Origin of the sequence: Methylobacterium nigriterrae (genome assembly GCF_037106235.1) — a bacterium.
GTDB lineage: Bacteria > Pseudomonadota > Alphaproteobacteria > Rhizobiales > Beijerinckiaceae > Methylobacterium > Methylobacterium nigriterrae.
The window spans coordinates 54661-109001 of sequence record NZ_JBAWTG010000006.1 but is presented as its reverse complement, the minus strand read 5'-3'; the positions used below and the strand labels follow the sequence as shown (position 1 = coordinate 109001).

General features: G+C 69.5%; 56 protein-coding genes and 1 tRNA gene (2 of these 57 only partly in view). 25 read left to right on the top strand and 32 right to left on the bottom strand.

The window, feature by feature from the left end; all coding sequences use genetic code 11:
• Positions 1–360, top strand: partial view of an IS630 family transposase gene (locus tag WDW90_RS06365; protein ID WP_336486482.1) — the 3' portion only. 960 nt of this gene lie to the left of the window's left edge; 360 of the gene's 1320 nt are visible here — the last part of the coding sequence; its start codon lies beyond the left edge, outside the window; its stop codon occupies positions 358–360.
• Between the two features lie 976 nt (positions 361–1336).
• A complete protein-coding gene (locus WDW90_RS06360; RefSeq protein ID WP_336486481.1) occupies positions 1337–1594 on the top strand; it encodes a hypothetical protein in 258 nt (85 codons plus the stop codon).
• 47 nt (positions 1595–1641) lie between these two features.
• On the opposite strand, the gene WDW90_RS06355 is transcribed toward WDW90_RS06360, so the two are convergent.
• The 4 genes from WDW90_RS06355 to WDW90_RS06340 form a co-directional block, all read right to left on the bottom strand.
• Positions 1642–1902 carry a DUF6894 family protein gene (locus WDW90_RS06355; protein WP_336486480.1) on the bottom strand — a complete coding sequence of 87 codons (261 nt, stop codon included), beginning with the start codon at positions 1900–1902 and terminating at the stop codon, positions 1642–1644.
• An 816-nt stretch (positions 1903–2718) separates the two neighbouring features.
• A complete protein-coding gene (locus tag WDW90_RS06345) occupies positions 2719–3069 on the bottom strand; it encodes a hypothetical protein (RefSeq protein ID WP_336486478.1) in 351 nt (116 codons plus the stop codon).
• 281 nt (positions 3070–3350) lie between these two features.
• Positions 3351–3614 carry a DUF6894 family protein gene (locus tag WDW90_RS40685; RefSeq protein WP_431310987.1) on the bottom strand — a complete coding sequence of 88 codons (264 nt, stop codon included), beginning with the start codon at positions 3612–3614 and terminating at the stop codon, positions 3351–3353.
• Positions 3615–4035: 421 nt separating this feature from the next.
• The gene (locus WDW90_RS06340) at positions 4036–4272 is read right to left on the bottom strand and encodes a DUF6894 family protein (RefSeq protein ID WP_336486477.1); all 237 of its coding nucleotides are present in this window, start codon (positions 4270–4272) and stop codon (positions 4036–4038) included.
• Between the two features lie 361 nt (positions 4273–4633).
• Between WDW90_RS06340 and WDW90_RS06335 the strand changes: the two genes are divergently transcribed.
• Positions 4634–4846 (top strand): hypothetical protein, encoded by a 213-nt coding sequence (locus WDW90_RS06335; RefSeq protein WP_336486476.1) that lies wholly within the window; start codon positions 4634–4636, stop codon positions 4844–4846.
• A 137-nt stretch (positions 4847–4983) separates the two neighbouring features.
• On the top strand, positions 4984–5355 hold the full coding sequence (locus WDW90_RS06330; RefSeq protein ID WP_336486475.1) for a hypothetical protein: 372 nt from the start codon (positions 4984–4986) through the stop codon (positions 5353–5355).
• Between the two features lie 360 nt (positions 5356–5715).
• On the opposite strand, the gene WDW90_RS06325 is transcribed toward WDW90_RS06330, so the two are convergent.
• The 4 genes from WDW90_RS06325 to leuC form a co-directional block, all read right to left on the bottom strand.
• A complete protein-coding gene (locus WDW90_RS06325) occupies positions 5716–5940 on the bottom strand; it encodes a hypothetical protein (RefSeq protein WP_336486474.1) in 225 nt (74 codons plus the stop codon).
• Positions 5941–6195: 255 nt separating this feature from the next.
• Positions 6196–7782 (bottom strand): DUF6538 domain-containing protein, encoded by a 1587-nt coding sequence (locus WDW90_RS06320; protein ID WP_336486473.1) that lies wholly within the window; start codon positions 7780–7782, stop codon positions 6196–6198.
• Between the two features lie 86 nt (positions 7783–7868).
• Positions 7869–7953: transfer RNA gene (locus WDW90_RS06315), tRNA-Leu, on the bottom strand.
• A gap of 93 nt (positions 7954–8046) precedes the next feature.
• Positions 8047–9453, bottom strand: coding sequence for a 3-isopropylmalate dehydratase large subunit (gene leuC, locus WDW90_RS06310; protein WP_336486472.1), 1407 nt, complete (start codon positions 9451–9453; stop codon positions 8047–8049).
• Between the two features lie 327 nt (positions 9454–9780).
• Between leuC and WDW90_RS06305 the strand changes: the two genes are divergently transcribed.
• Both WDW90_RS06305 and WDW90_RS06300 read left to right on the top strand, forming a co-directional pair.
• Positions 9781–10746, top strand: coding sequence for a 2-hydroxyacid dehydrogenase (locus WDW90_RS06305; protein WP_336486471.1), 966 nt, complete (start codon positions 9781–9783; stop codon positions 10744–10746).
• Positions 10743–11582 carry an AprI/Inh family metalloprotease inhibitor gene (locus WDW90_RS06300; protein WP_336486470.1) on the top strand — a complete coding sequence of 280 codons (840 nt, stop codon included), beginning with the start codon at positions 10743–10745 and terminating at the stop codon, positions 11580–11582. Before WDW90_RS06305 ends, WDW90_RS06300 begins: the two co-directional genes overlap by 4 nt.
• Before the next feature lie 5 nt (positions 11583–11587).
• On the opposite strand, the gene WDW90_RS06295 is transcribed toward WDW90_RS06300, so the two are convergent.
• From WDW90_RS06295 to WDW90_RS06275, 5 genes are all read right to left on the bottom strand, one after another.
• Entirely contained in the window at positions 11588–12169 is a 582-nt protein-coding gene (locus tag WDW90_RS06295; protein ID WP_336486469.1) for a cytochrome b, read from the bottom strand.
• 115 nt (positions 12170–12284) lie between these two features.
• Positions 12285–13049 (bottom strand): TetR/AcrR family transcriptional regulator, encoded by a 765-nt coding sequence (locus WDW90_RS06290; protein WP_336486467.1) that lies wholly within the window; start codon positions 13047–13049, stop codon positions 12285–12287.
• 88 nt (positions 13050–13137) lie between these two features.
• Positions 13138–13974 carry a pyrroline-5-carboxylate reductase gene (gene proC / locus WDW90_RS06285; RefSeq protein WP_336486466.1) on the bottom strand — a complete coding sequence of 279 codons (837 nt, stop codon included), beginning with the start codon at positions 13972–13974 and terminating at the stop codon, positions 13138–13140.
• Positions 13975–13985: 11 nt separating this feature from the next.
• Entirely contained in the window at positions 13986–14495 is a 510-nt protein-coding gene (locus WDW90_RS06280; RefSeq protein ID WP_336486465.1) for a type III secretion system chaperone family protein, read from the bottom strand.
• A gap of 327 nt (positions 14496–14822) precedes the next feature.
• Entirely contained in the window at positions 14823–15101 is a 279-nt protein-coding gene (locus WDW90_RS06275; RefSeq protein WP_336486464.1) for an accessory factor UbiK family protein, read from the bottom strand.
• A 290-nt stretch (positions 15102–15391) separates the two neighbouring features.
• On the opposite strand from WDW90_RS06275, the gene WDW90_RS06270 reads away from it, so the two are divergent.
• Together WDW90_RS06270 and WDW90_RS06265 are read left to right on the top strand one after the other, a co-directional pair.
• Entirely contained in the window at positions 15392–16114 is a 723-nt protein-coding gene (locus WDW90_RS06270) for a response regulator (RefSeq protein ID WP_336486463.1), read from the top strand.
• Positions 16111–17514 carry an ATP-binding protein gene (locus tag WDW90_RS06265; RefSeq protein WP_336486462.1) on the top strand — a complete coding sequence of 468 codons (1404 nt, stop codon included), beginning with the start codon at positions 16111–16113 and terminating at the stop codon, positions 17512–17514. Before WDW90_RS06270 ends, WDW90_RS06265 begins: the two co-directional genes overlap by 4 nt.
• A 34-nt stretch (positions 17515–17548) precedes the next feature.
• Here WDW90_RS06265 and WDW90_RS06260 read toward each other — a convergent pair whose 3' ends face one another.
• Positions 17549–18205, bottom strand: a complete 657-nt coding sequence (locus tag WDW90_RS06260) for a glutathione S-transferase family protein (RefSeq protein ID WP_336486461.1) — start codon at positions 18203–18205, stop codon at positions 17549–17551.
• 385 nt (positions 18206–18590) lie between these two features.
• Between WDW90_RS06260 and WDW90_RS06255 the strand changes: the two genes are divergently transcribed.
• Together WDW90_RS06255 and rpsU are read left to right on the top strand one after the other, a co-directional pair.
• Positions 18591–19805: a polyhydroxyalkanoate depolymerase gene (locus WDW90_RS06255; RefSeq protein ID WP_336486460.1), complete on the top strand. Its 1215-nt coding sequence runs from the start codon at positions 18591–18593 to the stop codon at positions 19803–19805.
• 295 nt (positions 19806–20100) lie between these two features.
• Positions 20101–20412 (top strand): 30S ribosomal protein S21, encoded by a 312-nt coding sequence (gene rpsU, locus WDW90_RS06250; RefSeq protein ID WP_336486459.1) that lies wholly within the window; start codon positions 20101–20103, stop codon positions 20410–20412.
• A gap of 92 nt (positions 20413–20504) precedes the next feature.
• Here rpsU and WDW90_RS06245 read toward each other — a convergent pair whose 3' ends face one another.
• Complete coding sequence (locus WDW90_RS06245; protein ID WP_336486458.1) at positions 20505–20897, bottom strand: response regulator; 393 nt, start codon at positions 20895–20897, stop codon at positions 20505–20507.
• 394 nt (positions 20898–21291) lie between these two features.
• Here WDW90_RS06245 and WDW90_RS06240 point away from each other — a divergent pair, with 394 nt between their 5' ends.
• Both WDW90_RS06240 and WDW90_RS06235 read left to right on the top strand, forming a co-directional pair.
• Positions 21292–22083, top strand: a complete 792-nt coding sequence (locus WDW90_RS06240) for a class II glutamine amidotransferase (protein ID WP_336486457.1) — start codon at positions 21292–21294, stop codon at positions 22081–22083.
• A 125-nt stretch (positions 22084–22208) separates the two neighbouring features.
• Positions 22209–23642: an NAD-dependent succinate-semialdehyde dehydrogenase gene (locus WDW90_RS06235; protein WP_336486456.1), complete on the top strand. Its 1434-nt coding sequence runs from the start codon at positions 22209–22211 to the stop codon at positions 23640–23642.
• 55 nt (positions 23643–23697) lie between these two features.
• Here the strand turns inward: WDW90_RS06235 and WDW90_RS06230 are convergent, their stop codons facing one another.
• Positions 23698–23907: a SlyX family protein gene (locus tag WDW90_RS06230; protein ID WP_336486455.1), complete on the bottom strand. Its 210-nt coding sequence runs from the start codon at positions 23905–23907 to the stop codon at positions 23698–23700.
• On the bottom strand, positions 23904–24782 hold the full coding sequence (gene trhO / locus WDW90_RS06225) for an oxygen-dependent tRNA uridine(34) hydroxylase TrhO (protein ID WP_336486454.1): 879 nt from the start codon (positions 24780–24782) through the stop codon (positions 23904–23906). Before trhO ends, WDW90_RS06230 begins: the two co-directional genes overlap by 4 nt.
• Between trhO and WDW90_RS06220 the strand changes: the two genes are divergently transcribed.
• Positions 24772–25302 carry a hypothetical protein gene (locus tag WDW90_RS06220; RefSeq protein ID WP_336486452.1) on the top strand — a complete coding sequence of 177 codons (531 nt, stop codon included), beginning with the start codon at positions 24772–24774 and terminating at the stop codon, positions 25300–25302. The two genes, trhO and WDW90_RS06220, sit on opposite strands and share 11 nt — an antisense overlap.
• 7 nt (positions 25303–25309) lie before the next feature.
• Positions 25310–25645 carry a DUF6968 family protein gene (locus WDW90_RS06215; protein ID WP_336486451.1) on the top strand — a complete coding sequence of 112 codons (336 nt, stop codon included), beginning with the start codon at positions 25310–25312 and terminating at the stop codon, positions 25643–25645.
• Between the two features lie 17 nt (positions 25646–25662).
• Here WDW90_RS06215 and polA read toward each other — a convergent pair whose 3' ends face one another.
• Together polA and WDW90_RS06205 are read right to left on the bottom strand one after the other, a co-directional pair.
• On the bottom strand, positions 25663–28785 hold the full coding sequence (polA, locus tag WDW90_RS06210; protein ID WP_336486503.1) for a DNA polymerase I: 3123 nt from the start codon (positions 28783–28785) through the stop codon (positions 25663–25665).
• Positions 28786–28862: 77 nt separating this feature from the next.
• A complete protein-coding gene (locus tag WDW90_RS06205) occupies positions 28863–30038 on the bottom strand; it encodes a YihY/virulence factor BrkB family protein (RefSeq protein ID WP_431310986.1) in 1176 nt (391 codons plus the stop codon).
• 459 nt (positions 30039–30497) lie between these two features.
• Here WDW90_RS06205 and WDW90_RS06200 point away from each other — a divergent pair, with 459 nt between their 5' ends.
• Complete coding sequence (locus tag WDW90_RS06200) at positions 30498–32321, top strand: monovalent cation:proton antiporter-2 (CPA2) family protein (RefSeq protein ID WP_336486449.1); 1824 nt, start codon at positions 30498–30500, stop codon at positions 32319–32321.
• A 302-nt stretch (positions 32322–32623) separates the two neighbouring features.
• Here WDW90_RS06200 and WDW90_RS06195 read toward each other — a convergent pair whose 3' ends face one another.
• The 4 genes from WDW90_RS06195 to WDW90_RS06180 form a co-directional block, all read right to left on the bottom strand.
• Complete coding sequence (locus WDW90_RS06195) at positions 32624–34045, bottom strand: UdgX family uracil-DNA binding protein (protein ID WP_336486502.1); 1422 nt, start codon at positions 34043–34045, stop codon at positions 32624–32626.
• Between the two features lie 106 nt (positions 34046–34151).
• Positions 34152–35363: a putative DNA modification/repair radical SAM protein gene (locus tag WDW90_RS06190; RefSeq protein WP_336486448.1), complete on the bottom strand. Its 1212-nt coding sequence runs from the start codon at positions 35361–35363 to the stop codon at positions 34152–34154.
• A 154-nt stretch (positions 35364–35517) separates the two neighbouring features.
• Positions 35518–35949: an OsmC family protein gene (locus WDW90_RS06185; RefSeq protein ID WP_336486447.1), complete on the bottom strand. Its 432-nt coding sequence runs from the start codon at positions 35947–35949 to the stop codon at positions 35518–35520.
• Positions 35950–36053: 104 nt separating this feature from the next.
• Entirely contained in the window at positions 36054–36653 is a 600-nt protein-coding gene (locus WDW90_RS06180) for a RecX family transcriptional regulator (protein WP_336486446.1), read from the bottom strand.
• 92 nt (positions 36654–36745) lie between these two features.
• Between WDW90_RS06180 and WDW90_RS06175 the strand changes: the two genes are divergently transcribed.
• Positions 36746–38167 (top strand): TAXI family TRAP transporter solute-binding subunit, encoded by a 1422-nt coding sequence (locus WDW90_RS06175; RefSeq protein ID WP_336486445.1) that lies wholly within the window; start codon positions 36746–36748, stop codon positions 38165–38167.
• Positions 38168–38172: 5 nt separating this feature from the next.
• Here the strand turns inward: WDW90_RS06175 and WDW90_RS06170 are convergent, their stop codons facing one another.
• Positions 38173–39663: a sensor histidine kinase gene (locus tag WDW90_RS06170; RefSeq protein WP_336486443.1), complete on the bottom strand. Its 1491-nt coding sequence runs from the start codon at positions 39661–39663 to the stop codon at positions 38173–38175.
• 201 nt (positions 39664–39864) lie between these two features.
• Here WDW90_RS06170 and WDW90_RS06165 point away from each other — a divergent pair, with 201 nt between their 5' ends.
• A complete protein-coding gene (locus tag WDW90_RS06165) occupies positions 39865–40278 on the top strand; it encodes a response regulator (RefSeq protein ID WP_336486501.1) in 414 nt (137 codons plus the stop codon).
• 91 nt (positions 40279–40369) lie between these two features.
• On the top strand, positions 40370–41773 hold the full coding sequence (locus tag WDW90_RS06160) for a sensor histidine kinase (protein WP_336486442.1): 1404 nt from the start codon (positions 40370–40372) through the stop codon (positions 41771–41773).
• A gap of 28 nt (positions 41774–41801) precedes the next feature.
• Here WDW90_RS06160 and WDW90_RS06155 read toward each other — a convergent pair whose 3' ends face one another.
• The 4 genes from WDW90_RS06155 to WDW90_RS06140 form a co-directional block, all read right to left on the bottom strand.
• Positions 41802–43133 (bottom strand): Gfo/Idh/MocA family oxidoreductase, encoded by a 1332-nt coding sequence (locus tag WDW90_RS06155; protein WP_336486441.1) that lies wholly within the window; start codon positions 43131–43133, stop codon positions 41802–41804.
• A 191-nt stretch (positions 43134–43324) separates the two neighbouring features.
• Positions 43325–44029: a phosphatase PAP2 family protein gene (locus WDW90_RS06150; RefSeq protein WP_336486500.1), complete on the bottom strand. Its 705-nt coding sequence runs from the start codon at positions 44027–44029 to the stop codon at positions 43325–43327.
• 97 nt (positions 44030–44126) lie between these two features.
• Entirely contained in the window at positions 44127–44657 is a 531-nt protein-coding gene (locus WDW90_RS06145) for a 2'-5' RNA ligase family protein (protein WP_336486439.1), read from the bottom strand.
• Positions 44658–44737: 80 nt separating this feature from the next.
• Complete coding sequence (locus WDW90_RS06140; RefSeq protein WP_336486438.1) at positions 44738–45862, bottom strand: SPL family radical SAM protein; 1125 nt, start codon at positions 45860–45862, stop codon at positions 44738–44740.
• 98 nt (positions 45863–45960) lie between these two features.
• Here WDW90_RS06140 and WDW90_RS06135 point away from each other — a divergent pair, with 98 nt between their 5' ends.
• Positions 45961–46869, top strand: coding sequence for an alginate O-acetyltransferase AlgX-related protein (locus WDW90_RS06135; RefSeq protein ID WP_336486437.1), 909 nt, complete (start codon positions 45961–45963; stop codon positions 46867–46869).
• Between the two features lie 3 nt (positions 46870–46872).
• Here WDW90_RS06135 and WDW90_RS06130 read toward each other — a convergent pair whose 3' ends face one another.
• Positions 46873–47097 carry a hypothetical protein gene (locus WDW90_RS06130; RefSeq protein WP_336486436.1) on the bottom strand — a complete coding sequence of 75 codons (225 nt, stop codon included), beginning with the start codon at positions 47095–47097 and terminating at the stop codon, positions 46873–46875.
• 303 nt (positions 47098–47400) lie between these two features.
• Here WDW90_RS06130 and WDW90_RS06125 point away from each other — a divergent pair, with 303 nt between their 5' ends.
• The 5 genes from WDW90_RS06125 (at position 47401) to WDW90_RS06105 (ending at position 50932) form a co-directional block, all read left to right on the top strand.
• Entirely contained in the window at positions 47401–48378 is a 978-nt protein-coding gene (locus tag WDW90_RS06125; RefSeq protein ID WP_336486435.1) for a glutathione S-transferase family protein, read from the top strand.
• 41 nt (positions 48379–48419) lie between these two features.
• Positions 48420–48941: a hypothetical protein gene (locus WDW90_RS06120; RefSeq protein WP_431310989.1), complete on the top strand. Its 522-nt coding sequence runs from the start codon at positions 48420–48422 to the stop codon at positions 48939–48941.
• Positions 48942–49091: 150 nt separating this feature from the next.
• Positions 49092–50003: a thioredoxin gene (gene trxA / locus WDW90_RS06115; RefSeq protein ID WP_336486433.1), complete on the top strand. Its 912-nt coding sequence runs from the start codon at positions 49092–49094 to the stop codon at positions 50001–50003.
• Positions 50004–50030: 27 nt separating this feature from the next.
• Positions 50031–50699: an LON peptidase substrate-binding domain-containing protein gene (locus WDW90_RS06110; RefSeq protein ID WP_336486432.1), complete on the top strand. Its 669-nt coding sequence runs from the start codon at positions 50031–50033 to the stop codon at positions 50697–50699.
• A 26-nt stretch (positions 50700–50725) separates the two neighbouring features.
• Positions 50726–50932 carry a Trm112 family protein gene (locus WDW90_RS06105; protein WP_336486431.1) on the top strand — a complete coding sequence of 69 codons (207 nt, stop codon included), beginning with the start codon at positions 50726–50728 and terminating at the stop codon, positions 50930–50932.
• A 129-nt stretch (positions 50933–51061) separates the two neighbouring features.
• Here the strand turns inward: WDW90_RS06105 and WDW90_RS06100 are convergent, their stop codons facing one another.
• The gene (locus WDW90_RS06100; RefSeq protein WP_336486430.1) at positions 51062–51301 is read right to left on the bottom strand and encodes a hypothetical protein; all 240 of its coding nucleotides are present in this window, start codon (positions 51299–51301) and stop codon (positions 51062–51064) included.
• Between the two features lie 320 nt (positions 51302–51621).
• Between WDW90_RS06100 and WDW90_RS06095 the strand changes: the two genes are divergently transcribed.
• On the top strand, positions 51622–52017 hold the full coding sequence (locus WDW90_RS06095) for a hypothetical protein (RefSeq protein WP_336486429.1): 396 nt from the start codon (positions 51622–51624) through the stop codon (positions 52015–52017).
• A 44-nt stretch (positions 52018–52061) separates the two neighbouring features.
• On the opposite strand, the gene WDW90_RS06090 is transcribed toward WDW90_RS06095, so the two are convergent.
• Both WDW90_RS06090 and WDW90_RS06085 read right to left on the bottom strand, forming a co-directional pair.
• Positions 52062–52424: a SpoIIAA family protein gene (locus tag WDW90_RS06090; protein WP_336486428.1), complete on the bottom strand. Its 363-nt coding sequence runs from the start codon at positions 52422–52424 to the stop codon at positions 52062–52064.
• Between the two features lie 52 nt (positions 52425–52476).
• Positions 52477–54341 carry the 3' portion of a primosomal protein N' gene (locus WDW90_RS06085; RefSeq protein ID WP_336486427.1) on the bottom strand. 295 nt of this gene lie beyond the right edge of the window, so only the last 1865 of its 2160 coding nucleotides appear in the window; its start codon lies beyond the right edge, outside the window; the stop codon is at positions 52477–52479.

The following is a 54341-nucleotide window of genomic DNA, read 5'->3' as shown; positions in this document are numbered from 1 at the left end:
CACTCTTCAAAAGCGTTTCTCGCCGAAGTAGAGCGGGTGAACCATTGTGATTACCGGAAAACTCATGAAACACCGGCCATTAAGCTACAGCCTTTGCCGGCACGCGCTCAGTTCTTGAACGTGATTGAATCGGTATTCAGTGGGCTATCGCAATCCGTCATTCACAACAGCAACTATCAGTCCGTTGAAGAGATGAAGGCCGCCATTGATAGATATATCGCGGAGAGGAACGAGCATTTTCGCCTTAACCCCCGTAAGGCCGGCAACAAAATCTGGGGATCAGAACAAGTACCGGCCTACTTTAGCGTGTCACATAATTGCAAGAACCCAAGACTTATGAGCGTTGCCGGCATCCGGTGACGGTGCTTAGCGGCGGAACCACGGGTCGCGGAAGGATAAGCTGAGAACCAGCGGGGTGAATGATCTGCGGCGCTTGCCCAATGTCGCACCCTCGGAGCACAGCAGGTTAGCCGCTGCTTTCACAGAGCATCGGCTCATCCTCTCTGGGATGCTCATTGCCGCCTGATAGACAGGCCAGAGCCAACGCAACGCTGATGGAGGTCCTTGGCTTTATCATCAGTCGCTTGGAGGGCTCGCATGGCATAACCCTTGGTGCGATCCAGGCTGGCCCTGGCGCTCCTAGCGATGTTCCCCGGGGTGCGCTTCTTTGATTCGGCCATCGCTCGTCCCTCCATGAGAACAAAGGAGGAACAATCTGATTCGGTTCCTACGGTCAAGGCGGCATACGCGGGGTGATCCCGGGCAAGGCTAGCTACTGAGCCGGAGGGCCGCATCACCAGCGGCTTCCATGGGCTCGCCCTGGTCAAGCCTAGGCATAGGGGGGAAAGCCGCTGGTGATGCCCAGGGCTACTGCCTAGACGAGAACTCGCTCACGAGGGCGCGGAACGTTGACCACGATCTCCTTACCAGAGACCGGGTCGAGGATGATGATTGCCATGTCTGCCTGCCCCGTCTTTTCATTAGTAAGGTCAAGCTCTTAGGCTAGCTGTGTCATTTCCGAGGCATCTAGCTTGGCGGTACGGGATCAACCAGGCGCGTACAAAAGCGCACCGGAACTTCCGCTCGCTGTGAAACAAAACGTACTCTGCCGCTGCGAATCGGGTTACTGCCCCATGCCCGCCTACATCGGCCCTCTCAATCTGCTGTTATCTTTCGCTTTGATGCAGATTTCTCTTGTTGTTCTGGTGATCTGGGTAACAAGTTAGCGACGCTCGGCTCGACAAGTTACCTGCGGCCGCATCCGTGTTGTTAACTTTATGGCTCTAAGACCAGGCCGCTGCCCAGAACACCAGGCACGAGAAGGAAAAGACAGAGCATGCTGCAGCTTAGTACCGTTGGCTCGCCGTTGGCGATCCAGAAGGCTCTCGCTGATTGCACCGAAGGCGCGGAGGTCTCCCAGGTCAAGGCAGAAGAGTACCTGAAGCTCGCAAGAGGTGAAGCCGACGATACCCTCAACGAGGCTTGCCGCTCGATGCACCGTTTCTACAGCACGATGCGTGACTTCTTCCTTGAGGAAAAGCGGATGATCACCAATGCTCTGGGGCGTGAAGGAGCTTCCTCCGCAGCAACTTAAGAGCACCGGAGTGCTTTTATCCTAGCCGACCCCGGCTCAACTGAACTTCATGCCGCTTCGGATTGCCCTTGTTCAGCATGCCATGCAGCGGACAGGTTCAGAGACGCAGTAAAGACAGCACGGTCGCTCGCATCTCGCACGACCACGTTGAGCATCTGGTCTGCATACTTTTCCGGTCGCTCCCCGGCAATCTGACACAAGGCTCGCAACGCCTCGGAGGAGACGGCCTTCGGGTTTGAACATTCCGTGCCTTCTTCGTCACGCAGCGCGAGGTAGAGGTCGGCGAAGTCAAAGAAGTACCGGGCCATCAGAATGACATTCCGAGATTAGGTTGTGGTGGAGAGGCTACTTGCCGAGCGGTTCAGCGAATCAGTGTGTGATTCACTATATCCGCGATTGGCATTCCGGTGACAATAGGTTGCGCAGGTACGGTTCCGCACGAACTAACGAATGCTAATTCTGGCTCGGCGAATCCTTGAGGCTGGACCTCCTCTTGGTGCAGATACTTAGCCTCGGGCGCCCGTCCCTCGTCGCTGTCGTGTAGAGCGGGTCTGACGTGCCGGGGCGCACCTTAGCAGTCTCGTTGTGCTCTTCCGGTCACGCTTACGATGGCAGGATTGTTCTGTGTCAGAGCGCAGCGCCGCCAAGGGCCAGGGGATCTCGATTTCTGTCGTCTCTTGCTCAGCGGAACGGCTTCTAACGGCTAGGGTTGACCTCATCCCATAGGGCGGAAACCCAAGGAGAGCCTCATGAAGGCCATCACCGTTGCAATCGCTAGCACTCTTCTTCTCATCGGCACGGCCGCAATGGCTGCGGAAGGTGGAGCCGGTACAAGCCGATCAGGCACGTCAAACAGCACTGGGGCGAATGACGCTGGCTCGGGATCTTCTCCCGGAGCGGCCGGTAGCGGCCCGTCAACGGGTGGGATGAGCCGCTCGGGCACCTCAAATAGCACAGGCGCCAACGATGCCGGTTCCGGGTCGTCGCCTGGAGCTAAGGGCAAGGGCAGCAGTTCCGGAGCACACTGAGCCAAACTGCAATGAATCATGTCACCAGCGGCAACCAGGGTCAGATCCGGGTCTACTTGGTGCTGAGCCAAAGGAAGCCGCTGGTGGTCGGCGTTGCTAGTAGTCGCGTTCGCTGCTGCGGCTCATGCGCCTCGTCACGTAATCACCGGAGTAGGAGCGCTGACCGAAGATAAGCCAAGCGATGCCAAAGCCGATCGCTCCGGCAATCAGGAAGCCTGTCATCGTGGTACTATCGACGTTCCCGACGGCTCGGCTGCCCTGACGATAGTAGTGGGCTCCACGCTCGGAAACGTCATCCCAGGTGTCGGACGCCCGATCAGTCACGTTACGGAGTGCTTCTTTGGCCTGATCGGCAACGCCTCCGCTGCTGCCTGATCCTTGATTGCGGCCTTGGCTTCCCTGGCCAGACGAGGCTCCCGGCGCACCACCTTGACGATTGTCGGCCATCCGCATCTCCCTATGCTGCTCGCTCACGAGCTCATTCGGCACCCACCTCTCGCGTCTTGGACAGGCGTCGGAAGTGCCGCCCGGCCGATCCCGAGGGGTGGTGCCCTGAGGCTGAAACGATCAGGTGCGGAGTTGCGATCCACCAATGATCGAGTTGTTCGCTGAGAATGGCATCTGCGGGAACATCGCTGCGGTCGTCTGGGCCCACTAGCGTCGGAGAGGACGCCAGAGCCTCTAAAGGCAACCCGTGGCTCTGGAGGGTGTCCGTGGCGCCCGTCTCCCTAAGCTGCCTGATGCTCCTCTTCGGCATGCCAAGCGGCTGTCAGGTTCAGGGAGGCTGTGAGGACGGTTCGATCTTGGTCGTCACGTACGGTGACGCTTAGCCCTTGGTCGTGGCCTACAAAGCCCTCGGGGCTATCGGCAGCAATCTGGCACAGCGCCTGAAGCGCCTCACAGGTGATCATCTTCTGGTCCGAGCACTCCGTTCCCTCATAGTCCCGGGCCGAAAACCTGGGCTCATGAACGTCAAAGAAGTATCGAGACATGAAGGAGACCCTTTGCGTCTAGCTGGTGTGAGGGAGGCTATTGATTGGAGCGATACAGGCAAGCGTGAGGCTAATTGGCCTTATGCAGAACCGGCTAACTTAGATCAACGTTCCGTATTGTACGTTTCATGACCATGGTCACTCTAACAAGCTCCCGTTAGGTCTTACAGCTTGCTTAAGGACGAGGGGAAAATGGTTCTATACCAAGCCATTAGAGCAAGATGCTCAACCGGCAGCACGCGTCACGCATAGCTGACCTGCCGCGTCTCAGCACGCCAATGCGCAACCCAAAGTGCCTTTTCGGTCACGCTTGAGGGTGAGAAGACGGATGATCCGCAGGAGCAGAAGGCCGGTGCCCGGATGGTTGCAGACTGAGTGCCGTGTCAATGAAAGCTGAGCAGTAAGATATGCTGGCCAAAGTCTAGTCCGGCCAGGAGCAGTCCAGCGACAGGTTCACGTGGAACAGTGTAATGCCACGCTTATCTCGAACCGACGCCACATAGGTGGACTGGCCCGGCTCCTCAGCAAAACCCTCCACCATCTGCGGCAAAGCTCTGATGACGTACAGCTTGGCAGCCTCGTCGTCGTTTGCCTCGAAGATCTCGATCCCTTTCGAGTATTGGGATCCGCTGCTCAGGTCGATAGAATAGCGTGGCATTGCGAACCAGTGCGGGCACTTTCCCTTCGGTGTGCTGGGACAATGTATCTTGAATGCAAAATGTGCCCGCGCAGGCCGATAGCAATCCTTCCGGTGCCATAACGTACTCGCCTCCCGCACCAGCCGGCCACGCCGCAATTCGGCAGTGAGGCGGCCGTGCGCCTGTCTGGCACTCCTCTACGGGTCGCTTAGTTTTTCGGTGCGAAAGGGCCATTCTGAGCCGGACGGCAGCACCGTCGGCAGCAATGGAGACCAACCAGATGCCGTCCTTGGATGAGCAAGGAACGCCGTTGGTGTAAGGGCACCTTGGCGTTAGGCACCGCACGGGTTCAGTAGCGTTCTGCTTCCCATGAGGCAGGAAGTGTCCAACCCATCCCTGATCTATGATCCCACAGCAGCCGCACGGCACCGCAACGCTATCGAGGAAACCGTCCTTGAAGAGGGTGTGCGCCTTGCCGAGCTGCGCCGTTTGGCCCTGGTTCTACAAGAGGTAGGTCTGCGGCTTGGCCCCCGCGAAACCAGTGACGAAGGCTTCGATCAGCACCTAAGTGGCATCCTTCGGCCCACCGGGTGAGACCGGGGGGTTGTCACTCGGCCAACCCCGGGATGCACTCTGGCGAAGCTTTCCATCGCATCAAATCAGGTGCTGGTGAAAAAGCAACTGGAGAGAGCTAAATTGCTGCGGCTTAGAAGCAAAATTGGGAAGATGAAATGGACAAGGCAATTGAAGACGTGACCACGACTATGGACCAGATATACGATGTGGCGGTTAAGGAAAGCATTGGGCCCAATGGCTTCGGTGAATACTCCCCAGTTCCTGATTGGTTGAGGCTAGAAGCGCGTGACTGCAAGAGCCAAGTCGAGCGCTGCCGCGCCTGGATACGCGGACAAGATCGAACGAAAACTATTCGTCCCGGCGTGAGTGCGGATGACTATATGCGCTCGGTCGAGAGGTTTTACAATCATCACATCTTGAAGGGAGCTTTTCTCGTAGCTAGTTACCTCGAGGGTGTACGCGTCAAGCGCCGAGGGAGTGATGGCAATTTCAACATTAGAATCAATCGCCATCGCAATGTGTTATAACGTTCCACTTAACAATTCGGGTTGATCTGCCGCAGCTATGATCGCGGAGCTTACCTACGAACGATTCGGACTGAGCTTGGCCTTGCGGCGACTAAAAGTTCCTCTGCGCACTATCACGGTAGCGCTTCCTAGCGGCTGCGAATCAGGGCTGGCACTCGACGGCTGAGCCGCAGAAGGCCAATCAAGCCGGCCTCGGCGGCCACACAGGCCAGCCCCAGGAGCCAGAAGGACCGAAGGAAGTGCCTTGGTCGGCCCTGAGCGAGAAGGGCGGCGAGCACGACGACGAACACCGCTGAGGCGGTCTCCGATCAAATTGCATCATGGCCGGTACAGACTCTTTGTGCAGGCCGCGTCCCCAGATCACACAGCAATCCTATGCAGGACTTCGCCGCTCTCGATCACCTGAAAGCCACCGCTATCAAGCTGAGCTACGCCCTTGCCGTTGAGCAGTGAAAACCGGTGCTGCCCTTTCACGAAGTGCGATCCGCTGAGACCGCCAGTTCGTGCGAACGTCTGCCAAGCGATGATGGTGCGAACAGTACCGTCCTCAGCCTTGGCCTCGAAGCGCTCCAACTCGTGGTCCATGGCTCACCTCGTATCTGAACGGGAATTTAGCGAGCATTGGATCATGCTCCCGGCATGCTCGGGCGTCGAGAGTGCCCCTAGATGATACGAGCGCCACTCCGGCGTGAGAACGAGCGGCAGCAACGGGCTTCACAAGCAGTGCCCAATCCAACCCGATCAGCTACGGCTCTAGGCCTGTGAGAACACTCATGGAGCCCCCCTGAGGTGACAGTCTGCAGAGTAGAGCACCTCAGTATGGCGGGAACTCGGCTTAGCTCAGCTCAGTGGTATGCGCTCCACGGCATCCTTCATGGTCGCCAGGGTCACGGTCCCGTATGCCTTCGCCACGCTGTCGGGGGCATGACCCACGATGGCATCGGCTACGCTGTCGTTGATATGAGCCTGACGGGCGAGCGTCTTGAAGCGGTGCCGCCATGCATGGGACGGGTCCTTCCGGTGAGAGCGCCCGACCTTCTCCAGCCCGAGTTCCTGCACCCACTCAGCCACGTACTTCGCGACGATCTTGTGCTGCGGCTTCTTCGCTCCGGTGCGCCGCTTGGCAGGGTCGAAGAAGAGCGGCCCCCGCTTGCCCCTGGCGAACTCAAGGAAACCCGCCGCGATCACAGCCGAGTGGATGGGCACAACCCGCTCTGAGCCGAGGGTCTTCACTGAGCCAGCCTCAGCCGTGATCCTCAGGGCTGGGATGCCGTCCTGCTCAATCACGTCCTGACCACGAAGCTGAGCAATCTCGCCAACCCGAGCGCCTGTTGCGGCACAGAGCAGCGGGATCCAGTGGAGGTGCGGGCGGGTCTCCTTGACGGCTGCCGTGAGGATGGCCTCAGCCTCAGCATCGGTGAAGCCCTGCATCTGCTCACCAGCTCGCTTCCTGTGAGCCACCGAGACACCAATGACCGGGTTGGAAGCCACTCGGACGTTCTTCACCCCCCAGGCATAAGCAGCCTTCACGGCGGCAAGCTTGGCATCGTTGATGGTCTTGGGCGAGCCGCCCGCCTCAACGAGAGCGTCCTTCCAGCGGACCACATCGGCTTTCATCACCTGACCGGCATCGTCCTTGCCGAGGAAGGCAATGAACGCCTGCACGTGCTTGCGCCATTGATCCACGGTGCTCTGAGACGGCTTCCGCTCTCGTGCCCAGCCATCGAACAGGGCCAGGAGGCTGACGGCCTTGGTCTCGCCGGTGACCTCAGGGAAGCTCGGAAAGCGCTTGGCGCCTTGATCGGGGGAGTAGTCGCCCCCTGCCCTGCGGAGGTTGACGACGGTGGCTTGGCGCAGAGCGGACAGAATTTGATCGTTCAGCCGTCTGCGGCTCTCGGCATCAATCACAAGGCCACGCTTGGCCAGCATGGCATCCGTGAAGCCCCCTACCCTCTCCTCCACGCTCTGAGCCCGACGCTCCTGGGGCGAAAGGATCTTGAGCGAAGCCTGACCGTAGCGGCCGGCATTGGCGTGGATGTTGGCAGCCTCAACCCTGACCCAGCGCTCAGGCGGCCCAGGATCATCCTCGAAGGTGTCAGCCCAGGCCCGGTAGACCTCACCGGCCAGTGCCAGGGTCTCCTTGTGGGTGAGCCGCTTCGGCCCCTTCCGGATCGCCTCCCAGACACTCTCCAGGTACGCGACGGCGACAGCTTGCCGCGCCTTAGCTTCCTGCGGGTCACGGGTCCGTAGAGACGTTCGGATGTCCTTGCGGGTCGGCGTGATCGGGATCTGGGCGACCGTCTCGCCAATCGGGATCGCCAGCGTTAAGCCCCGGGCCTTGTCGGCCACGTCAGCCGGGATGCGCTGAACAAGCTGGTGGAACGTGGAGCCGGGGCGCTTCAAAGGGCGAGGCATCAGGAGGGGCATGTTGCTCAGGGCTGTTGTACAGCGAGCCTGAGGGAAACCTCTTCTAGATCTGATGCTTGTTGCGGATCAGCGCTTTAGGCGGCTGATGGTGCCCAGGAAAGGACTCGAACCTTCACCTCTTGCGAGACTGGTACCTGAAACCAGCGCGTCTACCAATTCCGCCACCTGGGCCCGTCGACCGCGTGCGGTCGGCGTTGGCGTTCGTTTAGGGGGCGGCGGCGGAATCGTCAATCCGCGATTCCGCCCCGCTTGGCGGGCGTGGCCTCAATGCCACTCGCGGATGTCGACGAAGCGGCCGGCCACCGCGGCCGCGGCCGCCATCGCGGGCGAGACGAGGTGGGTGCGACCGCGCGGACCCTGGCGGCCCTCGAAGTTGCGGTTCGAGGTCGAGGCGCAGCGCTCCTCCGGCCGCAGCTTGTCCGGGTTCATGCCGAGGCACATGGAGCAGCCGGGCTCGCGCCAGTCGAAGCCCGCGGCCTTCAGCACCCGGTCGATGCCCTCGGCCTCGGCCTGCGCCTTCACGAGACCGGAGCCCGGCACCACCATGGCGGAGACGCTTGGGTGGACCTGACGGCCCTCCACCATACGGGCGACGACGCGCAGATCCTCGATGCGCCCGTTGGTGCAGGAGCCGATGAAGACCCGGTCGAGGGTGATGTCGGTCATCCTCGTGCCGGGCCGCAGGCCCATATAGGCCAGCGCCTGCTCCTTCGACTGCCGCTTGTTCTCGTCGGTGATCGCGGACGGATCCGGAACGCGGCCCTGGATCGAGACCACGTCCTCGGGGCTGGTGCCCCAGCTCACCAACGGGGGCAGGTCGCGCGCGTCGAGCCGCACCTCGCGGTCGAAATGGGCCCCCTCGTCGGTGACGAGGCTCTCCCAATAGGCCCGCGCCCGGTCGAAGGCCGCGCCCTTCGGCGCCTTCGGGCGATCCTTGACGTAGGCGTAGGTGGTGGCGTCGGGCGCCACCATGCCGGCGCGGGCGCCGCCCTCGATCGACATGTTGCAGATCGTCATCCGACCCTCCATCGAGAGGGCGCGGATCGCCTCGCCCGCGTACTCGATGACGTGGCCGGTGCCGCCCGCCGTGCCGATCTCGCCGATGATCGCCAGGATGATGTCCTTGGCCGTCACGCCGGGCGGCAGCGCGCCGTCGACCGTGACGCGCATGTTCTTGGCCTTCTTCTGCAGGAGGGTCTGCGTCGCCAGAACGTGCTCGACCTCGGACGTGCCGATGCCGTGCGCGAGCGCCCCGAAGGCGCCGTGCGTCGAGGTGTGCGAGTCGCCGCACACGATGGTCTGGCCCGGCAGCGTGAAGCCCTGCTCGGGGCCGATGATGTGCACGATGCCCTGGCGCCGGTCGAGCGCGTCGTAGAACTCGATGCCGAAGTCGCGCACGTTCTCGGCGAGCGCCTCGAGCTGCGTGCGGCTCTCCGGATCTTCGATGCCGAAGCGGCGGTCCGAGGTCTGGACGTTGTGGTCGACGACCGCGAGCGTCTTCTCGGGGTGGCGCACCCGGCGGCCGGCCGCCCGAAGCCCCTCGAACGCCTGCGGGCTCGTCACCTCGTGCACGAGGTGGCGGTCGATGTAGAGGAGGCTGGTGCCGTCCTGTTGGACATCGACGACGTGGTCGTCCCAGATCTTGTCGTAGAGGGTGCGCGGGGCGTTCATGGGTCTGGTCGCTTGCGTGGGTTGGCTCGCGGCGGGTGCCGTCCGTTCGTGGGCGTCGGCCTCTTTAGTAATGTTCGCGGGTCGGTTTCGGAAGTGGCTGATGGCGCGGCCGAGGCGGATGGCTGCCCGGATGCCCCCGCATGCAGGCCGGCCGCCGCTCGGACGCCTTCGCACCGCCGAGGACGCGCGCCGCGGCCGCCTCCGCGTCACGACGGCGCCCGCACCCGTCTTGCCGCGGGCAGCGCGGGCGACCATCATCGCGGCCCTGACCACGGCGGGCGCCCCCGGCCGCATGATCCGCCCGCGTCCGCGAGGAGCGTCGAGACCTTGCCCGCACCCGATATCCTGCTCCTCCGGCCCATGCAGGCGAGCGTGATGGAGGCGCTCGAGGCCGCCTTCGCGCTTCACCGGCTCGACACGGCAACCGACCCTTCCGCCCGCCTTGCCGAGATCGGGCCGCGCATCCGCGGGCTCGCGGTCAATGCCCACGCGCCGGTCGACCGCGCCCTGATGGAGCGCCTGCCCAACCTCGAGATCGTGTCGAGCTTCGGCGTCGGCTACGACACGATCGATGCGCGCGAGGCCGGGCGCCGGGGCGTCATCGTCACGAACACCCCGGATGTCCTGAGCGACGAGGTCGCCGATCTCGCGCTGGGACTTCTTCTCGCCACCGTGCGGCAGATCCCGCAGGCCGACCGGCACCTGCGCGAGGGGCGCTGGCCGCAGGGATCGTTCCCCCTCACGGCGACCCTGCGGGGGCGCACTGTCGGGATCCTCGGCCTCGGACGCATCGGGCGGGCGATCGCGCGCCGTCTCGAGGGCTTCGGCGTCGCCATCGCCTATCACGGCCGTCGCCGCCAGGAGGACGTGCCTTACGCCTATCACCCGACGCTCCTCGCGTTGGCGCGCGCCGTCCATCTCCTGATGGTCGTGGCGCCGGGCGGCCCCGAGACGAGCGGCATCGTCGATGCCGCGGTGCTGGACGCGCTCGGGCCCGACGGCATCCTGATCAACGTCGCGCGCGGCAGCCTCGTCGACGAGGCGGCGCTCATCGCCGCGCTTCAGGCCGGCACGATTCACGGCGCGGGGCTAGACGTCTTCGCCAACGAGCCGCACGTGCCGGAGGCGCTCAGTGCCCTCGGGCACACGGTGCTGCTGCCGCATGTCGGCTCCGGCTCGGTGCACACCCGGGCAGCCATGGGGCAGCTCGTTGTCGAGAACCTCGTCTCGTGGTTCTCCGGCAAGGGACCGGTGACGCCGGTCGCCGAGACGCCCTGGAGCGGCCGCACGTGAGGATCCGGTTCGCGGCCGCCCTTCTCGTGGCCTGCATCGTCATCGGCGCGGCGCGCGCGCAGGAACCGGAGCCGCGGGCGCCCGATCCGCCGCCCGACCCCTTCGTCCCGAGCCTGCCCGAGACCCTTGCCGGCGTCCCGGGCACCTGGGACCTGTCGCGGGACGGCAGCACCCGGCGCTGCGTGATGACGCTGACGAGCGAGAGCGGCGAGGCGGGCAAGCGCCTGCGCTTCCCGGCCGGCTGCCGCAAGGCGCTGCCGATCATGAACGCCATCGCGGGCTGGCTATTCGTCGACGGGGCCGTGCGTCTCGTCGACAGGAACGTGCGCCCGGTGCTGCTGTTCACCCGGCGGCCCGACCAGCGCAGCCTGCTGGCGCAGGCCGAGAGCGGCGAGGCCTACAGCCTCGTGCCGCTGCAGATCGCCGCGATGCGCCCGCCCGAGCCGACGCCCGAGCCCGCCGGCGCGCAGGCAGCCCGGGAGGCGCCGGCGGCCGAGCCGGGCGCGGCGCAGGTCCGGCCGGCTGCGCCGGAGCCGCCCTATGCGGGGCCGCGGCCCGCGCCGGGCGTCTATGCCCTCGACCGCTACCGGGAGAAGGACGTCTGCCGCCTGGAGCTGACGGGCGAGGCGGCGCCCGCGCCGGTGCACGTCCTCTCGGGCTGCCGCGACAGCGGACTCGAAGTGTTCGACCCGGTCTCCTGGCGCTTCACCTCGGGACGCCTGACCCTCAGCGCCAAGCGCGGGCACACGGTCAGCCTCGTGCCGACCGGGGACGGTGGCTGGCGGCGCGAGCCGGAAACCGGCACCACCTTCGTGCTGCGCCGCCTGGAGCCCTGAGCACGTCAGCCCGGCCCGAGATGATGCGCCTTCTGCGCCGGCAGCATCCGCTCGTGAACGCCGTCGCGCCGGATGGCGATATGCCAGACCGTGCCCGCCACGTGCAGGATCACGAGGGCGTAGGCCGCCCATTGGCCGACGCGGTGGACCTGCTCGAACAGGTGGTGCAGCCCCTCGTCCCGGGTGAAGCCCGGCACGGTGAAGAGCCAGAAATAGGGCGTACCCCGCCCGCCGTAGGCGCTCAGCAGATAGCCGCTGACCGGCATGATCAGGAACACGGCGTAGAGGAGCCAGTGGCTCGCCCGGGCGATCAGCGCGAGGCCGGCCGGGATCTTCGGATCCGGCGGCGCGGGCCGGACCATGCGCCAGAGGATGCGGGCGACCACCAGGGCCAGGATCGTCAGCCCCACCGACTTGTGCAGCACGAAGACCGGGCCCTTGCCCGGCGCGTCGCGCGCGAGACTCGTGCCGACCCAGGCGAGCGGCAGGACCGCCGCGACGAGGATCGCGGTGATCCAGTGCAGCGCCTGCGCGGTCGCGCCGTACTGGTGATGCTCAGGGGCGCGGGAGGCGACGGTCTCGGGCATCGGGCATGGCTCCGGGGCGTTCCGACGGGATGCCCGTGTAACCGGCCCGCGAGAAGCCGCGGGCGAATGAGGCTTTCGTGATCGTCACCGCCAAGCGGCGGTCAGAAAGCCGCGGTCAGATCGCCGCGGCCGGGTCTCCGTCCAGCGGTTTGCCGTCATCCTCGTCGCGCGGGCGGCGCCGGCTCGGGCGGCGCTCGAGGACCGAGCGCCCGAGCGCCCGGAACGGGGCGGTGAGGCGCCGCACGTCCTCGGCCCGCTCCATGAAGCGCTCGCCCTTGCGGATCTCCTTGTCGAGGCGCGCCATGGTGCGGGCGAGCGCGGGATCGTCGTCCTCGAGCCAGGTCTCGACGACGCGCGCGAAGGCGATCACGACGCCCTGCAGCTTCAGGCGCCCGAGGGGGCCCTCGGTGTCGATGCCGGCCGCCGCCAGCATGTAGCGGTGCGAGTTCAGGGCGACGCCGTTGAGGGCCAGCATCGAGAGCGGGTCGCCGCGCAGCGCGAAGGCGATCCGGCGCAAAGCCGGCTTGTAGGGCGTCATCGCGTCGAGGCGGCGCATCAGCACGTCGAACAGGCGCTCGCGGGTCGGCTCGTCGGCGAGGTCGGAATTGTCGCCCTCCAGCACCTTGCGGTCGATGATGCGGGAGAGGCCGCCGAGGACCGCCCCCTTCGAGGGGAACAGGTCGCGCAGCTCGGCGAGGCTCAGGTTCGCCTCGCGGGCGATGTCGCCGATCTCGATGTCGTTCCAGGGCTGCTCGGCCGCGAGCCGCATCAGGGCGTCGACGGCGGCCTCGCGCGGGGAGGGCTTCGGCGTCTGGGCAGCCTTCCTCTTCGTGCCGTCGCTCCTGCTGCCATCAGCCGACGGGCCTGCGGTCTTGTCCATGGCTTTCCGCTCCTCCTCGGTCGAAAAACCCTATCTAGGTGCCGGGTCCGCGTCGTGCAGGCCCGTGGGCGGGCATGCCGCACGGGTCTCAGCCGGAGAGCTCGCCCGCCCGGCGCCTGGCCGCCGCCACCGCCTCGCGCATCAGCGCGGGCAGGCCATCGTCCCGCATCAGCACGTCGAGGGCCGCCGCCGTGGTGCCGCCCGGGGAGGTGACGTTCCTCCGCAGCTGCGCGGCCTCGGTCGGGCTCGCGTCGAGGAGCGCGCCCGAGCCCGCGACCGTCGCGCGTGCGAGCCGGGCCGCGACCTCGGGCGGCAGCCCCGCGGCGACGCCCGCCTCGGCGAGCGCCTCGGCAAGCAGGAAGACGTAGGCCGGGCCCGAACCGGAGACGGCCGTGACGGCGTCGATCAGTCCCTCGTCGTCGAGCCACTCGACGAGGCCGGCGGCGGACAGGAGCGCGTCGGCGCCCGCCCTCTGCCCCGGCGTGACCTCGGGGCTCGCTGCGGCCCCGGTGGCGCCGCGCCCGATGCTGGCCGGCAGGTTCGGCATGGCCCGCACCACGGCGCGCGCGGCGGGCAGACGGCCCTTCAGGTCAGCGATGGTCTTGCCCGCCAGGATCGAGACGAGCAGCGTGTCGGGCCCGATCAGGGCGTCGACCGCGGCCGCGGCGGACTCGAGCCCCTGCGGCTTGATCGCCAGCACCACGGCCTCGGCAGCGGGCGGCCGCGCGGGATTGAGCAAGAGGCCGCGCGCGCGGCAGAGCTCGGCGATCTCGGGGGCCGGCGCGGGGTCGAGGATCGCGGTGCGCGCGGGGTCGAGCCCGCCCGCGAGCCAGCCGTCGAGCATGGCGCCGCCCATCTTGCCCGCGCCCACGAGGGTGAGCGAGGCCGGCAGGCCGGCGCGATGGTGGCCGTGGGATCCGCGCATCGGCTCGGGCCTCAGGCCTCGCCCTCGGTCTCGAACAGCACCGCGTCGAGGGCTTCCCGGGCGGACTTTCCGGCCCAGAGGACGAACTGGAAGGCCTGGTAGTAGCGCTCGCAGGCATCGACCGCGGATTTCAGCAGCAGCCCGCATTGCGGGTGGGTCGGGGCGATGCCGCCGGCGAGCAGCAGGGAGTGCCGGAACATCACGACGCTGTCCGACGACCACAGGTCGAAATGACCGATCCAGAGCTGCTCGTTGACGAGGGTGACGAGCTTCAGGATCTCCAGGCGGCGGCGCTCGGGCACCTTGAGGTCGAAGGCGCAGGCCACGTGCAGCGCCTCGACATCCTCGATCCACGTGAAGGCGACGTGGTAATCGGCCCAGCGACCCGCGACCGAGACCGACATCTCGTCGGTCTCGGCGCGGTCGAAGATCCAGTCGCGCAGCGAAGCGAGGCGCTCGACGACGTCGAGCGGGTGCTCGAGCCGGTCATGATCTTCGGTATCGACGTGGAGCTGGGTCATGAGAATCCAGGGCGCCGACCCGAATGAGCCGCCGCAGCATGATGAAGGACAAGCAAACCGGAACGTCGAGGCGCACCGCAGAAAGGTAAAGACCGGACCGGCAAGGTCCAGAGAATTGCGGTGAAAGCTTAGGCGTTCGCGGTCATCGGCGTACTCGGGCGAATCAGTTCGCTTCCGACTATAGACCGCCCCGGACTCGCGATTCAAAGCGGGGGTCGGGGCCGGTGAACAGGAAACCGGCTATCCACCGCTGCTTCCTGTGCACAATCCTCGACGCGCTCCGAGCCCTCTCGCGGAGCGCGGGACCCGGACCGAACGGCCTCGCCCTCAGACGGCTTCCGTGGTGCCGGCGCCCGCCTCCGGCCCGAGCTTCGCCTCGAGGGCGGTGACGCGGGCGGCGAGCGCGTCGTTCTGGGTGCGCAGGGTCGTGACGAGGTCGCGCAGCACGTCCACCTCCTCGCGCGAGGCGATGTCCATGTCGCGGATCAGGCGCTCGATCTGCCCGCGGACCATCGTCTCGGCCTCGCGCCGGACGCCCTGGGCCGCACCGGCGGCGTCGGTCATGATGCGGGCGAAGTCGTCGAACAGGCGGTTTGAGGTCTGCATCCTCGTCTCCCGGGGTCGGGCGCGCACCGTTGCGCCCTGATGAGCTCGCCGATCCGGCGATGCGCCGGGGTGATTCGGCGCGGCTCGGTCGGACATAGGAATCTGCGGACTCGGCGGCAATGCGGCCGGGCGCGGACGACGCGCTTTCCACAGGCGGCCCCGCTTGCGTTGCGGGTTGTGTCGTGAATGCGTGCGGGAAACAGCCTGTTACAATTCAGGCGCCGCCCCGGGGTTCGAATGATTGCCGACGCAGGGCATAACCGCCGATCGAGACTTGACAAATCCGGCCGATGACGACGAACCCGACGCCCCATATCCTCCTCGTCGAGGACGACCGCGAGATCAGCGCCCTCGTCGCCCGCTACCTGCGGGCGAACGAGTGCCGGGTCAGCCTCGCGGGAGACGGCCGGGAGATGGACCGCATGCTGTCCGATGCCCGCGTGGACCTGATCGTGCTCGACCTGATGCTGCCGGGCGAGGACGGGCTCAGCCTGTGCCGCCGCCTGCGCAGGTCCTCGACGATCCCGATCCTGATGCTGACCGCCAAGGCCGAGGAGATCGACCGCATCGTCGGGCTCGAACTCGGCGCCGACGATTACCTTGCCAAGCCCTTCAACCCGCGCGAGCTCCTGGCGCGGATCCGGGCGATTCTGCGCCGGGGCGCGGCAGCGGAGGCGCCGAGCGAGGACGGGACGCGCCGGCTGCACTTCGGGGGCTGGACCCTCGACGTCTCGCTCAGGCAGGTGCTGAGCCCGGAGGGCGCGCGCATCGCGATCACGGGCGCCGAGTTCGACCTGCTGCACGCCCTCTGCCTGCGGCCGGGGCGGGTGCTCTCGCGGGACCAGCTCCTCGACCTGACGCAGGGCCGGGCGGCCGGGCCGTTCGAGCGCAGCATCGACGTCCTGGTGAGCCGGATCCGCCAGAAGATCGAGCAGGATTCACGCAACCCCGAGATCATCCGCACGATCCGCTCGGGCGGCTACCTGTTCACCCCGGAGGTGACCCGCTCATGAGCGCTCACCCCGCGCTGGCGCGTCTCCTCGCCCGCCTGCGGCCCCGCAGCGTCGCGGGTCAGATCGCGCTCCTCGTCGTCGCGGCGATCGTGGTGGCGCACGCCGTCGCGACGCTGGCCTTCGTGCTGCTGCGCGAGCCCTGGCGCCCGGACGACCATCCGGGCGTCGCCGCCAACCGCCTCGCCACGGTGACGCGCCTCCTCGACGCGGCGGAGCCCGGCGAGCGCCCGGCGATCCTGCGCGGCGCCGCCGGCACGCTGCCGACCCTGCGCATCGCGCCCTGGGACGGCGCCGCGGCGAGCACCGAGACGGCGCTCGCCGCCCACCCGGTGGTGCAGCGCCTGCGCGACGGCTTCGGCCGGCCCCTCGCCATCACGAACCTGCCGGCCGCGGCCGCGCCGGGCCTGCTGCGCCTCGGCATCACGACGCCGGGGGGCGCGACCTTCCAGGCCAGCCTGCCCGACGATCCCCTGCGCCCCCCGAAGCAGGGTGCGATCATCTTCACCTTCGTGTTCCTTGGCCTGACGCTCGCGCTGCTCTCGGTTTGGGCGACGCGGGCGCTCACGGCGCCGCTCGCGCGGCTCGCGAGCGCGGCCGAGGCCTTCGGCACGCGCAACGACCGCATGGCGCTGCCCCAGCGCGGGCCCGAGGAGGTGCTCGCGGTCTCGCGCGCGCTCGACCGGATGCGCGAGCGGGTGCGGCGCCTGATCGACGACCGCACCCAGATGCTCGCGGCGATCAGCCACGACCTGCGCACCCCGATCACCCGGCTGCGCCTGCGCGCGGAATTCATCGAGGACGACCATGCCCGCACCATGATGCTGCGGGACCTCGACCAGATGAACGGCCTCGTCGAGGCCGCTCTCTCCTTCGTGCGCGACGGCCAGGGCGGCGCGGCCGGCACGACCGCCCTCGTCGACCTCGCCTCCGTGGTGCAGACGGTCTGCGACGGCTTCAGCGATGTCGGCGCGGATGTGCGCGTCGCGTGCAGCCGCCACGTGCTGGTGCGGGGCCGCCCCGACGAGCTGCAGCGGGCGGTCACCAATCTCGTGGACAATGCCGTGAAGTACGGCGGCGCGGCGGTGCTGCGCATGGAGGCGACCCCGCGCGGGATCGCCGTCGAGGTCCGCGATCCCGGACCCGGCATCGCGGAGGCCGAGCGGGACGCCATGCTCCAGCCCTTCGTGCGGGGCGACCGCGCCCGCAACCTCAACGAGGCGAGCGGCTTCGGCCTCGGCCTCTCGATCGTGCTCGCCATCGTGGAGGCCCATAACGGGCGCCTGACCCTGACGAACCGCCCGGAGGGCGGGCTCAGCGCGCGCATCGAGCTGCCGCTGGCCGCGCAGGGCGCGCCGGCCCCGTCCGTCGAGCCCCCTCCACCGGCCCAGGCGGCCGAGTGAACCCGACGTCCGCTTCGATCGGACGGATGCCGCATCAGAATTCCATGTCGAGCTCCTCGATCTCCTCGGGCTCGCGCGCGGCGTCCTCCGCCCACTCGGTCATCAGCGGCCAGGACAGGATCAGGTCGCGGTAGGCGGCGGCGAACGGCGGCAGCGACACGTCGTAGGTGCGGAAGCGCGTGCAGACCGGCGCGTACATGGCGTCGGCGAGGCTCGGGCGCGCGCCGAACAGATAGGGTCCGTCGGTGCGGCCGAGGCACGCGTCGAAGATCGCCACGATCCGGTCGATGTCGCCCCGGGCGCCGTTGAAGATCCTGAAGTGCGGGTGATGCGCCCGGAGGTTCATCGGCAGGGCCGAGCGCAGGTTGATGAACCCGCCGTGCATCTCGCCCGAGATCGACCGGCAATGCGCGCGCGCGACCGCGTCCTCGGGCAGGAAGCCCGCCCGCGGGACGGTCTCGTTGAGATATTCCGCGATGGCCAGGGTGTCCCAGACGACCACGTCTCCGTGGCGCAGGCGCGGCACCAGGAACGAGGGCGAGAGGTGCAGGAGCTCCGCGCGGGTCGAGGCGTCGGCGCCCGACAGAACCTCCGTCTCGAAATCGAGCCCGGCCATCCGGCAGATCAGCCATCCGCGCAGCGACCACGACGAGTAGTTCCGGCTCGAGATCGTGAGCGTCGCCGCGGCCATCGTGGTCCCCTCGGATCGGTGTTCCTTGTCCGGGCCCGATCCAAGACTCGTGCCGCGGGTGATGCCGCAAACCCCGGCATCCCCAGGCGGGATCCACGGCGGCGGCGATCGGCCTTGACAGGATCAGCAGGTCTGAAACGTTGCAAGCTCAACCATTCCGGGCACGGTGCCCGGAACGGACCATGGCACGGGACGTGCAGTCGGATGTCGGGTGATGCGCCAGAACCACTATCCCCCGGCCTCGTACTTTTGGCCTGTTGCGACGTTTCCGCGCCCGGCTAATCCTTAGCGCGCAATGAATATGCAGCGCACAGAGGCGTGGCTGCCCACTCCTTCAGCCGTGAGCGCCCCGTCGTCGGGCCGATCGTGCATGCGAGCCCGCCCGATGCTGTACGACGCCTTCGAGGTGCAATCCGACCTCGCCGAGCAGACCCGGGCCTGGGGGCGCGTCCTCCACGACGCGATCTCGCCGTGGACGCAGGCCGGCTACCGCGAGCCCGTGAACTGGTGGTCGGCGGGCGCCCGCATGATGATGCGGGCCGGGCTCTCCTTCAGCCGGCCGGCCTACGGGATCGATGCCGTGCCGGTCGGGAACCGCGACGTGCCGGTGACCGAGGAGCCGGTGCTCGCCACGCCGTTCGGGACGCTCCTGCGCTTCCGCAAGGACATCGCCTCCGAGCAGCCAAAGGTGCTGGTGGTGGCGCCGCTCTCGGGCCATTTCGCGACGCTCCTGCGCGGGACCGTCCGCACCCTGCTGCCCGACCACGACGTCTACATCACCGACTGGCACAATGCCCGCGACGTGCCGGTCTCGGCCGGGCCCTTCGGCTTCGACGATTACGTCGACCATCTCGTGCAGTTCCTCGAGACGATGGGCGAGGGCTCGCACCTCCTCGCGGTCTGCCAGCCGGCGGTGCAGGCCCTGGTGGCCTCGGCGGTGATGGCGCAGACCCGGAACCCGGCGGCCCCCCGCAGCATGACGCTGATGGCCGGCCCGGTCGATTGCCGCATCAGCCCGACCGCGGTGAACGAGCTCGCCACCTCGAAGCCGATCACGTGGTTCGAGCAGAACCTGATCGCGACCGTGCCGCGCCGCCACAAGGGCGCGGGTCGCCGTGTCTATCCGGGCTTCGTGCAGGTCTCGGCCTTCCTGTCGATGAACGCCAGGCGTCATATGCAGGGCCATGCGGACCTGTTCTGGCACCTCGCCCATGGCGAGACCGAGAAGGCGCGGGCGATCGAGACCTTCTATGACGAGTATTTCGCGGTGCTCGATTTGCCGGCCGAGTTCTACCTCGAGACCGTGAAGACGGTCTTCCAGGACTACACGCTCGCCAAGAACGAGCTCACCTACCGGGGCAACCCGCTCGACATGCGGGCGGTCCGGCGCACGGCCCTGATGACGGTCGAGGGCGAGCGCGACGACATCTGCGCCGTGGGGCAGACCATGGCGGCCCACGATCTCTGCACCAGCCTGCCCCCCCACATGAAAAGCCATCACCTGCAGGCCGGCGTCGGCCATTACGGCGTGTTCTCGGGCCGCAGATGGGAGGCGCAGACCTACCCGCTCGTGCGCAACTTCATCCAGTCCCACAACTGAGGCGAGACCCGGTCGATCGGAGGTCGCCGGCGGCGTCCGGCGAGTGTGGCTTGGCGAGTGTGGCTTGGCGGCCGCGTCCCGGGATCGCGCGCGTTCCGGCCGCACACCCGGTTGGAAGTCGACCCGGCATCGTGTATGAGCCTGCCCCAGGTGTCGTTTTACGCGCCGATTCGAGACTGTTCGATCGACGTCCCTCCCGGGATTTCCCGGGCCAGGGGCGTTTGTCGGTTTCCCCGTACAAGGGGGCTCGGGCCGGGCGCGAACCGAAACAGATCGTTCTAGAGGATCAAGACCGTTGCAGGTACTCGTTCGCGACAACAACGTCGATCAGGCGCTCCGCGTCCTCAAGAAGAAGATGCAGCGCGAAGGCATCTTCCGTGAGATGAAGCAGCGCAAGGCTTACGAGAAGCCGTCCGTGCGCAAGGCGCGCGAGAAGGCCGAGGCCGTCCGCCGCGCCCGCAAGCAGGCCCGCAAGACCGCGATCCGCGAGGGTCTGATCGCCGCTCCGAAGCCGAAGCCCCGCTTCGGCGCCGGCGGCCCGCGTCGTCCCGGCATGCCCTCCGCGAGCCCGGCTGCGCCGCAGCAGGCCCCCGCCGCCGCGTCCTGAGACGCCCCGCTGCCGGTCTCCGGCAGCCCCGCCGGCTCCGAACAGGCCCGGCCGCTCACCGCGGCACGGGCCTTTTCGCGTTCAGCGGCCGGTCACGCCGCGCGCGCGGCGACGGTGGCGTGCTCGGCCTGGACCAGCACGTCGAACGCGCGCCAGGGCTTCTGCATGAACACGGCGTGCTCGGGCATCCGCGCGTTGCGGCCCTCGTCGTAGCCCGAGGTGACGATCACCCGCACCTCCGGCCAGCGCTGCTCGACGGTGCGGGCGAGCGAGATCCCGTCCATGGCGCCGGGCAGGCGCACGTCGGCGAAGAGCAGGGCGACGTTGACGTCGGCGCGCTCCAGCACGGAGATCGCCGCCTCGGCGCTCTCGCAAGCGATCACGTCGAGATCCGTCTCCTCGAGGACGGCCGCAGCGAGGTTGCGGACCGCGGCGTCGTCCTCGACCACGAGTGCGACGGGACAGTCGGGCAGAGCTTGGCCCATGAAGCCTCCTTATCCGGATGATCGGTGTGATGCCTGAGGGCGCGGCCACGAATCGGGCCGCTGCTCCGGCGGAGATGCTGCGCCGGCCTGCGTCAACGGGCAAGAGTCCGGTTCGGTCCCGCACGCATGCCTGTTTTTCAGGCGACGCGCGGCTCCGGGCCTGATCCACCCGCTTCTTCGCGCCTTCCGCGAACCTGCCATCACTTGGCCATCGCTTGAGCGAACTCGGCGGATACGCTCAAAGTCGGGGCATGTTGCGGTGCATTAACGAACTGTTCACCGCGCAAGCCTGAGTGTTACAGTCCGGTGACGGCGTGCTCTCGCGAACGGAACACGGCTTGCTAGGCGAGCCGCGAGAGCCCGCCGCGCGATCGTCAGGGGGTATCAGTCAGCCATGTGCCGTTTCCTCGCCTATAGCGGTGATCCGGTCTTCCTCTCCGACCTCGTCTGCGCACCCACGCACTCGCTGGTGCACCAATCCCTCCACGCCTCCGAGGCGAAGACCGAGACGAACGGCGACGGCTTCGGCATCGGCTGGTACGGCGACAGGCCCGATCCCGGCATCTATCGGGACGTCTCACCGGCCTGGTCCGACGAGAACCTGGTCAATCTCTGTCAGCAGGTCCGCGCCCGCACCTTCTTCGCGCATGTGCGCGCCTCGACCGGCACGGCGACGACGCGGGCGAACTGCCACCCCTTCGTGCACGGCCGGCATATGTTCATGCATAACGGCCAGATCGGCGGCTATCACCGGATCAAGCGCCGGCTCGAGGCCCTGATCCCGGACGCGCTCTACGACGGGCGCCGCGGCACCACCGATTCCGAGGCGATCTTCCTCCTGGCACTCGGCAACGGCCTGATCGAGCGGCCGATCGCCGCCATGGCCGAGACGCTCGCCACCGTGCGCGACCTGATGCAGGCGGCCGGCATCACCGAGCCCCTGCGCTTCACCGCCCTCCTCACCGACGGCGACAGCCTGACCGCCTTCCGCTGGGCCTGCGACGGGCGTCCGCCGAGCCTCTACTACCGCGAGACCGAGGCCGGCCTCATCGTGGTCTCGGAGCCCATCGACGGCTGCCGCGAGGGCTGGCAGGTGGTTCCGAAGGGCGGCACCCTGCAGGCGCGGCGCGGCGAACGCGCCCGCGTGCTCGGCCCGGATGCGATGCCGGAGCGGATCGCGGCCTGAGCGGCGGCGCGCCGGTCTCACGCACGGCGATCCATGCCCGGACGGCGCTTGCTCCCGGGCCGCGAAGGGCCGACAACGCGCCCTGCCGGCGACGGGCGCCGGCCGAGCAGGGATGATCGCGCTTCATGTATCCGGATGTCGATCTGCACATCGCCGGCACGTGGTCGGCAGGCTCCGCGGGTGAGCGGCTGCCGATCCTGAACCCGGCCAGCGGCGAGACCATCGGGCAGCTCGCCGTCGCGACGCGCCAGGATCTCGATCGGGCGCTCGAGGCGGCCGAGCGGGGTTTCGCCGCCTGGCGCAAGGTCTCGCCGATCGAGCGCTCGAAGATCCTGCGGCGCGCCGCCGACCTGCTGCGGGAGCGGGTCGAGGACATCGCCCGCACCATGACGCTGGAGCAGGGCAAGCCGCTCGCCGAGGCGCGGATGGAGACGCAGATCGCCGCCGACGTCACCGACTGGTTCGCGGAAGAGGGCAAGCGGACATACGGGCGCGTCATCCCGGCCCGCCAGGACGGCGTGATGCAGTTCGTGGTGCGCGAGCCCGTCGGGCCGGTCGCCTGCTTCACCCCCTGGAACTTCCCGATCAACCAGGCCGTGCGCAAGATCGCGGCCGCCCTCTGCACGGGCTGCTCGGTGATCCTGAAGGGCGCGGAGGACACGCCGGCCTCCTGCGCCGCCCTCGTGCGGGCCTATCTCGACGCCGGCGTGCCGGGCGACGCGCTCTCCCTCGTCTTCGGCGACCCGGCCGCGATCTCGTCCTACCTGATCCCGCACCCCGTCATCCGGAAGATCTCGTTCACGGGCTCGACCGCGGTCGGCAAGGAGCTCGCCGCGCTCGCGGGCCGCCACATGAAGCGGGTGACGATGGAGCTCGGCGGGCACGCGCCCGCCATCGTGTTCGAGGATGCCGACGTCGAGAAGGCGGTCTCGGTGCTCGGCGCCAACAAGTTCCGCAATGCCGGCCAGGTCTGCGTCGCGCCGACCCGCTTCCTCGTCCACGAGAGCGTGTTCGACCGCTTCGTCGACGGGTTCGTGTCGCTCGCCGAGGGGCTGAAGGTCGGCGACGGGCTCGATCCGGACAGCAAGATGGGCCCGCTGATCCACGGGCGCCGGCTCGACGCCATGGAGGCGCTCACCGCCGACGCGACCGCGCAGGGCGCGACCCTGCGCACCGGCGGCAAGCGCATCGGTAACCGGGGCAACTTCTTCGAGCCGACCGTCTTCACCGACGTGCCGCTCTCGGCCCGCATCATGAACGAGGAGCCGTTCGGACCGGTCGCGGCGGTGCAGCGCTTCAGGGACGACGAGGCCGCGCTCGCGGAAGCCAACCGCCTGCCCTACGGGCTCGCGGCCTACGCCTATACCCGCTCGGCCGAGCGCGCCGCCAAGGTCGCGGCCCGGATCGAGAGCGGCATGCTCGGCATCAACCACCACGGCCTCGCGGTGCCCGAGACGCCCTTCGGCGGCGTCAAGGATTCGGGCTACGGCAGCGAGGGCGGCGCCGAGGCGCTCGAGGGCTACCTCGTGACGAAGTTCGTCAGCCAGGCAGGCGCCTGAGCCCCGCGGTCGCGGGCGGCCCGCTCCGCCCGGATCCGGCCGGGGCCGAGCCCCATCAGTAATGCGGCGGCGGCGGCTCCGGCGCGCGCGGATCGACCCGCGCGGCGGCTTCCTCGACCTGCGCGGTCAGGGCCGCGACCTGACGGCTGAGCCGGTCGATGATCCGCCACTGCTCGGTGATGGTCCGGTTCAGGTCCTCGATCACCGCGTCCTGCTCGGTCAGCCGCATCTCCAGGCGGTCGATGCGGGCGCTGTCGTCGGTCATCGCCGATCCCCCGGCAGGGCAAGCCGATCCCCCGGCAGGGCAAGCTGAGCCCCCGGCAGGGCAAGCTGAGCCTCCGGCAGGGCAAGCTGAGCCTCCGGCAGGGATGGGATGGCCCCCGGCGGGGATCGCAGAGCCTCCGGCGGGTGGTCGGGCCGCTCGCCGAGGCCGTGGCCCAGCGCGATGCGGCCGTCGAACACGAAGCAGTCGCCGCGCCAGCGGCTCTCGGCCTCCGGAACGGTCTCCAGATACTTGAGGATGCCGCCCTGCAGGAGGTGCACTGTCGCGAATCCCCTGCCCCTGAGATACGCGCCGGCCTTCTCGCAGCGGATGCCGCCGGTGCAGAACAGGGCGATCTCGGGCTGGTCGGCCGGATCGAGGGCATCCGCGTAGGCGCGGAAATCGCTGAAGCGGGCGAGCCCCGGGTCCTCCGCGCCCGCGAAGCTGCCGAGCGCCACCTCGAAGGCGTTGCGGGTGTCGACGAGGCGCAATCCCGGCCGGTCGAGCAGCGCGTTCCAGTCCTCGGGCGCGACCCGGTTGCCGACATCCCCGGTCGGGTCGGTGGCGCCGGCGTCGAAGGTGACGATCTCGGGCTTCAGCTTCACCTTCATGCGCCGGAAGGGCGGCGCCTCCGCCCGCGACAGCTTGCATTCGAGCGCGTCGAGCCGGCCGCCGAGGAGCGGGCCGGTGCGGAGCGCGGCGAGGAAGGCGTCGATGGCGGCGCCCTCGCCCGCCACCGTGCCGTTGATGCCCTCGCGGGCGAGGAGCAGCGTGCCGGTGAGCCTCAGCCCGTCGCAGAGCGCCTGGAGTGGCCCGACCAAGCTGTCCGCGTCGGGCAGCGGCGTGAACTGGTAGAGGGCGGCAACGGTGTGGGTCATCGGGCGGGGTTTAGCCCTTCATGTAATTGATTGCGACCCTGGTCTCCAAGCGGAACATTGGCTCAGCAACTCCCTTAAGGAATGTATTCATGACATAGGAGCGAAGTGGGATATCGCACTGGAAATCGCCTTCTGGAAAAAGCAAATGTCGCATCGCTATGATCAAGATATAATTGGAATTAGGTCGGAATTAGATGCTGTTGATTTACAAATTAGTATAAATCGACTTCTCTTACTTTTCAAGGATTATACTCCTGATCAACCTCGCGCTCCTGCAGGGCAAGCTGATGGCGGACAATGGATAAGCGTCGGCGATCCTACAGAAAGCGCCGAGATCGACTCGATGGGTTCGATCAAGCCGCAGAATATTAACAATAGCAGCCAAGAGTTTTGCGATGATCAATACAAAAGAGATATTTTTCAGTGCAGGATGGTGGGTCTTAGAAGTTGTTATGCCCAAGCGATGGTCAGCCTAATCGCTTGCGAAAGAGGCAATCCGATTCCGCCCCTAAACTATTGAGCGTCAAATGATTATTGCAGAGCGAATTATCTACTTCCTGGAATCAAACGCAAAAAAGGCTATATCGATAAAAATATCTATACCAGAATCGGATGGCAGTTCATGGGTTTGTCATTATGAAATTGATTGGCCAGACCACCCTCGCAAGAGCTTTGCAGCAGGAATTGACTCGGTTCAGGCACTCCACCTCGCATTACAAAAGATTGGTATAGATATATATATGAGCAAATACCATCAAACCGGTAATCTATACTGGGAAAGCCCAAATAATGGATATGGCTTCCCAATACCTAAAGATGGATGCGATCTTCTAGTTGGAACCGACAATGTGTTCGAAGGTTGATCTTTAGGTGTCCCGCATCAATGCGCCTCCTCCCAGTTCCCCGCCGCCCGCGCCTCCACCGCCAGCGGCACCCGGAGCGTGATGCCCGGATGCGGGGCCTCTTCCATCACCCGTGAAATCACAGGGAGCGCCCGCCCCACCTCGTCCTCCGGCGCCTCGAAGACGAGCTCGTCGTGCACCTGCAGGAGCATGCGCACGTTGAGCTTTTCCGCCGCCAGCGCCCCCTCCATCCGGGTCATGGCGCGGCGGATGATGTCGGCCGCCGTGCCCTGGATCGGGGCGTTGATCGCCTGGCGCTCCACGCTCGCCCGCTCCTGCGGGTTGTTCGAGCGGATCTGCGGGTAGTGGCAGACGCGGCCGAACAGGGTCGTCACGTAGCCCTTGTCCCGGCAGAAGCGCTTGGTGTCGTCGATATAGGCGCGGATGCCGGGGAAGCGCTCGAAATACTGCTTGATGAAGGCCGCGGCTTCCGTCTGCGGGATGCCGAGCCGGTCGGCGAGGCCGAAGGCCGAGATGCCGTAGATGATGCCGAAATTGATGGTCTTGGCCCGACGCCGCAGGTCCGGCGTCATCTCGGTCAACGGCACGCCGAACATCGCGGAGGCGGTGGCCGCATGGATGTCGATGCCGTCCTCGAAGGCCTGGCGCAATTGCGGGATGTCGGCGATGTGGGCGAGGAGCCGCAACTCGATCTGCGAGTAGTCGGCCGAGATCAGCTTGTTGCCCTCGGCCGCCACGAAGGCGCGGCGGATGCGCCGGCCCTCTTCCGTCCGGATCGGGATGTTCTGCAGGTTCGGGTCGGAGGAGGAGAGCCGGCCCGTGGTGGTGGCGGCGAGCGAGAACGAGGTGTGGACCCGGTCCGTGCGGCGGTCGGCGTGCTCCTGCAGCGAATCCGTGTAGGTCGATTTCAGCTTCGAGAGCTGGCGGTATTCGAGGATCTTCTTCGGGAGCTCGTGCCCGGCCTGGGCGAGCTCCTCCAAGAGCGTCGCGGGCGTCGCCCACTGACCCGAAGGCGTCTTCTTGGCGCCGGGCAGGCCCATCTTGCCGAACAGGATGTCGCCGATCTGCTTCGGCGAGGAGACCGAGAACTTTTCCCCTGCGTCCTCCTGGATCTCCTCCTCGAGCCGCGCCAGGGTCTGGGCGAAGTCGCCCGAGAGCCGGCTCAGCATGTTGCGGTCGACCCGGATGCCCTGGCGCTCCATGCGGGCGACGACGGGAAGCAGCGGACGCTCCAGCGTCTCGTAGACCGCGACGCGCCGCTCGGCCACGAGCCGCGGCTTCATCATCCGCCAGAGCCGCAGGGTCACGTCGGCGTCCTCGGCCGCGTAGGCGGTGGCCTTGTCGAGCGGCACCTTGTCGAAGCTCACCTTGGCCCGGCCCGTGCCCGCCACGTCCGAGAAGGTGATGGGCTGGTGGCCGAGATGGCGGCGGGCGAGTTCGTCCATGCCGTGCCCGCCCTTGCCGGCATCGAGCACGTAGGAGATCAGCATCGTATCGTCGAAGGGCGAGACCTCGATGCCGTAGCGGGAGAGGACGAGCCAGTCGTATTTGAGGTTCTGGCCGACCTTGAGGACACCGGGATTCTCGAGGAGCGGCTTCAGGAGCTTGAGCGCCGCCTCGAGGTCGACCTGCTCGGGCAGGAGCCCGTCCGCCTCGGCCGCCCCGTCGCCGAACAGGTCACCCGCCTTCGCGTCCTTGCGGTGGGCGAGCGGGATGTAGGCGGCGCGTCCCGGCGCAACCGCGAGCGAGACGCCGACGAGGCCGGCGCGGTTGGCGTCGAGCGCGTCCGTCTCGGTATCGACCGCGACGATGCCCGCCTCCTCGGCCTCGGCAATCCAGCTTTCCAGCTGGTCGAGCGACAGGATCGTCTCGTAGGCGGCGGTGTCGAAGGGCTTCACGGCCTCGGCCGCGCGCGCCGCGACGAGGTTCGAGGGACCGGGCTCGGCCGGCGCGCGGGGCTTCGGCGCCTCGTCCGGCAGGCCGAGATCGGCGAAGGGGTCGACCTGGGGCGGGGCGGCGCCCTCCGGCCGGTCCAGGCCGCCGGCCGCGGCTTCCGGATCGGGCGGCACGTCGCCGAAGAACGGCACCGCGTCGCTGCCGCCGTCCGCGTTGGCGTAGGCGTGGGGGGTTCCTCCGGGCAGCAGGCTCGGGTCGGGGCGCACCGCCTCGGGGTCGACGTGCAGCATCTGGGCGATGCGGCGCGTCAGCGTGTTGAACTCCATGGCCTTGAGGAAGCCGACGAGGCGCTCTGGATCGGGCTTCGGCAGCCGCAGCTCGTCGAGGCCGACGGGCACCGGCACGTCCTCCATCAGCGCCACGAGGCGGCGGGAGAGCCGGGCCTGATCGATGTTGGCGAGGAGCGTCTCCCGGCGCTTCGGCTGCTTGATCTCGCCGGCCCGCTCGAGCAGCGCCTCCAGGCTGCCGAACTCCTTGATGAGGGCGGCCGCGGTCTTCAGGCCGATGCCGGGCACGCCCGGCACGTTGTCCGAGGTGTCGCCGATCAGCGCCAGCGCGTCGCCGATCTGGCCCGGCTGCAGCCCCTCCCACTTGGCGATGATGGCCTCGACGTCGAGGTTGCGCTCGGGCCGGTAGCCGGGCTTGCCCTTGGCGCCCGACTCGAAGTCGTAGAAGCGCACGAGGGGGCCGACGAGCTGCATCAGGTCCTTGTCGGAGGAGACGATGATGACACCGGCGCCCCGCGCCTCCGCCTGCCGGGCGTAGGTGGCGATCAGGTCGTCCGCCTCGTAGCGCTCGAGCTCGACGGCGTGCAGGCCGAAGGCCCGCACGGCCTCGCGCATCAGCGGCATCTGGCGCTTGAGGTCGTCCGGTGCGTCGGGGCGGTGGCCCTTGTAGTCGGGAAACATCTCCTTGCGGAAGGAACCCTCGGACTTGTCGAAGACGATGCCGAGATGGGTCGGGCAGACGCCCGCCGCCCCCTCCTGCACGAACTGGGCGATCTTGGCGCAGAACAGCCGCACGGCCCCGGTCGGCAGCCCGTCCGAGGGCCGGAAATTGTAGCGCTCGGGCTGGTTGATCGACTGGAAATAGGCCCGGAAGATGAAGGAGGAACCGTCGACCAGGAGAACCTGATCGCCGGGGCCGACGGGCTTGGCAGTGTCGGTCATCGTCTCGGCGGTCATCGTCTCGGCGGTCATGGCTCGGCGGTCATGGGCGGTTGGGGGCAGGCTCCCTGTCTAATGGCCCGTCCGCCCGAAGGCTACGTCGCTCCGGTCGCGGCCCCCACCGTATCGGCCATCCTGGCCTGCCGGGCGCCGAGCGGCTTCGGCTGGCCGACCGTCGTGTCCCTGGCGGTCTGGTGCTCCATCTCGGCGTTGATCTCGGCGCCGACCAGCACGATGATCGTCGAGATCCAGATCCAGGTCATGAAGCCGATCGCGGCGCCGAGCGACCCGTACGTCTCGTTGTACTTGCCGAAGTTCGAGACGTACCAGGAGAAGGCGAGCGAGGCGACGAGCCAGAGCAGGGCCGCGACGGCGCTGCCCCAGGTGACCCAGCGCCAGCGCGGCGCGTCGCGGCTCGGGCCGTAGCGGTAGAGGAGCGCGAGGCCGAACAGCACGACAAGCAGCAGCGCCGGCCAGCGCAGCAGCGAGATGTACCAGGCATTGGCCGACACGCCGATCGTGTTGAACACCACCGGCAGCACCACGATGCCGACGAGCGCCAGGACGATGAACAGCAGCGCGCCCGCCGTGAAGGTCAGCGAGCGCAGGTTGAGCCAGAGGAAGCTGCGCTTCTCGCGCTCCTCGTAGACGATGTTGAGCGCGTCGAAGACCGCCTTCATGCCGCCATTGGCGCTCCAGATCGACAGGGCGAGACCCGTGAAGAAGGTGAGACCGAGCGTGGTGTCGCCCTTCTCGGCGATGCGTTTCACCTGCTCGCCGACGATCTCGATGGCCCCCGACGGCAGCACGCCCTGCAGGCTCGCCAGATGCTCGTTGATGGTGCCGACATCGGCCACGAGGCCGTAGCAGGAGACCAGCGCCGCCACGGCGGGAAAGATCGCCAACAGCACGTAGAAGGTGACGCCCGCCGCCACCGAGACGAGCCGGTTCTCGCTGACGTCGTGGAAGACCCGCAGGGCGATGTCCTTCCAGCCGCTCGCCGGGATCTCGGAGGGCGTCGTCGCGTGGCGGCCCCGATCGGGCTCGCTGCGCGCGACCCGCTGGGCGTCGCGGCCCTCGTACGACGCGGAGGCCTCGCGCGGCTCGCCGCGCCCGCTCGGCACGGGTCCGCCGGACCGGCGCCGGGTCTCCCGGCTGCGCGGGAGCGCGACGAGCCCGAGGAGCGCCGTCGCGAGCGCCACCGTCCACACCGTGGAGTTCCGGCGCTCAAGGTTATCGTTCTTCAACGCCGCATCGTGCTGCGTAGTCATCGCCGGCCTGCCCTCGATCGGATGCGTAATCCAGGGCGACAACGGAGCATCCGGCATGGCGGTTTCACGGAAATGTGTGCGAGAGCAGCAGCTTCGTTCGCGCCCGCCGTGCATCAGACCTCGCCTGAGACCTCGACCGTGCGGCGGTTGCTCGGGCGAGGGATCGGCGACAGCCGTTGAAACCGCTGCGTGGCCGGGCGTTGTCCTTCGGGAGCGGCCATGGAAGGCGGCCATGAAAGTCGGCCATGCCGGGGCGGCCGGCTGCGCCTCCCGCTCCAAGGCCGCCTGCCGCCCTCGGGACTGCACCGCCCCTCGCGCGCGTCCAACGTCTGTGTGAAGTGGCACCCAGGTGCAGTCCGGCACCGAAATCGGCGCCAAGCTCGGCTAATCAGGCCGCAACGCCCCACGATCACCGCCGCGCCGGCTGCCCGGCGCCACCATGCAGGAGACGACGCACCCGTGCCGCACGCGACCGAGCTGATCGCCATCATCGCCTTAGGGCTCGTGCTCGCCTTCGTGTGCGGGATGGTGGCGCAGCGCCTGAGGCTGCCGCCGCTCGTCGGCTACCTGCTGGCGGGCGTGCTCGTCGGCCCCTACACGCCGGGCTTCGTCGGCAACGGGGAGCTCGCCGGCCAGCTCGCGGAGATCGGCGTGATCCTGCTGATGTTCGGCGTCGGCCTGCACTTCTCGATCAAGGACCTGATGGCGGTGCGGGCGATCGCCCTGCCCGGCGCCGTGGTGCAGATCGCGGTGGCGACCGCGATGGGCGGAGGGCTGGCGCTCGCCTGGGGCTGGAGCCTCGGCGCGGGCCTCGTCTTCGGCCTCGCGCTCTCGGTGGCGAGCACCGTGGTGCTGCTGCGGGCGCTGGAGGAGCGGGCGCTGCTCGACAGCGACAAGGGCCGCATCGCGGTCGGCTGGCTCATCGTCGAGGATCTCGCGATGGTGCTGGCGCTCGTGCTCCTGCCGGCGCTGGCGCCCTCGCTGGGCGGCAGCGGCGGCGACGGGCATCACGCCGCGGGCGGCAATCTCTGGCTGACCCTCGGGCTGACGCTTGCCAAGGTCGCGGTCTTCGCGGGCCTCATGCTCGTCGTCGGGCGCCGCTTCGTGCCCTGGCTCCTCGACCAGGCGGCGCGCACCGGCTCGCGCGAGCTGTTCACCCTGGCGGTACTGGCGCTGGCGCTCGGCATCGCCTTCGGCTCGGCGGAGCTGTTCGGCGTGTCCTTCGCGCTCGGCGCCTTCTTCGCCGGGATGGTGCTCGCGGAATCCGACCTCAGCCATCAGGCGGCGGCCGATTCCCTGCCGCTGCAGGACGCCTTCGCGGTGCTGTTCTTCGTCTCGGTCGGCATGCTGTTCGACCCCGGAATCCTGCTGCGCGAGCCGCTCTCGGTGCTGGCCGTCCTCGGCGTGATCCTGCTCGGCAAATCGATCGCGGCGGTCGCGATCGTGCTCGCCTTCAGGCATCCGGTCGGCACGGCGCTCACCATCGCGGCGAGCCTCGCGCAGATTGGCGAATTCTCCTTCATCCTCGTGAGCCTCGGCCTGTCGCTGAAGCTGCTGCCCCCGGAGGGCCGCGACCTGATCCTCGGGGGCGCCCTCCTGTCGATCACCCTCAACCCGCTCTTCTTCGCGCTCGTCGGGCGGATCGAGCGGGCGCTCGCCGACCGGCCGGAGCTTGCCGCGCGCTTCGAGCGCAAGGGCGCCGGCGAGGTCGCGATGGCGGTCGAGACGGCGCCGCGCCGCCGCCATGCGGTGGTGATCGGCTACGGGCGCGTCGGCAGCAGCATCGGCAAGGCGCTGCAGACCTGGGACTTGCCCTACGTGGTGGTGGACCGCGACCGCCGCCGGGTGCTGGAGCTGCGCCAGCAGGGCATCGACGCGGTCTTCGGCGATGCTGGCGCCCCCGGCATCCTGGAGGCCGCCGATATCGGCAGCGCCCGCCTTCTGGTGATCGCGACCCCGGATTCGCACAATGCCGGCCGCCTCATCGAGATCGCCCGCGGCGCCAACCCGCGCATCGACACCCTCATCCGCACCCACAGCGACGGCGAGCGCCGCCGGCTGGAGGAGCGGCGGGTCGGCCTCGTCCTGATGGGCGAGCGGGAGCTGGCGCTCGGCATGACCCTCTACGCGCTGCGCAGCCTCGGCGTGAAGGAGGGCGAGGCGCGCCTCTTCGTGGATTCGAGCCGCCAGGAGAGCCGCGCCGAGCCGAACGCCGAGATCGAGGAGGCCCCGATCGCGCCGGAACTGCGCCCGCACAAGGAGGCGGACGCGGCGGGGGCGTGAGAGGCGACCGCGCGCCGATACGGGCTGAAATGGTCACGGCGAGAACAGCTGGCGATGTGGCGCGGGCACCTCTCCCGTGCGGGAGAGGTCGAGTCCGCGTCAGCGGACCGGGTGAGGGGTTCGCCGTTTCCGGAAAGGTCGCACCCCTCACCCCGACCCTCTCCCGAACGGGAGAGGGAGCCCGATCCTCCTTCGAGGCCGCTCGCGATCGTCGATCGTCGGCGGCACCTCGGAATGAGGCCGGGCAGGGAGTGCGGTCGCTTTCAACCCGAGACGGCACACCCTGCAAGGATTGCCCGATCTTACCCCGCCAGCTCCCGCCCCAGCGCCTCCACCCGCCGCAGGTCGCCGACGAACGCCGCGTAGGCCTCCTGCTTCGCTTCGTCCGGCAGGCGCAGGAGGTAGGAGGGGTGGACTGTGATGAAGCCCTGGAAGCGGTTGTCGAGGCGCTCGAACCGGAAGGGGCCCCGCGCCCGGGTGATCGGGATCGCCTTGCCGGTGAGCGCCAGCACCGCGGTGGCGCCGAGCGCCACCACGAGCTTCGGGGCCACGAAATCGAGCTCCCGGTCGAGCCACCAGCGATAGTGGCTGACCTCGCCGGCGGTCGGCTTCTGATGGATGCGCCGCTTGCCCCGCTCCTCGAACTTGAAGTGCTTGACCGCATTCGTGAGATAGCAGGCGGCCCGGTCGATCCCCGCCTCCGCCATCGCGCGGGAGAGAAGCTGGCCCGCCGACCCGACGAAGGGCCGGCCCTGACGGTCCTCCTGGTCGCCCGGCTGCTCGCCGACGAACGCGATCGCGGCGCCGACCGGCCCCTCTCCGAGCACGGCCTGCGTCGCGCCCGGCACTAGCGGCTGCGAGCGGCGGATGATGGCGTTGAGCGCCTCGAGGCTCTTCGGGTCCTGGTCCGCCATGGCGGCGACCGCCCGGGCGGGCTCTCGCTTGACGGGCATCTGCGGCTCCCTCTCGATCATGGCGGCGGTGCGGGCCGAGGCCTGGCGGATCAGAGCGGGGATCGCGGCGGTCTCGGGCATGTTGTGCCAGTACTTCCTCGGCATCTCCGCCCGCATGGCGCGCAGGTTCGTGCGCGCCGGGTTGAAGGTGCTCTCGTAATAGCCCTGCCAGCCGGCCTCGAAGCCGTCGCCCGGCGGCACCTCCTCGCGCCGGCCCGGCGGGCCGAAGCGGAGGGCCGCGCCGTCCCAGATCGCCGAGCCCTCCGGCGTCAGGATGGTCCAGCGCAGGGCGCGGAAGCGCTCGACGAAGAAGGGGGCCGCGGCCTCGAGGATGTGGTGCTCCGGCTCGAACCACGCGACGAAGCGCTCGGTTCCGTCCTCGGCCGTCCGGCGGAAGCGCAGGAAGGCGTGCATCTTGTGCAGGTCGCGCCCGACCGCCTTGCGCATGCCGTTCAGGCGGTGGACGAGCGGGTCGCTCGCGACGTCGGGCAGGTGCCGCTCGCCCGCCAGGATGCGCCAGATCAGGGCGTAGAGCAGGGCGTAGCGCTCGGGATCGCGGTGGGGCACCACCATCGGGATCAGCGCCGCCGCGGCCCGCGGCAGCGCGACGGGGGCATCCGACGCCGCGGGCGCCCCGGCGCCGAACAGGCCGGGCGATTCGCCGCTCACGAAGACCGCTCCCTCCGGCGGCACGCCCTCGGCCACGAGGCCGCGCACGGCCGCGCGGAACCCGTCGAGGTCGGCGCCGGGGCGAAGGCGAATGGTCCGCAGGCTCGTCCCGCCGGGTTTCGAAGCCTGGGCCGCCTCTTCGGTCCGGAAGAGGTCGAATCCGCGAAGCGGACCCGAGGGCGCGCGCCGCGTCTCCGGCCCGCCCATCTCAGAACAGGCTCAGCTGCGCGGCGGGCTCGGCGAGCCGGGCGCGCAGGTCGAGGCGATCGGTCAGATGGGTCGGGCGCCAATCCGCCGCGATCAGGAAGGGCCGCGCCCGCCTCAGCCCCGAGGTCAGGCGGGCGACGTCGTCGAGGCGAAGCGTCGCGTGGCGGCGCGCCGTGACGATCCTGTCCACCGCCCGGGCGCCGAGGCCCGGCACCCGCAGCAGCATCTCCCGGTCGGCCCCGTTGACGTCGACGGGGAAGCGGTGGCGGTTCTTGAGGGCCCAGGCGAGCTTCGGGTCGACGTCGAGGGCGAACATTCCGCCCTCGGTCGCCTCGGCCACGTCGTCGGGGGAAAACGCGTAGTACCGGATCAGCCAGTCCGCCTGGTAGAGCCGGTGCTCGCGCTGGAGCGGCGGCGCCTTCAGCGGCAGGATGGTCGACCCGTCGGGGATCGGGCTGAAGGCCGAGTAGTAGACGCGCTTCAGGCCGAAGGTGCCGTAGAGATGCGCGCTCTTGCGGATCAGGGCCTCGTCGGAGGTCGCGTCCGCCCCCACGATCACCTGCGTCGACTGGCCGGCCGGCGAGAAGCGGCGGCGCTCGGCCTTCGCCTCGGCGATGCGGCTGCCGATCTGCTCCATCGCGTCATGGATCGCGGCGCCGTCCTTCTCGGGCGCCAGGCGCTCCAGGCTCGCCTCGGTGGGCAGCTCGAGGTTGATCGAGAGGCGGTCGGCGTAGAGGCCCGCCTCCTCGATCAGCCAGGGGCTCGCCTCGGGGATCGACTTCAGGTGGATGTAGCCGCGGAAGCCGTGCTCGCGGCGCAGCGTCCTGGCGACGCGGGTCAGGAGCTCCATCGTGTGGTCGGGCGACCTGATGATGCCGGAGGAGAGGAACAATCCTTCGATGTAGTTGCGCTTGTAGAACTCCACCGTGAGCGTCACCACCTCGTCGACCGAGAACTTTGCCCGCCTGACGTTCGAGGAGCGGCGGTTCACGCAGTAGGCGCAGTCGAACAGGCAGTAGTTCGTGAGCAGGATCTTCAGGAGCGAGATGCAGCGCCCGTCCGGCGTGTAGGCGTGGCAGATGCCGGCGCCCGTCGTCGAGCCGAGGCCGTCCTTGCCGGCGGCCCGCTTCGGGGCTCCCGAGGAGGCGCAGGAGGCATCGTACTTCGCGGCATCGGCCAGGATGCGCAGCTTCTTGGCGAGCGTCTCGTCCATCGCGGGAAGATGCCGCTCGTTCGTGGTTTGTTCAAGTAGCGTGGGCGTCTCGTCCCGCGCCGTGGCGCCGCAGCCATGGCAAGCGCGTGCCCCCTCCCCTCGGCCGGCACAAGCCCCGAGATCTGCGGGGAGGAGGGCTGCGTCGGTGCTTGCCCTACCCCTGCTTCAGGGTCGCCTTGAGCGTGATCTCGGCGTTGAGCACCTTCGAGATCGGGCAGCCGGTCTCGGCGGCGTGGGCGAGCGCGTCGAACTTCGCCTGGTCGATCCCCGGAATCGTGGCCGTCAGCGTCAGGGCCGACTTCGTCACCTTGAAGCCGGCGCCGTCCTTCTCCAGCGTCACGACGGATTCCGTCGTCATCTCGGTGGCGGCGAGGCCCGCTTCCTGGAGCTGGAAGGCGAGCGCCATGGTGAAGCAGCCCGCATGCGCGGCCGCGATCAGCTCCTCGGGGTTGGTGCCGGGCCCATCCTCGAAGCGGGTGTTGAAGCCGTAGGGCTGGTCCGACAGCACGCCGGACTGCGTGGTGATGCGGCCCTTCCCGTCCTTGCCGTTGCCCTGCCAGACGGCGTGCGCCTTGCGGTTGATCATCGCGACCCATCCTGTCGGCACGGGCGCCGGCGCGGGTTGCGCGGCCTGATCCCGGAGCCATCCCCGAGGTGGAGCGGGCGGCTCCGAAATCCAGCGCATCGGCCTCAGGGTTCGTCGGGGATGTCCTCGGCATCGACCGTGCGGCGGGCGAGGTCGTAGGGGAAGCCGGCCCGCGCCAGGGCGGCGAGGTCGCGGTCGCGGTGCGCGGCGCGGATGTCGGGCCGGCGCCAGGGGCCGAGGCGCCGCCGCCTGGCATAGGCCCGGGCCGCCGCTTCCTCCAGGCCGTCCGCCTCGCCCTCGGGGGCGGCCTCGCGCTCGGCCTCCATGGCGGCCGCGATCGCCTCGCGGGAGACGCCCTTGGCGGCGAGCTTGGCCGAGGCGCCGCGGGCCGAGCTGCCGCGGCGGCGGAGCGTGGCGAGGCGGGCGGCGGCGAAGCGGTCGTCGTCGACGAGGCCGCTGCGCACGGCCCGCGCCACGGTCTCCTCGACCAACGGCCAGAAGGCTTCCGCCGCCTCGCCGCGGGCGCGCGCCCGCTTCTCGACGCGCCGCCGCAGGGTCCGGCGCAGCATCTCGGTCGAGGCGCTGTAGCGCTCGAGATAGTGCAGGGCCGCGCGCTCGAGATACGCCGCCGTCACCGGCGGCGCGGGTCTTGCCTGTGCGACATTTGCCGCACCGGACGGGTCTGCAACGTTTCGGACGGCCATCAGTTCTTCACGATCTGGACAGGTTTACGCTCCATGAATCCGGGATGGAACCTACGCAACGCCGCAGGGGCGGCGACAGGAACGGCACCCGCATGCCGACCATCCTCTTGAGACGCGAGTGGCTCCTCGTCCTGCTCGCCCTCGGGCTCGCCGCCACCGCGGCGGCCGTCGTCTACCTGTCGCGCCCGACCACGCTGACCGTCGCGGTCGGCCCCCGCGACGGCGCCGAAGCCGCCCTGATGGAGACCTACGCCAGCGCGCTCGCCCGCGGACGCGAGGACGTGCGCCTCAAGCTCGTGCCCTACGACGACGTGCGCGACAGCGCCAAGGCCCTGCAGGACAACAAGGCCGACCTCGCGGTGGTGCGGCCCGACGTCCTCCTGCCGGAGAACGGCCTGACGCTCGCGATCCTGCACGACGAGGCACTGGTCATCGCCGCGCCCGACGCCGCCGAGATCGACAGCTTCCCCGACCTCGCGCGCAAGCGTCTCGGCATCGTGGTGCGCCACAGTGCCGACCTGCCCTTCCTCAACAACCTCCTGGCCTTCTACGACCTGGCAACCGCGTCGCCCGAGGAAGCGGCCGGCGATGTGGCCGCCGGCCGGGTCGCGCTGGTGAACCTGAAGCCCGGCGAGGTGACCGCGGCGATCGCCGAGAAGCGGGTCGACGCGGTCGCGGTCATCGCCAACCCCGCCTCCAAGGCCGCCGTCGCCACCGTACGGGCGGTCGAGCTCGGCGCGCCGGACAGGAAGATCGACCTCGTGGCCGTGCCGGACAGCGAGGCGATCCTGACGCGCTTCCCCGAGCTGCAATCGGTCACGATTCCCGCCGGCACCTTCGGCGGCCGCCCGAAGCGCCCCGAGGAGGAGATCAAGACGGTCGGCGCTTCCTACCGGCTGATGGCACGCGGCTCGATCAGCCGCGTCGCGGTGGCGTCGGCGACGCAGCACCTGTTCGAGTGGCGCTCGAAGCTCGCCGCGGCAGCGCCCATCGCCAAGCTGATGAAGGCGCCGGAATTCGACACGACGGTCGCGGCGACCTCCGCACGGCTCCCGAACCACCCCGGCGCGGTCGATTATTTCGAGCGCGAGCAACAGACCTTCCTCGACCGCTACGAGGATTACATCTACCTGTTCGCCTTCTTCGGCGGCACGATCGGCTCCGGCATCGCCTGGATCGGCCAGCGCCTCGCCCGCAAGCGGCGCGAGCGCATCGATGTGGTGCTCGACCGCCTCCTCGACATCCTGCGCGAGGTGCGGGGCGCCACGTGCCGGCAGGAACTCGACGCCCTCGCCACCGAGACGGACGAGCTCGTCGCCGACGTGGTGCGGTATGCCCGCGAGCGCACCATCGACAATCGGACGGTGAGTGCCCTGATCCTCGCCATCGACGGGGTCCACGCGGCAGTCGGCGACGCCCGCCGCCAGCTCGGCGCCGCCGAGCACGAGACCCGCGCCGGCGCCCGCGCCCGCACGGCCCGCCTCTTGGCGCTGCGCGTGCCGGCGGCGGAGTAGGCCCTCTACGCCGCGTCCCCCTCCTGCCGCAGGGGCAGGCGGACCTCGAAGCGCGTGCCCTGCCCGAGCGTGGAGCGCAGCGCGATGTGCCCCTCCAGAGCGCGGACCAGGGCGCGGACATGGGCGAGGCCGATTCCCTCGCCAGGCTGATCCTGCCGTCCGGAGCGGCGGAACAGCTCGAAGACCCGGCCATGATCGGCCTCGGCGATGCCCCGGCCGTTGTCGCTCACCGTGTAGACAGCGAAGGCGCCGGCCACCGAGCCCGCCACCGCGATCCGGCCGGGCCGACCCGGATCGAGATACTTGATCGCGTTGTCGAGGAGATTGCCGAAGATCTGCTCGACGGCGAGGCGGTCGGCCGAGATGTCGGGCAGCAGCCCGATCTCGACGCTGGCCCCGGCGCGCTCGGCCTGATGGCGCTGCGTGTCGGCGAGGCCGCGCAGGAGCGCGCCCATGTCGAGGTGCTCGGGGTGGAACTGGCGCTTGCCCTCCCGCGACAGGCGCAGGATCGCCGTGATCAGCCCGTCCATCTTGGACACGGCCGCCTTGATGAAGCCGAGGGACTCGGCGAAGTCGCCGTCGAGGCTTTCGCCCTGCGGATGCTGCCTCAGGGCCTCGGCCACCGCCACGCGCAGCAACTCGAGCTCGCTCGAGAAGCCCATGATGTTGACGAGCGGCGCCCTGAGGTCGTGGCTGACGATGTAGGCGTAGCGCTGCACCTCCTCGTTCGCCTCCTTGAGGGCGAGAACGGCCTCGCGCTCGGCGGTGATGTCGGTGTTGGTGCCGAACCAGCGCAGGACCGCGCCCGCCGCGTCCCGGATCGGCGCGGCCCGGGACAGGAACCAGCGGTACTGGCCGTCAGCCCCGCGCAACGGGAACGTGTCCTCCCAGGGCTCGCCGCGCGCGACGGCGCGAGTGAACTTCTCCGTCACGGCCTCGACGTGGTCGGGATGGTGGACCGCCTGCCAGCCCCAGCCCCGCATCGCGTCGAGGTCGGTGCCCGTGTAGGTGAACCAGCGCCGGTTGTACCAGTAGAGCGCGCCCGTCGCGTCGGCCATCCAGGCGAGCTGGGGGATCGAGTCGGCCATCACCCGGAAGTCGCTGTCGCGGGCGGAGAGCCCGGCCTCCGCCCGCTTGCGGCCCTCGATGTCGATGCACACGCCCGCCCACTCGACGATCCCGCCGGCCTCGTCGAGAATCGGCGCGGCGCGGGCGTTGAACCAGCGATAGGTCCCGTCGCGCATCCGCACGCGGTACTCGACCGCGTAGCGCCCGTGCCCCGCCACCGCCGCGTTCCAGGCCCCCACGGTGCTTGCCCGGTCCTCCGGATGGATCGCGTCGAGCCAGCCCCAGCCCTCCACCTCGGCCGCGCTCTGGCCGGTATAGGCCCGCCATTCCGGCAGGTCCTCGACCCGCCCGTCGGGCGCCGTCGTCCAAGTGATCTCGGCGATCGCGGCGACGAGGGCGCGGTGGCGCTTCTCGATGAGCGTGGTCACGGCGTTCGTCTCCGGTCGGAACGGGGCGGCCAAGCTATAGGAAGCCGGGCATGACTGAGAAAGAGGCCGCCTGCACCTGCTCAACTTCACGTTCCTGATACAGGGCCGCGAAATTCATTGCGGCAGCGGCGTCCCTCGGGTCAGGCTGAGAGACCGGGCGCGGGGCCCGAGGAGCGCGGCGTGAACCCTGTTCACATCATCATGATCGAGGATGACGAGGGACATGCGCGCCTGATCGAGCGCAACATCCGGCGCGCCGGCGTGAACAACGCCATCACGCCCTTCCGAGACGGGACCTCGGCGCTGGCCTACCTGCTCGGCCCGGACGGGTCGGGCCGGGCGCAGGCGGGCCGCTCGCTCCTGATCCTGCTCGACCTCAACCTGCCGGGCATGAGCGGCATCGACATTCTGGCCGAGGTGAAGCGCAACGAGCACCTGCGCCGCTCGCCCGTGGTGGTGCTGACCACCACGGACGACCGGCGCGAGATCCAGCGCTGCTACGACCTCGGCTGCAACGTCTACGTGACGAAGCCGGTGAACTACGAGGGCTTCGCCAACGCGATCCGCCAGCTCGGGCTGTTCTTCTCGGTCATGCAGGTGCCCGAGACGGCCTGACGCCTGCCCTGCAACGGCTTCAATCGCCTGCGATGGATCGGCGTCGCGCGAGCCCGGCCGCCCGGTCTGCCGATGGAGTTTCAAGCCCGCGGTGGCCCTGCGCATCCTCTACATCGACGACGATTCCGGCCTCGTCCGCCTCGTAGGGCGGGCGCTGCGGGCGCGCGACTACGCGGTGGAGCACGCGCCGGACGGCGCCGTCGGGCTCGCGCGCATCGCCGAGGGCGGCATCGACGCCGTCGCCCTCGACCATCACCTGCCGGGTGAGACGGGCCTCGAGATCCTCGGGCGCATCCGCGCCCTGCCGGCCCCGCCCCCGGTGATCTACGTGACGGGCTCCGAGGACCTGCGCATCGCGGTCGCGGCCCTGAAGGCCGGCGCGGCCGACTACGTGCTCAAGGACGTTGCGGGCCATTTCCGGGAGCTTCTCGCCGAGGCGATCCAGGCCGCGCTGGCGCAGGAGCGTCTGCGCCGCGAGAAGGCGGAGGCCGAGGAGCGCCTCGCCGCGAGCCAGGCGCGCCTCGGCCTGGCGCTCGGGGCCGCGGGCATGATCGGCACCTGGGACTGGGACCTCGCCGCCGACCTCGTCTACGCCGACGCGAACTTCGCGCGCATCTACGCGGTCGATCCCGAGCGCGCGGCCCGCGGCGCGCCGATCGCCGAGTTCATCCGGAGCTTCCATCCGGACGACATGCCGGCTTTCCGGGCGGCGCTCGACGCGACCTTCGCGGGTGCCGGCGAGTTCTCGGCCGAGTACCGGATCGTCCAGCAGGACGGCAGCGTCCGCTGGATCCTGGCGCGGGGGCGGCTCGTGCGGGACGAGGCCGGCGCGCCGACGCGGCTCGCCGGCGCCTCCGTCGACATCACGGACCGCAAGCTCGCCGAGGAGCGCCAGCGCCTGCTGATGCAGGAACTCGCCCACCGGGTGAAGAACACGCTCACCCTCGTCCAGGCGATCTGCCTGCAGACGCTGCGGGGCGAGGCGAGCCTCGCGGAGGCGCGCGATGCCGTGACCGCGCGCCTGATGGCGCTCGCCCAGGCGCACGACCTCCTGCTCCAGGGAAGCTGGACCGAGGCGAGCCTGCGCACGCTGGTGGAGGGCGCCGCGCGCCTCCACACGCACGGCGAGGCGGGACGCTTCCGCATCGCGGGGCCCGACGCGGTGACGCTCGGGCCAAGATCCGCTCTCTCGATGGCCCTCGTCCTGCACGAGCTCGGCACCAATGCGGCGAAGTACGGCGCGCTCTCGACACCGGCGGGCCACGTCACCGTCTCGTGGGAGCAGGCCGACGTCGCGGGAGAGGCGCGCCTGCGCTTCCGCTGGCAGGAGGCGGGCGGGCCGCCGGTCGCGCCGCCGAGGCGCCGGGGCTTCGGCTCCCGCCTGATCGAGCGCAGCCTCGCGGACGGGTTCGGAGCGGCCGTGCACCTCGCCTATCCGGCCGCGGGCGTGACGCTGACCCTCGAGGCGCCGCTCGCGGTGCTGCGCGAGTCTTGAGACGGCGGACCCCGACCGTTGCGGGCGCTCAGCCGGCCTCGTCGGGGTCCGGTCCGCGGGTGACGTCGAGGCCGCCACCGGCGCCGGGAGGCGGGCCGACCTTGACGGGAGCCCCCGTGGGGGCGGCCTCGTAGATCGCCTCCATCAGCACGTGGTCCTGCAGGCCCTCCTCGCCGGGCGTGCGCGGGCGGCGGTCCTCCAGGACGCAGCGTGCGAAGTGGTCGATCTCCAGGGCGAACTGGTTCTTCCGCGCCAGCACCCGATTGTCCCGGGATTCCCGCTTGCCGTCCTTGTGCGAGACGGTGAGCCGCTGGCCCTCGTAGGCGAAGGCGTTCTCCAGGTCGATCTCGGCGGCGGCCGTGCGCACGCTCAGGCGGCGGGATTCGTGCACGCCGTAGCTCGACATGCACTGGGCGATCGTGCCCGAGGGGAAGCGCAGGGTGAAGCTCACCGTCTCCTCGACCTCGGCGAATTTCGGGTCGTCCGGCGGCGAATGGGTCTGCGCCTGGATCGAGACGGGCTCCTCGCCGAGCAGTGCCCGGACCCCGTTCAGGCAGTAGATGCCGATATCGGGCAGCGCCCCGCCGCCCGCGAGCGCCCTCTTGAGCCGCCACTGCTCGGGCAGCCCCGTTGTCTGCCCGTTGAAGGCCTGGATCAGCCGGGGCTTGCCAAACTCACCGGAGCGGACGAGCCGCGTCACCTCGCGGTTGTAGGGCTCGTACTGGCAGCGGTAGGCGATCATCAGCTTCACGTTCGCCTTCGCGCAGGCCGCGATCATCTCGCGGGCTTCCGCCGAGGAGGCGGCCATCGGCTTCTCGCAGAGAACCTGTTTGCCGGCGGCCGCGGCCGCGACGACGTGGTCCCGGTGGCGCGCGTTCGGGGTCACGACGTAGACGGCCTGCACCGCCGGGTTCTGGCGCAGGCGGTCCCACGCGTCGTAGCCGTAGACCGCCTCGGGCGCGATCCCGTATTGCTCGGCCACCAGCTTGGCCTTGTCGGGCGTGCCCGACATCAGGGCGACGAGCCGGGCCTTCCGGCACTCGGCGAAGGCGGGCAGCAATTCCTCGAGCGTGAGGCGGCCGAGGCCGACGACGCAGAAGCCGACGCGCTTCTCGGGCGGCATCGGAGCGGGAGGCGGAGGGGGCGCGCGGTCGCCGGAGCCGCGCCAGTTCGGGAACACGATGCGTCCTCCCTGCACGGCGCCGGTATCGGCCGGTACGGCGGGCCCGCCCGGTGGGTTCTGGGCAGCGGCGGCCGGGGACGCCGAGCCGCCCATGGCGAGCCCCCCGCCCATGGCGAGCGTCGCGCCGCCGGCGGCCAGGAGATTGCGCCGGGACATATGGGTCTCGTTCTCCGCCATGAGCCTCGCCGATGCGGTTTCGAGGATGATTCCGTCCGATCCCGTGGGAATCGGCGCGCGACGTCCCGAGCGGGCACCGCCGTCCTCTGCGAACCGCCAGCATCGCGGGAGTGTTCCCGGGGCCTGCCCCGCGCGCAGACCGGCCCCGGGCGCCGCACGCGATGTCCGCAGCGGCGCAAACGGCGGGCGCGTCAGGCCGGCGGCGGCGGATCGGGCGCCTCGACCTCGCCCCGGCGCTGGAGCTGGAGCGCGACGAACCAGCACAGGGCCGCCCAGGCGGCACCGACGCACCAGCCCGCCAGCACGTCGCTCGGCCAGTGCACCCCGAGATAGATCCGGCTGACACCGACGCAGAGGGTGAGGAAGACGCCAAGCGCCAGCACCAGTGCCTTGACGCGCCGATGCGGGTCGACGCGGGCGAGCAGCGTCGCGAGCGTCAGGTAGGCGATGGCCGACATCATGGCGTGGCCGCTCGGGAAGCTCGCCGTGAACACCTCCATGCCGTGGGGCACGAGGTCGGGCCGGGGGCGGTGATAGAACAGCTTCAGGACCGTCGAGACGAGTTCGCCCCCGCCGACCGCCGCCGCCACGAACGCGGCGATGCGCCGCTTGCCCGTGAGCGCGAGGTAGCTGGAGACCGCCACCGTGAAGAACACGATGGTGAAGACGCTGCCGAGCCCGGTGATGTCCCGCATCGTCTCCTCGAGCCAGCGCGGCCCGATCGGGTCGGACAGGTCGGCGGGGTTGCGCAGGGCCAGCAGGATCCGGCGGTCGAGGGCGGCGGTCGAGCCCTCGCCGACCTCGTCGGCGAGGTAGAAGAAGCCGTAGCCGAGAAGGCTCACGGTTAGGAGCGCGGCGAGCGGCCCGACCTCGTTCAGGCGAAGCCGCAGCCACATGGCGGTGGCGCGGCTGAACAGCGGGTTGCCGCGGGCGGCCTGCAGCGCCTTCACGGGCGGGGCTCCGGGCGAGGCGACGAGCGAAGCGGGACAGGTCTCACGAGAACTCTCCGAAGCCGAAGCGCGCCCGCTCTTCCCAGGGGCCTCCGAGATAACGCCAGAGGAGCAATCCCGGTGCGGTGAAGCGGAACGGCGCGAATCTGCGTTCCAGCTCGGCCTGGAGCGCGCGGGCGGCTTCCGGCTTCACCTTGTTCTGCACGGTGACGTGCGGGCGCCAGCCCTGCCGGTCCTGCTCGGTGAGGTGATCGGCGAAGGCCCGCGCGAGGCGGCCGCGGACGTCGGACAGCGCTTCCGATTCCAGCATGTAGGCGACGCCGCGACCGAGGAAGCGCAGGCCCGTCACCGCCACCTCGGGCGGCGCCTGCGCACGCGCGAGCGCCGCCAGGGTCTCTCGCACGCCCGCCTCCAGCGCGCCCGGCACGTGGTGGAACAGGGTGACGTGGGCCGGGATGCGGTTGAGAGCTGCCGGGAAGTGGCGGCGGCGCAGGCCGTCGAACAGCGCGAAGGTGGGCTCGTCGAGGGCGAGCGTCAGGATCAGCGGGTCGGGCGTGGCGTCGGGGCGGGACATCGGGCCTCGGGGCGGGCTAGCCGGCCAAAATGGGGCGGGTGCCCGCGAGGTCCAGTCGCGCATCTCGCGGTGGCGTGGTCTCAGGTCCAGTAGAGGACCCGCGCCGCCGGCAGATCTCGGGCGAGGCGGTCCGTCAGGGCCTCCCGCATCTCCGCCATCAGGTCCCGCGGGAAGACGTATTTCACCGAGCCGAACTTGGTGAGCTTGCGGCTGCGCTCCTCCTCCCGCATCGGCAGGTCGGAGCCCGGATACCAGCCCTCCAGCACCGTCTTCGAGCCCGGCGTGAAGCGGTGGGTGATGAGCTCGGCGGTCAGGTCGAGATCGGGCACGCCGTCGAGGGTGCGCGCGGCATCCGCGACGAGGCTGCCATAGGCCTGCCGCCAGCCCGCGACCGGCAGGATCGGCGCGATCGTCAGGCCGACCGGGTAGCCCGCCCGGGCCGCCCGGCCCATCGCCGCGAGCCGCTCGCGCAAGGGGGCGGTGCCGCCCTCGTAGCGTGCGGCCGGCGCGGCGTTCACCGAGAAGCGGATGCGGGTACGGCGGTTGTGGGGAAGATCGAGCAGGGGCTCGACGGCGGAGAACTTCGTGGTGAAGCGCAGCTGCACCGGCGCCTCCCAGGCTCCGAAATGCCGGATCGCGGCCGAGAGGGAGCCGGTCAGGTGCTCGATGCCGAGCGGATCGGTGTAGCAGGAGGCCTCGAAGGTGGTGCCCTCCGACATCCGGGCCGCCTGCGCGGAGGTGACGGCGCCCTGCCCCGCATAGGCCGCGAGGTTGGCGAGGATCGCCCCGAGATTCGCGTAGGCCCGCGTCACCGGCGGCCCCTGCAGCGAGCCCGCGAGATAGCAGTACTGGCAATGGGCCGGACAGCCCTCGGCGAGGTCGAAGCGCCAGTCCGCCGAGGGCGGGATCGGCTGCAGCCTCAGCTTCGTCGGAGGCGCGACCACGAGGGCGAGGGTCGCCTTGGCCTCGGCGTAGGCCCGGCGCGGATCGGGGTGGCGCAGGCCCGTGAGACGGTTCGAAGACAGGTGCTCGACCGGGAGGCCGAGGCCTTCGAGGCGGGCCAGCATCGCCCGGCCATGGGCATGCGCGAGGGCGGCCGGGGTCACCAGGACCCGGCGCGGGCGCCAGAGGCGCGCCGGCCTCGCCGCGGGCTCGGGCGGGGCATCTACGGGAGCGTCCGGGCCGCCTGCGTCCAGGGATTCCATCGCGGGCAACGCCCGCCGCGCCGGCGAGGCTCCGGCGCCCGGCCGGGACGCGTCGCCGCGCGGTATCGCTTCGCGTCGTGCGCCGCTAAAGAGCGGCCATGTTCGCCAAGCGCTGGGATACGGTCCATGTCGGCCGGGATGGCTGGCTCTTCCTCACCGGGGGAAGCAACCGCGTCATGGACCAGTACGGGCGCGGCCCGCGCCGCTGGTGGCGCCTGCGCGCCTGGGCGCGGCTGATCGAGGCCCGCGCCGTGCGCGCCGCCCGGCTCGGCATCCGCTCGGTCCACCTGATCGTGCCGGAGAAGCTGTCGGTCTACGACAACCTGACCGCGGACCTGCCCTACGACCCGGCCCGCGCCGCCACCCGGATCCTCGCCCGGCGGCTCCTGCGGCAACCGGCCTATCTCGATCTGCTGCAGCCCTTCCGGGCCGCCCGCGACGGGGCGCCGCTCTACCTGCGCACCGACACCCACTGGTCGGTGGAGGGCTGCCTGCTCGCCTACCGGGAATTGATGCGCGCGCTCGGCGCGGTGCCGCCCGCCGACATCGCGACGCGCCCGCGCTTCGAGGCCGAGCGGCTGATGGATCTCGGCGAGAAGTTGCCCGGACGCCCCCGCGAGCGCGTGAGCCACCTCGTGATCCAGCGCGCGGCCGAGCGCGTCCATGCCGGTCCCCTCGTCGCGGCCTACGAGGCGGAAGGCCGGGCGAGCGAGCTGCATACGGGCGCCCACGTCATCTACCGCAACGCCGTGCCCGGCATCGACGGGCGCCGCCTCGTCCTGTTCGGCGATTCGTACGCCCATTTCACCCCGATCATGCTGACGGGTCTTCTCGCCGAGAGCTTCGCCGAAGTGCACTTCGTGTGGTCGTCGAGCCTCGACTGGGGCTACATCGAGCGGGTGCGGCCGGACCTGCTCGTGTTCGAGCTGGCCGAGCGCTTCCTCGCGCGCCTGCCGCGGGACGATTACGACGTCGCGGCCGCGCGGCCGGATCTCGAGAGCGCCTGACTCTCAATCGAGCTGCTGGCCGATCTCGCCGTTGTCCACGCTGATCATCTGGTCCCGCACGTAGCTGTCGGGCGTCAGCGCGAGACCGAGCACGAAGGCGAGCAGCACCGCGACGCAGGTCAGCGTCACGGTCACGCGATCGGGGTGCCGCCGCTGCGCGTGGATGACGAGGCAACCGGCGGTGAACAGGGCGGCTTCGGCGAGTGGAACGACGATGGCAACGGCCAAGGCGAACGACCTCCAGGTGGCTGGAGAAGCCTCAACGAAAAAAAGGGGGCGCCGTTTCCGGCGCTCCCGAGATGGAGGTTGCCCGCCCCCGAAGCCGGGGCGGGCGGGCTGAGCCTACGAGAAGCGTTACCGGGAACAAGTCGGGAAATTGAATACACTCCAAGTTGTGTCCAATCCGTCGCACTCCGCACCGGGCCATGCCGATCGCGCCCGACCGGCCGTCATCCCCGGGGCCGGCCCCTTTCCCGGCCGGCCCGGCCGCCCATCTGATCAGGCTCGGCCCTCGCGAAAGGGACAGCGACCATGGGTTTGCTCGTCGATGGCGTCTGGCAAGACCGCTGGTACGACACGAAGTCGACCGGCGGGCGCTTCGAGCGCAGGGCATCGGCCTACCGCAACTGGGTGACGCGGGACGGACATCCGGGCCCGTCCGGCGAGGGCGGCTTCCCGGCCGAGACGGGGCGCTATCACCTCTACGTCTCGCTCGCCTGCCCGTGGGCGCACCGCACCCTGATCGTGCGCGCGCTCAAGGGCCTGGAGCAGGCGATCTCGGTCTCTGTGGTCGATCCCCATATGGGCCGCGAGGGCTGGGTGTTCGGCGACACGCCGGGCGCGACGCCCGACACCGTCAACGGCGCCGCCCGTCTCTACGAGGTCTATCTCCGGGCCGACCCGGGCTATACCGGCCGGGTCACGGTGCCGGTCCTGTGGGACAGGCAGCGCGCCACGATCGTCTCGAACGAATCGGCCGAGATCATCCGGATGCTGAACGGCGCCTTCGGCGGCTCGGGACCGGACCTCTGCCCGCCGGATCTCCTGGGCGAGATCGACGCCCTCAACGCGCGGGTCTACGACCGGGTCAACAACGGGGTCTACAAGGCCGGCTTCGCCACGAGCCAGGAGGCCTACGCGGAGGCCTTCGAGGCGCTGTTTGCCGAGCTCGACGCCCTCGAGGCTCGTCTCGACCGGGGCCGCTACCTCTTCGGCGCCCGGCTGACCGAGGCCGATATCCGGCTCTTCACCACGCTGGTGCGCTTCGACGCGGTCTATGTCGGCCACTTCAAGTGCAACCGGCAGCGGATCGCCGATTACCCGAACCTGTCGAACTACCTGCGCGACCTGCACGCGCTGCCGGGCGTCGCCGCGACCGTCGACTTCACCCACATCAAGCGCCACTATTACGAGAGCCACCCGACCATCAACCCGACCGGCATCGTGCCGCTCGGGCCGCGGCTCGACCTCGCCGCGCCGAACGACCGGGCGCGGCGGTTCGGCGCGTGAGGCGCCCTCGACGGACGGCGCCGGTGCCATACATGGGCGCCATGACGATCCGCGCCCCTTCCTGCCGCACCGCTTTCCGCCGCGCCCTCCTCGCCGCTCCCGTCGCCCTCGCGGTGGCCCTCGCGCTCCTGCCGCCGGGTCCCGCCCGCGCGCAGCAGGCCGCGGTGAAGCTCGAGGGCACCTGCAGCCGGCTCGTGATCGCCGGACAGGATGTCAGCGCCACCTGTGCGGGCACGCTGATGAACCTGGTCGCGCGCAGCCGCACGAGCTTCGACTTCGCCTCGACCGACGGCCAGACGCTGAGCTTCAGCGGCACCGGCGCCCAGCAGGAGCGGACGGAGGAGACGGATCCGCTTCAGCCGATCAGCCTGGTGATCCCGGGCAAGAAGGCTCCCGAGGGCGTCGTCCAGAATCCCGTGCTGGCGGTCGGCTCCTGCAGGTTCTCGACGCCGGCGCCGGGCAAGACCGAGATCGCCTGCGAGGCGAACTCCGCGGAGCGGGGCACCTTCGCGGGCACCTTCGTGACGGCCGCGAAACCGGCCTCCGGGGAACCCGCGCGCTGAGCGGCGCAGGACCTGCCTGCCGACGGCCGCAATGCCGGTGGAGGGCTTCGGCCGCGGGGTGGTCAGGCCGTCGCCGGGGCACCATGTAACGAGGCGCCTTTTCTCGATTTGCCCGGCGCCCATGCCGACGGCCGTTGCCGCGAGGATCCGATGCTGAACGACGCCCCCGTGCCCGGCGCCCCGCCCGGCGCAGCCGACCTCATCCGGGACGCCACCACCGCGAGCTTCCGCCAGGACGTCATCGCCGAATCGATGAACCGCCCGGTCCTGGTCGACTTCTGGGCACCCTGGTGCGGGCCCTGCAAGCAGCTCACGCCCGTCCTGGAGAAGGCCGTCAAGGCAGCGGGCGGCAAGGTCGTGCTCGTGAAGATGAACATCGACGAGCACCCCTCGATCCCGGGCCAGCTCGGCATCCAGTCGATCCCCGCCGTGATCGCCTTCCAGCGCGGCCAGCCGGTGGACGGCTTCATGGGGGCGGTGCCGGAGAGCCAGGTGAAGAGCTTCATCGAGAGGCTCGCCGGCCCCGCCGGCCCGAGCCAGATCGACGAGCTGATGACGGAGGCCGGCGCGGCCATCGAGGAGGGCGACCTCGCGGGCGCCTCCGAGCTCTACGCTGCGGTGCTCGGCCAGGAGCCCGACAACGTGGCAGCGCTTGCCGGGCTCGCCAAGATCCAGCTCGACGCGGGCGAGCTCGAGAACGCCAAGCAGGTCCTGGCGATGGTGCCGGAGGCGAAGGCCGGCGATCCGGCGCTCGCCGGGATCCGCGCCGCGATCGAGCTCGCCGAGCAGGCGGCCTCCCTCGGCGACCTCGCGGGGCTGCAAGCCCAGGTCGAGGCAAACCCGGACGACCATCAGGCCCGCTTCGACCTCGCCCTCGGTCTCAACGCGCGGGGCGAGCGGGCGCAAGCGGTCGACCACCTGATCGAGATCCGCCGGCGCGACAAGGAGTGGACCGACGACGGCGCCCGCAAGCAACTGCTGCAGTTCTTCGAGGCCTGGGGGCCGATGGACCCCGACACGATCCGCGGGCGGCGCAAGCTCTCGACGCTGCTGTTCGCCTGACGCGCGTTTCCGGGCAGGGGAGATGAGATGAGCACGCATGCGGGCTACAAGGGCCCGGCGGATTGCCCCGCCGTGATCCCGGTCTTCCCTCTCCCGGGCGCGCTCCTGCTTCCGCGGGGGCAGATGCCGCTCAACATCTTCGAGCCGCGCTACCTCGCCATGGTGGACGACGCTCTGCGCACCGACCGGATCATCGGCATGATCCAGCCGGATGCGGAGGGCGGCGGCTCGCCGATGGCGCCGCGCCTCTACCGGGTCGGCTGCGCGGGCCGCGTCACCCAGTTCGCCGAGACCGGCGACGGGCGCTACCTGATCTCGCTCACCGGCATCAGCCGGTTCCGGGTGGAGAGCGAGCTCGCCACCACGACGGCCTATCGCCGCTGCCAGGTCTCCTACGATGCCTTCGCGGCGGATTTCGAGGCGCGGGCCGGCGAGGAAGCGGTGGACCGCGAGGGCGTGCTGAAGGCCTTGCGCGACTTCGTGGAGTCGAACGAGCTGCAGGTCGACTGGGCGGGTATCGAGGAGGCGCCGAACGAGGCCCTCGTCAACGCGCTCTGCATGATGAGCCCTTTCGGCGTGCGCGAGAAGCAGGCGATGCTCGAGGCGCCCGACCTGAAAACACGCGCCGAGGTCTTGATTGCGGTGACCGAGATGGAGTTGGTGCGGGGCTCGGGCTCGGAGCCGACGCTGCAGTAACCCCTCTTTCGCGAAAGACCGACACGATGGCCGACGAATTCGATTCCACCGTCGAGGCGACCCGGGTCGACCCGAAGCTCCTCGAGCTCCTGGTCTGCCCGCTGACCAAGGGCACGCTCGAGTACGACGCCGCCCGCCAGGAGCTGATCAGCCGCTCGGCCAAGCTCGCCTACCCGATCCGCGACGGCATCCCGATCATGCTGCCGGAAGAGGCGCGGCCGCTCGTGGATTGAGGGGGGCGCTCCGCTCGTCCGGCCGGCCCGCCGCGCCGACGCGATGGGCCCCCGAATGGCGGGCAAGACCGCCTCTCGGGAGCGCGGCAGGCCTCCATTCCCCCCGTGCGGGCGCCGCTCGGGCGCGCGTCAGTCGCAGCGCTCCCGCCGCACCGTCGTCGAGGAGCCGTCGTCCTCCGTGCGGGTGACGGTCCGGGTCTCGCAGCCGCCCTCGCGCTCGACCGGGACGACACGGCGCTCGACCACGACCGGATCCCGCTCGATCACGACGGCGCGCGGCGGCGCCTCGCGCTCGATGATGGTGGTCTGCGCCGAGGCGGCGCCGAGACTGGCGAGGCTCAGCGTGGCGACGATGAGGATGAGGCGCATCGCGATCTCCTGTTGTGCCAAAAGCTCGGGCGAGAAACGGCTCGGGAGCGTAGCAGTTCCAGGATCTCGGGACCGTCCACGGGGGCGCCGAGGATAAAGTCGGCTGCCATGCGGCTCTCGGATGTCGATGCAGCCAGAACAGCCAAGCTCAAACTTGATCAAAGCTGCGCGTGCCGTTGCGCACGTCGCGTCATATTCTCGCCGCTTCCGGCCAATATTCGGGTTCCATTCACACCGCCGAGGGCCTTGTGGCCCGAACTCGATCGAGGCTGCACGCCGCGCGTGCCGGCCGTGCCGCGGTATTGGCTGAAGGGGATCACATGTCGAAGGTTGTCACGGTTCTCGCGCTCGCGGCCGCTCTTGTCGCGCCGGCCCTCTCCTCCGCGGGCGCGGCCGAAGGCGGCAACTTCAACGGCACTTGGTCGGTGGAACTCGTCACCGAGAGCGGCGTCTGCGACAGCCGTTACAGCTACGCGGTCGCGGTGCGGGAGGGGCAGGTGCGCCTCGTCTCGGGCGCCGACGGCGCGACCCGGATGAGCGGGCGCGTCGGCCCGGACGGCACCGTCGGGCTGAGCGTCTCGAACGGCACGGCGAGCGGCGCGGTCTCGGGCCGGCTCCAGGCCCGCTCCGGCGGCGGCACCTGGAAGGTCTCGGCCCTCTGCTCCGGCCGCTGGACGGCCCGCCGGCACGGCTCGCAGGTTGCGCAGGCCGAGTGACGGGCAGGGACCTGCGGCTCCCGGGGAGTCGCAGGCCCGCTCTCTCAGGCTGCCGCCGAGAGCCAGCGGCGCGCCTCGTCGATACGGGCGCGCTCGAACACCTTGATCTGGGTCGGCGACACGAAGCTGAAGGTCTCGGCCAGCATCTTGAGCCAGGGCGCGTCCGTCACCAGGGCGATGTGGCTGACGCCCTTCATCATCGACAGGCCGAAGCGCGGATCCTTGAAGAAGGCCGCCGGCTCCATGCCCTGGAAGGCCCGGATGTCTTCCAGGAGCTTCATCTTGCCGCCCCGGTCGAGATCGGCCTTCATGGCACTCATCGCGGCGTTCATCTCCTCGTCCGTGATCTTCCCGTCGACCACGATCTCGGCGATGTCGGAATCCGGCTTCTTCTCGTAGCTCAGCACGTCGGCACTCCTCCTGGACCGTCCGATGACGGCGGCACGGGGCCGCAGGTTCCTACAAAAAGCTCTGCGGGTCGACGTCGATCGCCACCTTCACGTTGCCGCGGACCTTCGGGCCGCGGGCGAGCCAGTCGCGCAGATAGGCCTGCAGGTCGATGGCGCGCTCGGTCTTGACGAGCAGGCGGAAGCGCCAGCGGCCCCGGATCAGCGCCAGCGGCGCCTCGGCGGGCCCGAGCACCATCACGCCGGGCGGCGGGTCGGCGACGCGCGCCAGCGCCTGCCCGTGGGCCTCGGCCGCCTCGCGCTCGCTGGCCGAGACGATCAGCGCGGCGAGCCGTCCGTAGGGGGGCAGGCCCGCGGCCTCGCGCGCGGCGATCTCCTCCTCGTAGAAGCGCTCGGCGTCGCCCGACAGGAGGGCGGCGATGACGGGGTGGTCCGGCTGGTAGGTCTGGACGAGGGCGCGGCCCGGCCGCTCGCCGCGCCCGGCCCGGCCCGTGACCTGCTGCAGAAGCTGGAAGGTGCGCTCGGCCGCCCGCGGGTCGCCCGTGGTCAGGCCGATATCGGCGTCGAGCACGCCCACCAGCGTCAGGTGCGGGAAGTTGTGGCCCTTGGCGACGAGCTGCGTGCCGATGACGATGTCGCACCGGCCCTCCGCCACGGTCTGCAGCTCGGCGCGCAGGCGCTCGGCGCCGCCGGGAAAGTCGCTTGACAGCACCACGACGCGCTGCTGCGGAAACAGCTCGGACACCTCCTCCGCGATCCGCTCGACGCCGGGACCGCAGGGGGTGAGGTGGTCGAAGGCGCCGCATTCGACGCAGGCCTCGGGCTTCCTCTCGGCATAGCCGCACTGGTGGCAGACAAGCGCCCGGCGGAAGCGGTGCTCCACGAGCCAGGTCGAGCAGTTGCGGCACTGGTAGCGGTGGCCGCAGGCACGGCAGAGGGTGAGCGGCGCATAGCCCCGCCGGTTGAGGAACAGGAGCGTCTGCTCGCCGGCCGCGAGGTTGTGCTTGACGGCCTCGACCATCGGGGGCGCCAGGAATCGGCCGCGCTCGGGCTTGTCGAGCCGCATGTCGATCGCCCGGATGTCGGGCAGGCGGCGCCCGCCGAAGCGCTCGGGCAGCCGGACGTGGCGGTAGCGGCCGCGGCTCGCGTTGACGCGCGTCTCGATCGATGGGGTCGCGGAGGCGAGCACCACGGGGCAGCCCTCGAGCCTGCCCCGCACCACCGCCATGTCGCGGGCGTGGTAGTGGACGCCGTCCTCCTGCTTGTAGGCGGATTCGTGCTCCTCATCGACGACGATGAGGCCGAGTCTCGCGAAAGGCAGGAACAGGGCGGAGCGGGCGCCGACCACCACCGCGATCTCGCCCGAAGCCACCCCCGCGCGGATGCGCTCGCGGCGCCGGCCGCCGATGCCCGAGTGCCAGGCGGCCGGGCGCACCCCGAAACGGGCCGCGAAGCGGTCGAGGAACTGGGCGGTCAGCGCGATCTCGGGCATCAGGATCAGCGCCTGGCGCCCGGCCCGCACGCATTCGGCCACGGCCTCGAAATAGACCTCCGTCTTGCCCGAGCCCGTCACGCCTTCGAGGAGCGTCGCGCCGGTATCGCCCTCGTGCGGCCGGAGCGCGGCGGCGGCCGCGGCCTGCGCCTCCGACAGGGGCACGCGCGGATGGTCGGGATCGGGCGGGAGCGCCACGGGCTCGGGCTCGAGGGCCACCGCCTCGAGGGCGCCGTCGTCGATCAGGCCGTCGACGACGCTGAGCGAGACGCCCGCCTCCTTGGCCAGCGCCGTCTTGCCCCGGAGCGCGCCGTCGGCCGCGACCTGCAGGACCCTGGTGCGGGCCGCGGTGGCGCGGGCCGGCGGCTTGTCGGTGGCGCGCACGCCGACCCGGACCGTCTCGCGGGCGGCGGCCTCGTCGGGCA

What these genes read in the sequence shown, in the direction of transcription:
- WDW90_RS06360 (WP_336486481.1), top strand. Translation starts at nt 1,337, where the DNA reads ATGCTGCAGCTTAGTACCGTTGGCTCGCCGTTGGCGATCCAGAAGGCT.
- WDW90_RS06255 (WP_336486460.1), top strand. Translation starts at nt 18,591, where the DNA reads ATGCTGTACGACGCCTTCGAGGTGCAATCCGACCTCGCCGAGCAGACC.
- WDW90_RS40685 (WP_431310987.1), bottom strand. Translation starts at nt 3,614, where the DNA reads ATGTCTCGATACTTCTTTGACGTTCATGAGCCCAGGTTTTCGGCCCGG.
- WDW90_RS06355 (WP_336486480.1), bottom strand. Translation starts at nt 1,902, where the DNA reads ATGGCCCGGTACTTCTTTGACTTCGCCGACCTCTACCTCGCGCTGCGT.
- WDW90_RS06260 (WP_336486461.1), bottom strand. Translation starts at nt 18,205, where the DNA reads ATGGCCGCGGCGACGCTCACGATCTCGAGCCGGAACTACTCGTCGTGG.
- WDW90_RS06110 (WP_336486432.1), top strand. Translation starts at nt 50,031, where the DNA reads ATGAGCACGCATGCGGGCTACAAGGGCCCGGCGGATTGCCCCGCCGTG.
- WDW90_RS06330 (WP_336486475.1), top strand. Translation starts at nt 4,984, where the DNA reads ATGGACAAGGCAATTGAAGACGTGACCACGACTATGGACCAGATATAC.
- WDW90_RS06235 (WP_336486456.1), top strand. Translation starts at nt 22,209, where the DNA reads ATGTATCCGGATGTCGATCTGCACATCGCCGGCACGTGGTCGGCAGGC.
- WDW90_RS06125 (WP_336486435.1), top strand. Translation starts at nt 47,401, where the DNA reads ATGGGTTTGCTCGTCGATGGCGTCTGGCAAGACCGCTGGTACGACACG.
- trhO (WP_336486454.1), bottom strand. Translation starts at nt 24,782, where the DNA reads ATGACCCACACCGTTGCCGCCCTCTACCAGTTCACGCCGCTGCCCGAC.
- WDW90_RS06155 (WP_336486441.1), bottom strand. Translation starts at nt 43,133, where the DNA reads ATGGCGGAGAACGAGACCCATATGTCCCGGCGCAATCTCCTGGCCGCC.
- proC (WP_336486466.1), bottom strand. Translation starts at nt 13,974, where the DNA reads ATGCGCGGATCCCACGGCCACCATCGCGCCGGCCTGCCGGCCTCGCTC.
- WDW90_RS06320 (WP_336486473.1), bottom strand. Translation starts at nt 7,782, where the DNA reads ATGCCCCTCCTGATGCCTCGCCCTTTGAAGCGCCCCGGCTCCACGTTC.
- WDW90_RS06265 (WP_336486462.1), top strand. Translation starts at nt 16,111, where the DNA reads ATGAGCGCTCACCCCGCGCTGGCGCGTCTCCTCGCCCGCCTGCGGCCC.
- leuC (WP_336486472.1), bottom strand. Translation starts at nt 9,453, where the DNA reads ATGAACGCCCCGCGCACCCTCTACGACAAGATCTGGGACGACCACGTC.
- WDW90_RS06230 (WP_336486455.1), bottom strand. Translation starts at nt 23,907, where the DNA reads ATGACCGACGACAGCGCCCGCATCGACCGCCTGGAGATGCGGCTGACC.
- WDW90_RS06105 (WP_336486431.1), top strand. Translation starts at nt 50,726, where the DNA reads ATGGCCGACGAATTCGATTCCACCGTCGAGGCGACCCGGGTCGACCCG.
- WDW90_RS06290 (WP_336486467.1), bottom strand. Translation starts at nt 13,049, where the DNA reads ATGGACAAGACCGCAGGCCCGTCGGCTGATGGCAGCAGGAGCGACGGC.
- WDW90_RS06095 (WP_336486429.1), top strand. Translation starts at nt 51,622, where the DNA reads ATGTCGAAGGTTGTCACGGTTCTCGCGCTCGCGGCCGCTCTTGTCGCG.
- trxA (WP_336486433.1), top strand. Translation starts at nt 49,092, where the DNA reads ATGCTGAACGACGCCCCCGTGCCCGGCGCCCCGCCCGGCGCAGCCGAC.
- WDW90_RS06340 (WP_336486477.1), bottom strand. Translation starts at nt 4,272, where the DNA reads ATGCCACGCTATTCTATCGACCTGAGCAGCGGATCCCAATACTCGAAA.
- WDW90_RS06150 (WP_336486500.1), bottom strand. Translation starts at nt 44,029, where the DNA reads ATGTGGCTGCGGCTTCGCCTGAACGAGGTCGGGCCGCTCGCCGCGCTC.
- WDW90_RS06275 (WP_336486464.1), bottom strand. Translation starts at nt 15,101, where the DNA reads ATGCAGACCTCAAACCGCCTGTTCGACGACTTCGCCCGCATCATGACC.
- WDW90_RS06165 (WP_336486501.1), top strand. Translation starts at nt 39,865, where the DNA reads ATGATCGAGGATGACGAGGGACATGCGCGCCTGATCGAGCGCAACATC.
- WDW90_RS06295 (WP_336486469.1), bottom strand. Translation starts at nt 12,169, where the DNA reads ATGCCCGAGACCGTCGCCTCCCGCGCCCCTGAGCATCACCAGTACGGC.
- WDW90_RS06135 (WP_336486437.1), top strand. Translation starts at nt 45,961, where the DNA reads ATGTTCGCCAAGCGCTGGGATACGGTCCATGTCGGCCGGGATGGCTGG.
- WDW90_RS06325 (WP_336486474.1), bottom strand. Translation starts at nt 5,940, where the DNA reads ATGGACCACGAGTTGGAGCGCTTCGAGGCCAAGGCTGAGGACGGTACT.
- WDW90_RS06345 (WP_336486478.1), bottom strand. Translation starts at nt 3,069, where the DNA reads ATGGCCGACAATCGTCAAGGTGGTGCGCCGGGAGCCTCGTCTGGCCAG.
- WDW90_RS06280 (WP_336486465.1), bottom strand. Translation starts at nt 14,495, where the DNA reads ATGACCCAGCTCCACGTCGATACCGAAGATCATGACCGGCTCGAGCAC.
- WDW90_RS06185 (WP_336486447.1), bottom strand. Translation starts at nt 35,949, where the DNA reads ATGATCAACCGCAAGGCGCACGCCGTCTGGCAGGGCAACGGCAAGGAC.
- WDW90_RS06120 (WP_431310989.1), top strand. Translation starts at nt 48,420, where the DNA reads ATGACGATCCGCGCCCCTTCCTGCCGCACCGCTTTCCGCCGCGCCCTC.
- WDW90_RS06240 (WP_336486457.1), top strand. Translation starts at nt 21,292, where the DNA reads ATGTGCCGTTTCCTCGCCTATAGCGGTGATCCGGTCTTCCTCTCCGAC.
- polA (WP_336486503.1), bottom strand. Translation starts at nt 28,785, where the DNA reads ATGACCGCCGAGACGATGACCGACACTGCCAAGCCCGTCGGCCCCGGC.
- WDW90_RS06175 (WP_336486445.1), top strand. Translation starts at nt 36,746, where the DNA reads ATGCCGACCATCCTCTTGAGACGCGAGTGGCTCCTCGTCCTGCTCGCC.
- WDW90_RS06180 (WP_336486446.1), bottom strand. Translation starts at nt 36,653, where the DNA reads ATGGCCGTCCGAAACGTTGCAGACCCGTCCGGTGCGGCAAATGTCGCA.
- WDW90_RS06245 (WP_336486458.1), bottom strand. Translation starts at nt 20,897, where the DNA reads ATGGGCCAAGCTCTGCCCGACTGTCCCGTCGCACTCGTGGTCGAGGAC.
- WDW90_RS06145 (WP_336486439.1), bottom strand. Translation starts at nt 44,657, where the DNA reads ATGTCCCGCCCCGACGCCACGCCCGACCCGCTGATCCTGACGCTCGCC.
- WDW90_RS06140 (WP_336486438.1), bottom strand. Translation starts at nt 45,862, where the DNA reads ATGGAATCCCTGGACGCAGGCGGCCCGGACGCTCCCGTAGATGCCCCG.
- WDW90_RS06190 (WP_336486448.1), bottom strand. Translation starts at nt 35,363, where the DNA reads ATGGACGAGACGCTCGCCAAGAAGCTGCGCATCCTGGCCGATGCCGCG.
- WDW90_RS06215 (WP_336486451.1), top strand. Translation starts at nt 25,310, where the DNA reads ATGATTATTGCAGAGCGAATTATCTACTTCCTGGAATCAAACGCAAAA.
- WDW90_RS06270 (WP_336486463.1), top strand. Translation starts at nt 15,392, where the DNA reads ATGACGACGAACCCGACGCCCCATATCCTCCTCGTCGAGGACGACCGC.
- WDW90_RS06100 (WP_336486430.1), bottom strand. Translation starts at nt 51,301, where the DNA reads ATGCGCCTCATCCTCATCGTCGCCACGCTGAGCCTCGCCAGTCTCGGC.
- WDW90_RS06205 (WP_431310986.1), bottom strand. Translation starts at nt 30,038, where the DNA reads ATGACTACGCAGCACGATGCGGCGTTGAAGAACGATAACCTTGAGCGC.